The following is a 57,671-nucleotide window of genomic DNA, read 5'->3' on the forward strand; positions in this document are numbered from 1 at the left end:
AACACACCGACGAGATCCTGCGCCAGGTGCTGGGCTTCGACGACACCGCCGTCGACGAGATCCGCGCCTCCGGCGCGCTCGGCCCGGCCGGCATGGCGCCGACCGCCGCCCGCCTGTCCTGACCGGACCCACCAAACACGCCGCCCGCAACGGAGACGGCGGAGCCAAGGAAGGAAAGCCCCCATGAGCGTTGCGTTCGCTACGCCGACCGGCGACCTGCACCAATCCGTCCGCAAGATCCTCGACCACGCGCGCGCCGCCGGCCGCACGGCGTTGACGGCTCCCGAAGCCAAGGAGCTGTGCGACCTCTACGCGATCCCGGTGCCCCGCGAAGGTCTCGCCGGGACCGCCGACGAAGCGGCGTCCCTGGCCGACGGCATGGGCTACCCGGTCGTTCTCAAGATCGTCTCGCCGCAGATCCTGCACAAGACGGAGGCCGGCGGGGTCATCGTCGGCGTGGAGTCCGCCGAGGCCGTCCGCCGCGGCTTCGCCACCATCATGGAGCGCGCCCGCGCCCATGATCCACACGCCGAGCTGCTCGGCGTCCAGGTCCAGCAGATGCTGGCGGGCGGGACCGAGGTCATCATCGGTTCGATCACCGATCCCAGCTTCGGCAAGCTGGTCGCCTTCGGCCTCGGCGGCGTCCTGGTGGAGGTGCTGAAGGACGTGACCTTCCGCCTGGCGCCGCTCGACCATGCGGAGGCGCTGTCCATGCTGGACGGCATCCAGGCCGCCGACGTGCTGAAGGGCGTGCGGGGCGCCAAGCCGGCCGACCGTGACGCGCTGGCCGGGATGATCGTCAACGTCTCCCGGCTTGTCACCGACGTGCCCGAGATCGCCGAGTTGGACCTCAATCCCGTGTTCGCGCGCGCCGACGGTGCCATCGCCGCCGACGTCCGCATCGTCCTCGACTTCCAGGCCCGGCCCCCGCGCTTCCTGCCGTCCCGGGACGAGATCGTCGCCATCATGAACCGCATCATGAAGCCCGACGCGGTGGCGGTGATCGGCGCCTCGGCCGAAGCCGGCAAGATCGGCAACTCGGTGATGCGCAACCTGATCGACGGCGGCTACCAGGGGAAGATCCACCCGATCCATCCCAAGGCCGAAGAGATCCTCGGCCGCAAGGCCTACCGCAGCGTCAAGGACGTGCCCGGCCCCATCGACGTCGCCGTCTTCGCGATCCCGGCCAAGGCCGTGGCCCAGGCCCTGACCGAGGTCGGCGAGAAGGGCATTCCCGGCGCGGTGCTGATTCCCTCGGGCTTCGCCGAGACCGGCAACGTCGAGGGCCAGGACGAGGTCCTCGCCGTGGCCCGGCGCTACGGCGTCCGCCTGATGGGCCCCAACATCTACGGATTCTACTACACGCCCAAGAACCTCTGCGCGACCTTCTGCACCCCCTTCGACGTCAAGGGCCGGGCGGCGCTGTCGTCGCAGTCCGGCGGCATCGGCATGGCGATCATCGGCTTCAGCCGCTCGTCCCGCATGGGCGTGTCGGCCATCGTCGGGCTGGGCAACAAGGCCGACATCGACGAGGACGACCTGCTCGCCTTCTTCGAGCAGGACGACAACACCCAGGTCGTCGCCATGCATTGCGAGGACCTGAAGGACGGCCGCGCCTTCGCCGAGGCCGCCCGGCGGGTGTCGCGGAAGAAGCCGGTCGTCGTGCTGAAGGCCGGGCGCACCGCCATGGGGGCCCGCGCCGCCAGCTCCCACACCGGGGCGCTGGCCGGCAACGACAGGATCTACGACGACGTCCTGCGCCAGAGCGGGGTGGTGCGCGCCCGCACCCTGCAGGACCTGCTGCAGTTCGCCCGCGGCATTCCCGTGCTGCCGACCCCGCGCGGGGAGAACGTGGTGATCATCACCGGCGCCGGCGGTTCGGGCGTTCTGCTGTCGGACGCCTGCGTCGACAACGGGCTGTCGCTGATGGCCATGCCGCCCGATCTGGACGCCGCCTTCCGCACCTTCATCCCGCCGTTCGGTGCCGCCGGCAACCCCGTCGACATCACCGGCGGCGAGCCCCCGGTCACCTACAAGAACACCATCCGGCTGGGCCTGGAGGACGACCGCATCCACGCCCTGATCCTCGGCTACTGGCACACCATCGTGACGCCGCCGATGGTGTTCGCCAGGACGGTGGTCGAGGTGGTGGAGGAGATGAAGGCCAAGGGGATCGAGAAGCCGATCGTCGCCTCGCTCTCCGGCGACGTCGAGGTGGAGGCGGCGGCCGAGCACCTCTACGACCACGGCATCGTCGCCTACCCCTACACCACCGAGACGCCGGTCGCCGTGCTCGGCGCCAAGTACAAGTGGGCGCGCGCCGCCGGGCTGCTGTGACGGCGCCCGCGGGGCGCCCCGCCGGCGAGCGGCGGGACGCCCCGGGGCTTGCCGGAGAGGGGACGTCCACCTAAAAACCTCAGGTCAACCTGAGGTTATGGGACCGAACATGGGAACACTGGACCCCAACACCTACGATCGCGATCTCAGCGTCGGCGAAGTGGCGGAACGGTCAGGCGTCGCCGTCTCGACGATCCACTTCTACGAGTCCAAGGGGCTGGTCAAGAGCTGGCGCAGCGCCGGAAATCAGCGCCGCTTTCCGAGGGACGTGCTGCGCCGCGTCGCCGTGATCAAGGTGGCGCAGCGGCTCGGCATTTCCCTGTCGTCGATTGCCCGGGCCCTCGAAGCCCTGCCCAAGGAGCGTACGCCGACGGCCGAGGATTGGAAACGGATGTCGGCCGTCTGGCGCGACGAGCTGGATGAGCGGATCGCCAAGCTGACCCGCCTGCGCGACGAACTCGACCGCTGCATCGGCTGCGGGTGCCTGTCGATCCGGGAATGCCCCCTGCGCAACCCCTGGGACGAGCTGTCCGAAGCCGGGCCCGGCCCGAGGCTGCTCGATCCGCTGTAGTCTGCCTTGGCCGGCCGGGTGCAAGCACTCCCCACCCGGCCGGTCCATTTTCTCCCGAAACCACGGCTCAGGCCGCCACCGGCGGGCGGCGGCCCCGCTCCGCCGCCGGTTCACTCCGGCTCCGCCGGCCGCTCATTCCGCCGGCTGCTCCTGCCCGCCGGCCGCCGGGCCCGGCCGGTTGGCGGCCAGCCGCCCCCGGAACAGCGCGCGCACGGCGGTGTAGAAGACGGGCGTGAAGACCAGCCCGAACAGGGTGACGCCGACCATGCCGAAGAACACGGCCGTCCCCAGGGACTGGCGCATCTCGGCCCCGGCGCCGCTGGCGATGACCAGCGGCACCACCCCGAGGATGAAGGCGAGCGAGGTCATCAGGATCGGCCGCAGCCGCATGCGGGCCGCCTCGACCGCCGCCTCCATCGGGCTCCGGCCCTCGAAGATCTCGGCCTGGCGCGCGAACTCGACGATCAGGATGGCGTTCTTGGCGGCCAGCCCGACCAGCACCACGAAGCCGACCTGCGCCAGCACGTCCACCGCCATGCCGCGCAGCAGCAGCCCGCTGACCGCGGCGAGCAGGCACATGGGCACGATCAGGATGACCACCAGCGGCATGGTCCAGCTTTCGTACTGCGCCGCCAGCACCAGGAAGACGAACACCACGGCGAGGCCGAACACGAAGAGGCCGCTGTCGCCCGCCTGCTTCTCCTGGTAGGCCAGTTCGGTCCATTCGTACTGGAAGCCGTCGGGCAGCGTCTCGGCGGCGACCCGCTCCATCGCCGCCAGGGCCTCGCCGGTGGAGACGCCGGGCACGGCGTTGCCCTGCACCTCGGCCGACGGATAGAGGTTGTAGCGCGTCACCCGGTAGGGGCCGGTGACGTCGCGGAAGCCGGCGACGGCGCCGATCGGCACCATCTCGCCGCGGTCGTTGCGGGTCTTCAGGTTGGCGATGTCGCGGACGTCCTCGCGGAAGCGCCCGTCGGCCTGCGCCGTCACCCGGTAGGTCCGGCCCAGCAGGTTGAACTCGTTGACGAAGGCGGACCCGACGTAGACCTCCAGGGTCTCGAACACCTGGTCCGCCGTCACCCCCAGCATCTCCGCGCGCTGGCGGTCGATGTCGGCGAAGACCCGCGGCGTCTTGGTGTTGAACAGCGAGAACACGCCGACCAGCCCCGGCGTCTGGTTGGCGCGCGCCGCCAGCGCGCCGACCGCCGCCTCGAGCTGCTGCGGGCCGCGTCCGCGGCGGTCCTCGACGATCATCTTGAAGCCGCCGGTGTTGCCGATGCCGCGCACCGGCGGCGGCGGGATGGCGATGACGAACGCCTCCTGCACCGCCCCCAGCCGCTGCCGCAGTGAGGCGAGGACGGCGTTGGCGGACAGCCCCTGGTCCACCCGGTCGGGGAAGGGCGCCAGCGTCATGAAGATCGCCGCGGCGTTGGGGGCGAAGGTGAAGCTGGCGCCGTCGAGGCCGGCGAAGGGCACGGCGTGGATGATGCCGGGCGTGTTCAGCCCGATCTCAACCACCTTGCGGGTCACCGCGTCGGTGCGCGCCAGGGAGGCACCCGGCGGCAGCTGCACCACGGTGATGAGATAGCCCTGGTCCTGCTCGGGGATGAAGCCGCCCGGCGCCCGCGAGAACTGCCACGCGGTGAGCGCGATCAGCCCGCCATAGACCGCCAGCACCAGAAGCGGCAGGCGCACCAGCCGCCGCGTCAGCGACGCATAGCCGCCCGAGGCCCGGTCGAAGCCGCGGTTGAAGGCGCGGAAGAAGCCGTGCACCGGCCGCAGCAGCGGCGACGGCCGCGCGGGATGGTCGGCGTGCGGCTTGAACAGCAGCGCGCACAGGGCCGGGCTGAGCGTCAGCGAGACCAGGCACGAGATGACGGTCGCGGTGGCGATGGTCACCGCGAACTGCCGGAAGAACTGCCCGGAGATGCCGCTCACCAGCGCCGCCGGCACGAACACGGCCGTCAGCACCAGGGCGATGGCGATCAGCGCCCCGCCGACCTCGTTCATCGTCTCGTGGGCGGCGTCGCGCGGACTGAGCCCGTCGCGGATGTAGCGCTCGACGTTCTCCACCACGACGATGGCGTCGTCGACGACGATGCCGATCGCCAGCACCAGCCCGAACAGGGTCAGCGTGTTGAGCGAATAGCCCAGCGCCGCCAGGACGGTGAAGGTGCCGACCAGCGACACCGGGATGGCGAGGATGGGAATGATCGAGGCGCGCCACGACTGCAGGAACAGGACGACGACCAGCACCACCAGCGCCACCGCCTCGAAGATCGTGCGGTAGACCTCCTCCACGGACTGGGCGATGAACTCCGTCGGGTTGTAGACGACGTCGTAGCGCATGCCGTCGGGGAACAGGCGCGACATCTCCTCCATGGTGGCGAGGATGCGCTCCGCCGTCTCCAGGGCGTTGGAGCCCGGCCGCTGGAAGATCACCAGCGGCACCGCCTGGCGCTGGTCGAGATAGGCGTTGAGGTTGTAGTCCAGCGCCGCCAGCTCGACGCGCGCGACGTCGCGCACGCGGACGACGCCGCCCGTCCCGTCGCTCTTGACGATGATGTCGCCGAAGGCGCGCGGCTCGGCGAGCCGGCCCTGCGTCTCGACGTTGAGCTGGAAGGCCCCCGGGACCGGCACCGGCGGCTGGCCGATGGCGCCGCCCGACACCTGGACGTTCTGCGCCTGGATCGCCCGCACCACGTCGCCCGCCGTCAGGCCGCGCGCCGCCGTGCGGTCGGGGTCCAGCCACACCCGCATGGAGTAGTCGCGCGCGCCGAACACCCGGACGTCGCCGACGCCGTCGAGGCGGGCCAGCGCGTCCTTGATCTGCAAGGTGGCGTAGTTCGACAGGTAGAGCTGGTCGCGGCTGGCGTCGGGGGAGCTGAGATGGATGACCATCAGCATGTCGGGCGAGTTCTTGCGCACCGTCACGCCGATGCGCCGCACCGCCTCGGGCAGCCGCGGCTCGGCCACCGCGATGCGGTTCTGCACCAGCACCTGGGCGGCATCGAGGTCGGTGCCGAGGGCGAAGGTGACGGTCATCGACAGGTTGCCGTCGCTCGTCGCCTGGGAGGTCATGTACAGCATGTCGTCGACGCCGTTCACCTCCTGCTCGAGGGGGGCGGCGACGGTGTCGGCGACCGTCTCGGCCGAGGCTCCGGGGTAGGCGGCGGTGACCTGGATGGTCGGCGGCGCGATCTCGGGATACTGGGCGACCGGCAGGGTCACGTAGGCGAAGGCACCGATCAGCGTGATGAAGATCGAGACGACCGCCGCGAAGATCGGCCGGGCGATGAAGAAATGGGAGATGTTCATGGCCGGGCGTCCCGCTCAGCCCGCCGGCTTGGCGGGCGTGCCGCCGGCCGGGGTGATGGCGCCGTCCTGCGGGGTGACCTTGCCGCCCGGCCGCGCCCGAAGCAGCCCGTTGATGATGATCCGGTCGGTCGGATCGAGGCCGGAGCGGATCACCCGCAGCCCGTCCTCGATCGGCCCCAGGCGCACCGGCTTCGGCACCACGGTGCCGTCCGCGGCGACCGTCATGACGATCTTGTCCGCCTGGTCGCTGACCACCGCGCTGTCGGGGATCAGCGTGCCGACGTAGGTCTCCGATCCCGGCAGCCACAGCCGGCCGAACTGGCCGGGCGTCAGCGTGCCGTTGGGGTTGGGGAACGTCGCCCGCAGGCGGATCGTCCCCGAGCTCCGGTTGACCCGGTTGTCGACGAAGTCGAGGGTGCCGTCGAGCGACCACGCGGTCTCGTCGAACAGGCGTCCCTGCACCTTCACCGTGCCGTCGCGCTGGGAGCGCAGGAGACCGCGCGCCGCCGCCCGCTGGTAGGCGACGTAGTCGGACTCGCTGAGGTCGAACTCGAAGTGGATCGGGTCGAGCGAGACGATGGTGGTCAGCAGGGTCGTCGAGCCGACCGCCCCGCCGACGACCAGATTGCCGACGCTGACCTCCCGCCGGCTGATCCGCCCGCCGAGCGGCGCCGTGATCCGGGTGAAGGACAGGTCGAGCTGGGCCGTGCGCAGGCCGGCCTTGGCCACCTCGACGCCGGCGGCGGCGACGCGCACCTCCTGTTCGCGCTCGTCGAACACGGACGCCGACACGTTGTCGCCGCGCCGCAGCTCGGCGGCGCGAGCCAGCTGGCGCTGGGCGAGGTCGAGGCGCGCCTCGGCCTGGGCCAGCTCCGCCTCGGCCGACGCCACCACCGCCTCGAACGGACGCGGATCGATGACGAACAGCAGATCGCCCGGCTTCACCAGCTGCCCGTCGGTGAAGTGGACGGATTCGAGATAGCCGCTGATGCGGGCGCGGACCTCGACCACGTCGACCGCCGAGAACTGGCCGGTGAACTCGTCCTTCTCGACGATCTCCCGGCGCAGCGGGACACTCACCGTCACCGGCGGCGGCGGCGGCGCCCCGCCGTCCACGTCCGCCGCCGCGACGCGGTCCGCCGAGCCTCCCAAGATCACCGTGCCGAGGATCACCGTGCCCAGCACGGCGATCGCCACCGCGGCGAGAGCGCCGAGGCGCAGCCCGGTGCGGCCGGCCGGCGTGGTTGCTGTCCCCATGACCTCTCCTTCAGGTTGATGGCGTGCCGTGGCCGTCTCTTCCCCCGGAGGCAATGGCACGCCGTGTCGCGACACGGCGTGCTGACCGCACGACCCATCGAGGGACCGGAAGATATCTTCGATCATGCGGCCTTGACAGCACTCGCCGGCGGCGGCACCAGCCGATACATTGTCTTGCTATTATGGAATTGCTCCAGAACGTGCACGAGTATTGCACGTGCCCTTCCGCACGGCAAGCTGCCCGGCACCATACGAAGGTGTTACTGGCAATCGCGGCGGCATCGCTTGTCCGCGACCCGCGGCGCCGCAGACGCGGCGTCTTGTCCGCCGCGGCGGATTCGCGCTACACCCTTGGCCGTCCGATCCCATCGACAGGAGAGCGTCGCCGTGGCGCGCAAGAGCTTCTACGCCGTCTACGTGCTGTTCAAGAACGACGACGAGGCGGCGGCCTGGGACGACCGCCTGCCGGAGCGGCCGGCTGCGGACGGCGCCGAGGGCGAGGACCCGCCCTGGGAATGCCACGTCGTGTCGTCGATCCGCGACGACCGCGGCGGCTATTTCGAAGGGACCTTCCGCAAGATCACCGGCCGCGACGGCGAGACGATCGCCGCCATCGCCCGCGGCGTCGCCGATCGCTGCTACGAGCCCCGCAAGGACGGCTTCGTCTGGGCCGAACTGGCGGCCCTGTCCAAGGGCAACCCGGGCAAGTACGGCACCTACGTCGCCGCCATCGAGGACTCGGGCGAGGGCGTCGGCCTGATCGGCGGCGGTGGTGGCGGCGGCGACATGTAGACCGGCGGGCGACCGCCGCAAAGCCCTCGCGCCGGCGCGGCGGTTTGGGTAAAAGGAGCCCGACCGCCGTGCCCCGCGGCGCCTCCAGACGAGACTCTCGCGCTTCATGGACCAGCCCGCCGTTTCCGCCGCCCGTCCGCCCTCCGCCACCGCGGCGCTGCTCTACCACCCCGACGGGTTCGAGGCGTCGCGGGCCCAGGTGAAGGGACGGCACGCCGCCGGCGCCGGGTTCCTGAAGGGGCTGGTCGACCATGGCGGGGGCGACCCGTTCTACTGCTTCACCAACAGCCGCGCCGCCTTCGACGATTTCCGCGAACGCGTCGCCGCCCTCGCCGGCCGGCCCGTCGACGCCCGCTGGCTGAACGTCGCCAACCTGCGCGCCATCGCCGAACCGGGCTGCCTGTTCGCGCCCGGTCCCGGCCTGGCCGACGACGCATGGCAACGCCGCTCGCTCGACGACCGGCTCTACAGCATCTGTGGCGTCACCCACACCGTCTCGTCCGACCGCGTCATGGAGGCCCTCGGCCAGTATCTCGTCGGCCCGGTGCAGGAATGGGACGCGCTGATCTGCACCTCGCAGTCCGTGCGCAAGGCCTGCCTGGAGGTGATCGACGGCTATGCCGCCTACCTCGAGGAGCGCATCGGCGCGCGGCCGCCGCTGCGCCCGCAGCTGCCCGTCATCCCGCTGGGCGTCGACAGCGCCGCCTTCGCCCGCGGCGACGCCGAGGATGCGGCGGCGGCCGGCCTGCGCGCCCGCCTCGGCCTCGGCGCCGACGACGTCGCCGGCCTCTTCCTCGGGCGTCTCTCGTTCCACGCCAAGGCGCATCCGGTGCCGATGTTCATGGCCTTCGAGCGCGCCCAGGCGCGGCTCGGCCGCGCCCGGCGCCTGCATCTCATGCTCGTCGGCCAGTTCCCCAACGCCGGCATGGAGCGGGAGACCCGCGACGCCATCGCCCGCTTCTGCCCGACGGTGACGGTCCACGTCCTGGACGGCGCCGACCCGGCGCTGGCGCGCGCGTCCTGGTTCGCCGCCGACCTGTTCGTGTCGTTGTCGGACAACATCCAGGAGAGCTTCGGCCTGACGCCGGTCGAGGCGATGGCCGCCGGCCTGCCGTGCGTCGTCAGCGACTGGGACGGCTACCGCGAGACGGTGGTGGACGGCGAGACCGGGTTCACCGTGCCGACCCTGCTGCCGCCGCCCCAGGCCGGGGTCGACCTGGCCGAGCGCTACGCCCTCGGTCTCGACAATTACGACCGCTTCATCGGCGCCGCCTGCCTCACCACCGCGGTCGACGTCGACGCCTGCGCCGGCGTCCTGGCGCGGCTCGCCGGCGACCCGGCCCTGCGCCGCCGCATGGGCGAGGCGGGCCGCCGCCGCGCCCGCGACGTCTTCGACTGGAAGCACGTGATCACCGCCTACCGGGCGCTGTGGGGCGAGCTGGCGCAGCGCCGCAGCACCGCCGCCACCGTCGCCCCGCGTCCCCAGGGCGAGCCCGGCAACCCGCTGCGGGCCGATCCCTTCTCGATGTTCCGTCACCATCCGACGCGGCGGCTGACCGGGACCGAGACGGTCCGCCTGGCGGCCGACGATCCCGCGGCGGCGCTCGACCGGGTGCTGGCGGGCACCATCAACACCTTCGCCGCCCCGGCGATCCTGCCCCACGACGCCATCCGCCGGCTGCTGGCCGAGCTGGCGGCCGGCCCGCGCCCGCTGCCGGATCTGCTGGGAAGGCAGCCGCCGGCGCATCGCCGGCTGATCCTGCGCACCCTCGTCTGGTTGAAGAAATATGCCATTGTCGAGCTCTGAGGCCGCCGCTCCCGCCAGCGCGGGCGACATGGCGTCCACCTGGGCCATCCAGCAGGATGCCGACCGGCTGCTGAAGTCGGGCAAGCGCGACCAGGCGGTGCGCCTTCTCGAGGAGGCCGCCGTCCGCCACCCGGCGGCGGCCGAGATCCACCGCCGCCTCGCCGAGCTCGATCTGCGGGACGGCCGGCCGGAACGGGCCCGTGCCCGGCTGCAGCCGTTGCTCGACGCCGGCGTGCCGCTGAGCGGCCACGCGCACGCCCTGTGCGTGCGCATCGGCGCGGCGCTGAAGAACCGCGCCTGGACGCAGGAGCGCCTGCAGGCGGGGCTGCGGCAGGCGCCCGGCCACGGCGACCTGCAGTTGCTGGCCGGCCAGGAGCGGATGGAGAGCCGGCAGCCGGCCGCCGCCCTGCCGCATTTGGCGGCGGCGGTGAACCTCCAGCCGCGCCACCTGCCGGCCGCCCTGGCGCTGGCCCGCTGCCTGGAGGCGCTGGGCGACCACGCCCGCACCGAACGGGTGCTGCGCGCGGCCCTGGAGGTCGATCCCGACAACAGCCAGGTCCTCATCGGCCTGGCGAACGCCCTGCAGCGGCTGGAGCGCTTCGAGGAGAGCCTCGACGCCTACCGCCGCTACGCCGCGGTGGCGGGAACGCCCGGCTTCCTGCTGGCCAACGTCGGCGCGCTGCTGCGCCGCATGGGCGCCTTCGGCGAGGCGCAGCGGGTCTACCGCACGGCGCTGGCCAACGAGCCCGCCGCCGCCGGGACGCTGTACAACTATTCCAACCTGCTGAAGGAGATGGGCGCGCTCGACGAGGCCATCGCCACGGTCCGGCGCGCGACGCTCCTGGACCCGGGCAGCGCGCAGCTCCACTGGAACCTGTCGCTGGCGCTGCTGGCCCGCGGCGACTTCCGCGAGGGCTTCGCCGAGTACGAGTGGCGCTGGCGCTACGACGGCTTTCCCTCGCGCCGGCGCACCTTCCCGCAGCCGATGTGGGACGGTTCCTCGTTCGCCGGGCGCACCCTGCTGCTGCACACCGAGCAGGGCATGGGCGACGTCCTGCAGTTCCTGCGCTACCTGCCGGAGATCAAGGCGCGCGGCGGCCGCATCGTCATGGAGTGCCACGAGCCGCTGATGGCGCTGCTGGCCGACGTGCCGGAGGTCGACGCGATGATCCCGCGCTTCGCGCCGCCGCCGCCCTTCGACGTCCACCTGCCGCTGCTGTCGGCGCCGCTGGTGCTCGGCCACGCCACCCTGGACGACCTGCCGCGCCGTGCCCCCTACCTGACCCTGCCGGCGGCGGCCCCCGTGTTCCCCATCCCGGAGGCGAAGGACGACCGCCTGAAGGTCGGCATCGTCTGGGGCGGCAACCCGAACTTCTCCAACGACCGCGTGCGCTCGGCCCGGCTGAAGCATTTCCTGCCGCTGCTGGACGTCCCCGGCGTGCAGCTCTTCAGCCTGCAGAAGGGCCCCCGCGAGGCCGACCTGGCCGGCGCCCCGCCGGAGATCGTGCGGCTGTCGGACCGCATCTCCGACTTCCGCGACACCGCCTCGGCGATGGCCCAGCTCGACCTGGTGATCTCCACCTGCACCTCGACCGCCCACCTCGCCGGCGCCATGGCGCGACCGCTGTGGGTGGTGCTCCACCACGCCCCGGACTGGCGCTGGATGGTCGGGCGGGAGGACAGCCCCTGGTACCCGACCGCGCGCCTGTTCCGCCAGGAGCGGCCCGGCGACTGGGCCGGCGTCGTCGCCCGCATCGCCGAGGCGCTGCGCGACGCGGTCGCCGCGCGCCGGCGCTGACACCAACCATCACAGCGTTTCAGGAAGGACACACGGCATGGCGCGGGTTCTGCTTGCCTGGGAGCTCGGGGACGGCTTCGGCCACGTCACGCGCCTCCTGCCCATCGCCCGGCGGCTGCGCGAGGCCGGGCACGAGTGCCTGTTCGCCATGCGCAGCCTCGACAACGCCCACACCGTGCTGGCGGCCGACGGCTTCCCGCTGCTGCAGGCCCCCTACGCCGTGCCGCGGCCGCTGCCCGGTGCCAAGTCCCAGGGCATGCAGAGCTTCGGCGACATCCTCGCGGCGGTCGGCTTCGCCGACCTGCCGCGGCTGGGCGCCCTGGTGGCGGGATGGCAGGCGCTGTTCGACCTGGCGCGGCCGGCGCTGATCGTCGCCGACTATTCGCCGGGGACCTGCATCGCCGCCTACGGCCGGCTGCCCGTGGTCAACGTCGGCGACGGCTTCGTGCTGCCGCCCGGTCATCTCGACCACATGCCGACCTTCCACGACAAGCCGCCCTGCGTGCCGGAGGAGCGGCTCGTCGCCGCCGTCCAGGACCTGCAGCGCCACCGCGGCGCCCCGGTGCCGCCGAACCTGCCGGCCGTGCTGGCCGGCACCGACCAGTTCGTCGTCACCCTGCCGGAGCTCGACTTCTACGCCACGAAGCGGCTGCAGCCCGCCATCGGCCCGCTGCAGCCCCTGCCGGCGCCCCTCGCGGAGGAGCCGAGCGAGGACTATTTCGCCTATCTTTCCCTCGGCTACGGGCACACCCACAAGGTTCTGGACGGTCTGGCGAGCAGCGGCCGGCGGGGGCGGATCTACCTGCGCGACGCCACTCCCGGCCAGATCCAGGAGTACCGCCAGAAGGGCCTGACGATCCACGAGCGGCCGCAGCCGATGCGCGAGGCGGTCGGCCGCGCCGCGGTCATCGTCCATCACGGTGGCGTGGGAACGGTGGAGACGGTGCTGGGGCTGGGCCGGCCGCAGCTCATCGTCCCGCGGCACCAGGAGCAGCGGGGCAACGCCAACGCGCTGGGCAGCATGAACGTCGCCGTCTCCATGCGATCGGCCGGCGTCTTCGAGCCGCCTCACGTGGTGCAGGCGCTGGAGCACCTGCTGACCGTGCCGAAGTACCGCGAAAGCGCGGCCGCCAAGGCGCGCGCGCTGGCCGACGCCGGCCCGTCGGACGCCCTCGGCCGCATCGTCGCGCGCTGCCTGGACCGGCTGGATTCGGCCGAAAGCGGTCCGTCCTAGATCCCGGAGACGACGCTGCCGGCCCGCAGGCGCTCGAAGGCGAGGGCGATGCGGTCGCTCAGGTCGGCGATCCGGTCGGCGTCGGCGGCGGAGATCGTCCGCAGCAGCCCCAGCACCTCGGCGTCCATGCGCGGAAACAGCTTGGTGATGCCGACCACCGTGTCGTCCCCTTCGGGCGCGTCCGCCGGCTGCACCTCCTCGAGGATGATCTGGAACGGCCGGTCGCCGAGCGCCAGGCTGGCGAGAACCTTCAGCCAGCCGGACGAGGCGGGGCAGAAGAAGCTGGGATAGACCAGGCGACCGTCGGCCTCCCAGCGGCGCGGCCGGTCGTCGACCGCCACCACGGCGTTCGGGTCGAGGCCGGCCTGGGCGCGCGCCTCGTCGAGAATCTCCATGGGCGCCTGGATGATCCAGCGTGCCTCGATGTCCTGGTCCGGCATTCCCAATCCGCCCTCCGCGGCACGGTTGCCGCGGCGCCGCGGCCGATCCCGTCCGTCCTGCAATGTTCGGAAGTGGTGGCCGCGGCGCAAGAGCGGATTCGGGCACCCCCCATCGGACAGCCCGGCCGGCGCCTCAGGCCCGCCCCGCCGCCGAGCGCAGCGCCTCGGCGAGCCTGGGCACCACCCCTTCCAGCGAATACTCGTGCTCCACCTTGGAGCGGCCGGCCGCCCCCATGGCGTGGCGCAACCCGTCGTCCCGGCCGAGCGTCATCACCGCCTCGTACCAGTCCTCCGGCGTCTCGGCCAGGAAGCCGTTGACGCCGGGCTCGACGATCTCGCGGTTGACGCCCACCGGCGAGGCGATGACCGGCTTGGCGCAGGCCATGTACTGGATGAGCTTGTAGCCGCACTTGCCGCGCTCCCAGCGGGTGTTGCTCAGCGGCATGATGCCGATGTCGAAGCCCTTGATCTGGTCGACCTCGGTGTCCTCGCGCCAGTCGAGGCGCGAGGCCGCCAACGTCGGAACCGCGTTGTCGTTGGCGCCGACCAGGACGAGACGGACGCGCCCCTCGCCGCACAGCCGGCGCAACGGTCCCTGCACCAGCTCCAGATAGCGCGCCGTGACCGGCGAGCCGATCCAGCCCACCGTCAGCGGATCGCTCCGCGGCGCCGGCAACGGTTCGCCGTAGCGGCTCAGGCTGACCACGGTGGGGAACACCTCCACCCGGCGTGCACCGGCGGCGAGCGCGCGCGCCGCCAGATAGGCGTTGCCGACCGTCACCAGCGCCGCCCCACGCATCAGCCGGTCCAGCTTGTCGCCCAGCACGGTGCGCACGGCGACGTGGGGATGGCTGTCGTAGACGTGGAACCAGGCGTCGTCATAGTCGATGACGTAGGGCGGGGCCCAGGCCAGGAGCAGCCGCTCGAAACCGTAGGGCAGCCACGGCAGCAGCTCCTTCTCCACCCACAGGAGATCGTAGCGGCGGGTCGACAGCATGCGAAGGATGCGGGTGACGAACGAGCGCGCCGCCAGCTCGACCGGCCGCTTGCCGGATTCGTACAGCGCCGACAGATAGCGGTCCGGCAGCAGCGGCGAGACGTCGACCTGGATCCCGCGGGCGGCCAGCTCCGGCAGGAACTGATAGTACCGCAGGCGGCTCGACGAGCCCAGGCGGGCGTAGCGGGAAAGCAGGAGGACGCGCATGCGCAGTTCGGACTCAGGGGTTCGGGCTGTCATATTGCTGCAACGCAGAACGCTAGCGCGGCACGCCCGCCGATGCAATCCGCCGATCGCACCGGTCCGGCCGCCGCGCATTCGTTCAGGGGCCTTCGTTCAGGCGTAGGTGAAGAAGCCCGTGCTGAGATCGGCCTCGCCCACGCCGACCAGCTCGACCCGATAGCCGCTGGAGAAGGTCAGGACCGCCCCCTGGCTGCCGGTCGACACGGTGAAGGCGGCGCCGACGTTGAGGTGCATCCGGTCGCCTTCGGCGAAGTTGAAGTCGACGATGGTGTCGGACCCAGCCTCGTCGCGCAGGTCGAAACGGTCGGCCGCCAGGCCGCCGCCCAAGACGTCGTTGCCGCTCCCGCCGAACAGCGTGTCGCTGTCGGCGCCGCCGTAGACCGTGTCGTCGCCGGCGCCGCCGGACACCACGTCGGCCTGCTGGCCGCCGTGCAGCCAGTCGGCGCCGTCGCCGCCGTCGAGGGTGTCCGCCTGCAGGTTGCCGTAGAGGACGTCCGCGCCGGCGTCGCCGGACAGGACGTCGCTGTCCTGGCCGCCGAACAGCGTGTCGTCGCCGTAGTCGCCCTTCAGGCTGTCGCCGCCCCAGTTGCCGTACAGCACGTCGTGGCCGTCCCCGCCGGAGAGGGTGTCGCCGTCCGTGCCGCCCCACAGCGTGTCGCCGCCCTGGTCGCCGAACAGCAGATCGTTGCCGTCGCCGCCGTCGACGATGTCGTCGCCGTCGTCGCCGTGCAGGCTGTCGTTGCCGGAATCGCCGTAGATGGTGTCACGGTCGCCGCCGCCCGACGCGGTGTCGTCGCCGCCACCGGCAACCAGGATGTCGTTCCCGGTGGCGCCGTCGATGGAATCCGTGCCGTCGCCGGCGCGCACGGTGTCGTGCCCGTCCTGCGCCAGCAGGGTGTCGTCGCCGTCGCCACCCTCCATAAGGTCGTCGCCGGTGCCGCCGTCGACATAATCGTCGCCGGCCTCGCCGCCGAGCCGGTCGTTTCCGAGATCGCCAAAGACGGAATCATTGCCGGCGCCGGCGTAAGCGCTGTCGAAACCGTCCCCGGGTGACAGAAGGTCGCTGCCGTCCCCACCCCAAAGCGTGTCGTCACCGGCCTCGCCGTCGAGCCAATCGTCGTCTTCGCCACCGAACAGCACGTCGCTTCCGGCCAGCCCTTTCAACGTGTCGTTTCCGGCCAGCCCGGAAATATCGTCCCCCTCGGCGGTGCCCGTGAGGGCATTGGGAGTCCCGTCGCCCGTGAAAGACGCCATGGCTACCGACCTCTTCTGCTCGCGCTGCCTCTATCGAAAGGATAATCCAATCGGAACAACATGTCGCCAGCGATGTTTCAGACGGCGTCTCAGCCTGCCTCCTGATCGGGGCAGGGCACCGCCGCGACCAGCGCGGCGATCTCCGCCAGCCGGGCGTCGATGCGGGCGCGCTCGGCCAGCAGCCGCTCGCGCTCGGCCTCCAGGGCCGGCCGATCGGGCGTCCGGGCGGCGCGGCGGCGGCGCTTGAAGGCGACGAGCTCGGCGCGGCGCATGTCGGGGCGGATGATGCCGGCGGCCAGCGCCTCGGCCCGCTCCGCCTCGTCCAGGGTGCCGATCTCGTAGACCAGGGAGTAGGAGGGCGGGGCGATCTCCCGCGGCACCAGCCCGGACTCGATGGCGCGCGCCGCCGCCATCAGCTTGTGCGCGACGCCGCGGCCGAAGGGCAGGCGCTCCTCGATCATGGCGATGAAGCCGCCGTGCGGCAGCTTGCGCTTGGCCTGCTCCAGGTACTGGCCGATCAGGACGAAGCGCTCGTGGCTCTCGTTCCACAGACGGCCGATCTCGGCGGCGAAGTCGTCGGCGTCCGACAGCTCCACCAGCCCGGTGCCGATGACGTCGAAGCGGGTGTCGCGCGACGCCCGCCCCCTGGTGGCCGGGACCAGCTTCATCACGCCGCCTCCACCGCCGCCAGGCCGAGCCGGCTCGCGGCGAAACGCCACAGGGCGGCGACGTCGGGACCGGACCGGCTGTCGGCCAGCTCCAGCACCCCCAGCCCGTGGGCGGCGGAGCGGAAGAACTCGGTCAGGTCGGGGATGTCGACCGGGCAGACCTCGGCGACGCCGGCGAGGCGTCGCCGCGCGTCGCGCACCTCCAGCACCCGCGGCTTGACCTGGTTCAGCACGAAGGCCGCCGGCCGGCCGAAGCCGCGGGCGAAGCGCATCGCCCGCTCGGTGGAGGTGACGTCGTCGATGGTCGCCTTGGCCGGCACCAGGATCAGGTCGGCGGCGAGCAGCAGGGTCTTCATCGCCTGCGGGTAGACCTCGACCGCGGTCGGCGTGTCGACGATCAGCAGGTCGACCCCGTCGATGGGCTCCGGCGGATCGCCGATCTCGGCGATCGGCACGACGAAGTGCTGGATGGCGGGCCGCGCGGCGTCGCGGCGGTCCCACCATTCCGACAGGCTCTTCTGCGGATCGGTGTCGAGGGTGGCCACCGCCACCCCCTCCAGCGCCGCCGCCACCGCCAGATTGCGGGCCAGCGTGCTCTTCCCCGACCCGCCCTTGGGGCTGTAGATCAGCAGCGTCTTCATCGGGCGTGCCTTGAATGTCTCACCGGTGAGACACGCGCGCCCGCGGGCCGCCACCGGTTTCGCGCGGCCAACCTAAACGACGCCGGCGGCCCGAGTCCACCGGCGCAAGGCCGGGCCGCGGCCGGCGGCGCACGCGCGGCTTGACGAGGGGGCCGCCGCTCCGGCAACACTCCGCCCGGCCCGTTCCCTGTCCGAAGTCATGCGCCATGGACATCCAACGTCTCGACATCCCGGAGATCGCCATCCTGAAGCCCGCCAAGTACGGCGACGCCCGGGGCTTCTTCTCCGAGACGTACAACAAGCAGCGGCTCGCCGAGGCCGGCATCGCGCTCGACTTCGTGCAGGACAACCACGCCTATTCGGCCGAACGCGGCACCGTCCGCGGCCTGCACTTCCAGCTGGCGCCCGCCGCCCAGGACAAGCTGGTGCGGGTGGTCAAGGGGGCGATCCTCGACGTCGCCGTCGACATCCGCCGCGGCTCGCCCACCTACGGCCGGCACGTCGCGGTGGAGATCAGCGCCGACGCCTGGAACCAGATCCTGGTGCCGGCCGGCTTCGCCCACGGATACTGCACCCTGACGCCCGACACCGAGATCATCTACAAGGTGACGGACTACTACGCCCCGGCCCACGACCGCGGCCTCCTGTGGAACGACCCGGCGCTGGGCATCGCCTGGCCGGTGGCGGCCGAGGAGGCCGTCCTCTCCGACAAGGACCGCCGGCAGCCGACCCTGGCCGAGCTTCCCGAATGCTTCACCTATCCGGGCCGACCCGCGTGAGCGCTTCGCATCCGACCGTCGTCATCTCCGCCGACGCGCCGCCTCCGCGGTTCCTGGCCAGCGCGCTCGGCCCCTTCCGGCTGCTGGCGCGCCATGCCTTCCCCGTGGCGCAGATGACGCGGCGCGAGGTGGCGTCGCGCTACCGCGGCTCGGTCGCCGGCGTGCTGTGGTCGTTCGTCCAGCCGCTGCTGATGCTGGGCATCTACACCTTCCTGTTCGGCGTCCTCTTCCGCCCGCGCGTCGACGTCGGCGCCCCGGCGGACACGGTCGATTTCGCCCAGAACCTGTTCGTCGGCATCCTCATGCACGCGATGCTCGCCGAGTGCGTCAGCCGCGCCCCGTCGATGATCCTCGGCAATCCCAACTACGTGAAGAAGTTCGTCTTCCCGCTGGAGATCCTGGCCTGGCCCGTGACCTTCTCGGCGCTCATCCAGCTCGCCTTCGGCGTGCTGGTGCTGGTGGTGTGGCACCTGGGCTCGCTCCAGGGCCTGCCGGTCACGGCGCCGCTGCTGCCGCTGGTGGTGGCGCCGCTGGTGGTGCTGGCGGCCGGCCTGGTGTGGTTCCTCTCGGCGCTGGGGGTGTTCGTACGCGACATCGGCCAGATCACCGGGCTGGTGATGACGGTGCTCATGTTCACCGCGCCGATCCTCTTTCCCCTGGAGATCCTGCCGGAGGCGGTCCGCCCGTGGGTGTGGCTGAACCCGCTGACCGTCCCGGTGGTGGAGGCGCGCAAGGTGCTGCTGCAGGGACTGCCGCCCGACTGGGGCGCGCTCGGCCTCTACGCCGTCGGCGCCTTCCTCGCCGCCTGGGTCGGGCACTACGTGTTCGCCCGGCTGAAGCGGGCCTTCGCCGATGTCATCTGAAATCGCCATCCGGGTGCGCGGCCTGGCCAAGCGCCACCGCCTCTACGCCCAGCCGCTCGACCGCCTGAAGCAGCGCTTCGCCGCCTCGGACGTGCGCCACTTCAAGGAGGTGGTGGCGCTCGACGGCGTCGATTTCGACGTGCGCCGCGGCGAGACCGTGGGCATCGTCGGCCGCAACGGCTCCGGCAAGTCGACCCTGCTGCAGGTGCTCAGCGGCACCCTGCGGCCGACCGCCGGCACCGCCGAGATCCACGGCCGGGTGTCGGCGCTGCTGGAGCTGGGCGCCGGCTTCAACGGCGACTTCACCGGCCGCGAGAACGTCTACATGAACGCGGCGATCATCGGCCTGAGCCGCGAGGAGATCGACGCCCGCATCGAGCGGATCATCGCCTTCGCCGACATCGGCGACTTCATCGACCAGCCCGTGCGGGTCTACTCCAGCGGCATGTACATCCGCCTGGCCTTCGCCCTCGCCATCAGCGTCGATCCCGACATCCTGATCGTCGACGAGGCGCTGGCGGTCGGCGACGAGGCGTTCCAGGCCAAGTGCTTCGCCCGCATCAAGGAGTTCCAGAAGCAGGGCGGCACGCTGCTGTTCGTCAGCCACGACGCCGGCGCCGTGCTGCAGTTCTGCAACCGCGCCCTCCTGCTCGACGGCGGCCGGCTGATCCTGTCGGGCAAGCCGAAGACGGTGGTCACCCAATACCAGCGCCTGGTCTACGCGCCGATGGAACAGCGCGAGGCGATGCTCCAGGAGATCGCCGAGATCCAGGCGATGGGCGAGGCCTCGGCCGACCGCACCGCGGCCGCCGAGCGCGCGGCCGCGGCCGAAGCCGAGCCGGCACCGCCCACCGTCACCGCGGCGCCGGCCGCCGGCGCCTCGCTCCACGATCCCAACCTCGTCTCCAAGGGGCGGATGGAGTATCCGGCGAACGGCGCCCGCATCCTCGACCCGCGCATCGAGACCCCGGAGGGTGAGCGGGTCAACGTGCTGCGCCGCGGCCGGGAGTACGTCTACCGCTACGACGTGGCGTTCGACCGCGACGCCCGGCAGGTGCTGTGGCTGATGGTCTTCCGCACGCTCCAGGGCTACGCGCTGGGCGGGCTCGGCTCCCACCCCATGTCGCAATACGTGGAGACGGTGCCGGCCGGCACGGTGGCCGAGGTGTCGTTCCGCTTCACCTGCCGCCTGTTCGGCGGCACCTACCTGACCAACTGCGGGGTGACCGGCAGCCATTTCGGCGAGCGCCAGTACCTGCACCGGGTGATCGACGCGGTGATGTTCCGCGTCGAGGTGGAGCCCGACATGCCGTCGGGCGGCCACGTCGATTTCGGGCTGGAGCCGACCGTCACCCTGCGGGCGGCCAAGCGGGCGGCGGCGGGTTAGAGCAAGATCGCTTTTGGCCGATGCGGCCAAAAGCGTGACTCCTGCTCTAAACATCCGAATTCAGAGCGGGCGCTGCACCGCCTCCAGCATGCGCCGGCGCTCGTCGAGCCACAGGTCGGCGTAGCCGCAGCCGCGGTACTCCTCGAAGTAGGGGCCGCCGATGGTGTAGTGCAGGTTCGCGAGCCCCTCCGCCGGCACGGGCGGATCGTAGTCGACGAGATGGTTCCAGCGGTGCGGGATCTCGCCGATCAGGCCGTCGTCGCCCAGCCACTTGAACTGGTGCAGGTCGGTGCCCGAGGCGGTGTTGACGTACTCCGGCGTCAGCGCGGCGCAGCGCGCGCAGTTGAACATCATGACGCTGGACCAGTTCTTCTTCTCGTAGCGGGTCTGCGGCGCGCCGAGGAACTTGGTGGTCTCGGCGGGAACGTGGTCGTGCTTGACCACCTGGACGGCGTAGCGGTCGTCGCGCAGGTCCCACAGCCGGGCGACGTCGTCGAGCATCAGCATGTCGCAGTCGAAGAACAGCGCCCATCCGTCGTATCCCGCAAGGTAGGGCACCAGGAAGCGGGAGAACGAGAAGTCGGTGGACTGCAGCGGGTGCCGCTCGCGCCACATCAGGTCGCCGAGCTGGCTCAGCATCAGAGGCGCGATGGTCACCGGGCGCGAGGCACGGACGTTGATCGAATGGGCGAACACATTGTAGGCCACCGCCTCGCGCGGATCATAGCCGATGAAGATGCGGATCATGGAGGCTCCCGTCGTCGGCAGGTGTCGCGGCCGGCGAAAGGGCCGCGCGTCGAACCGCGGCACCATAGAGGAGGCACCCCGTCGACGGTAGGGGCAACGGTGACGCGCCGCCGCGGCCGGCCGGCCGGACCGGACGCACCCGGAAAACGCGGCATTAACTTCCTGCTAGACAAATCGGATTAGCCTTGCTTCGTTGACTTCGTTGAACGATGCCGCAAATCGCGCCAGCCGGGGTCCGTCCTTGTCCGAATCCAGCCGCACCGCCTCCCTCTCGAAGCGTCTCGCCAGTTCTCCCGCCGATTGGCACCGCGACGCCCTGGCCGCCTTCAACGGGGCGTCGGTGCTGGTCACCGGCGGCACCGGCTCGTTCGGCCGGCGCTTCGTCGAGACCATCCTGCGGCACACCACGCCGCGGCGCGTCATCATCTTCTCGCGCGACGAGTTCAAGCAGTACGAGATGCAGCAGCAGCTCGGCGCCGACTGGGACGGCCGCCTGCGCTTCTTCATCGGCGACGTGCGCGACCGCGAGCGGCTGGAGCTGGCGATGCGCGAGGTGGACGTCTGCATCCACGCGGCGGCGCTGAAGCACGTGCCGGCCGCCGAATACAATCCCATGGAGTGCATCCACACCAACGTCTACGGCGCCGAGAACGTGGTCCGCGCGGCGCTGAACGCCGGCGTGAAGAAGGTGGTGGCGCTGTCCACCGACAAGGCGGCCAACCCGATCAACCTCTACGGCGCCTCCAAGCTGGCCTCGGACAAGATCTTCATCGCCGCAAACAACCTGTCGGGCTCGCTGGGCACCCGCTTCTCGGTGGTGCGCTATGGCAACGTCGTCGGCTCGCGCGGCTCGGTGATGCCGCTGTTCCGCAAGCTGGTCGACACCGGCGCCGACCACCTGCCCATCACCGACGAGCGGATGACCCGCTTCTGGATCACCCTGCAGCACGGGGTGGAGTTCGTCGTCTCCTGCTTCGCGCTGATGCAGGGCGGCGAGATCTTCGTCCCGAAGATCCCCAGCATGCGCATCGTCGACATGGCCAGGGCGCTGGCGCCGGCCCTGCCGCACAAGATCGTCGGCGTGCGGCCCGGCGAGAAGCTGCACGAGGTGATGATCACCGAGGACGATTCCCGCCAGACCTTCGAACTGGCGGACCGCTTCGTCATCGAGCCGACCTTCGCGTTCTGGAGCCACGAATCCTACAAGCGCCTCGGGGCGAAGGCGGTGCCGGACGGTTTCCGCTACGCCTCGGACACCAACACCGACTGGCTCGACGCCGAGCGCCTGGCCGCCCTGCTCGCCGAATCCGCGTGACCGCCGCGCCCTTCCTTCCCTACGGCCACCAGGCCGTCGACGAGGACGACATCGCCGCGGTGGCGGCGGTGCTGCGCAGCGACTTTCTGACGCAGGGGCCGGCGGTGGTCGCCTTCGAGCAGGCGCTGGCGGCGCGGGTCGGCGCACGCCACGCCGTCACCTGCGCCAACGGCACGGCGGCGCTGCACCTGGCCTACCTGTCCCTCGGCCTGGGCCCTGGCGATGCGGTCGTGGTGCCGACCGTCACCTTCCTCGCCACCGCCAACGCCGTCCGCTTCACCGGCGCCGAGGTGGCGCTCGCCGACGTCGACCCCGACAGCGGGCTGATGGCCCCCGAGCACGCGGCGGCGGCCGTCGCCCGCGCCGAGACCGCCGGCCTGCGGGTGCGCGCCGTGGCCCCGGTGCACCTCGCCGGCCAGGTCGGCCCGCTGGCGGCGTTGCGCACGTTCGCCCGCGACCGCGGCCTCGCGGTGGTGGAGGACGCCTGCCACGCCATCGGCACCGCCTGGACCGACGGGCAGGGGCGCACCGCCGCCGTCGGCGCCGACGCGCCCGGCGTGCTCACCGTCTTCTCCTTCCATCCCGTCAAGACCATCGCGGCGGGGGAGGGGGGGGCGGTCACCACCGGCGACGACGCGCTGGCCGACCGGATGCGGCGGCTGCGCAACCACGGCATGGAACGGGATCCGCGGCATCTCACCGACCGGGCGCTCGCCGTCGACGACGACGGCGCCGCCAATCCCTGGGTCTACGAGATGGCGGAACCCGGCTTCAACTACCGTCTCACCGACCTGCAATGCGCGCTGGCGCTCAGCCAGCTCGGCAAGCTCGACGCCTTCGCCGAACGACGGCGGGCGCTGATGGACGCCTACGCGGCGCGCCTCGCCCCGCTGGCCCCGCTGGTGCGGCCGCTGGCCCGCACGCCCGGCTGCCGCCCGGCCTGGCACCTCTGCATCGCCCTCGTCGACTTCGCCGCCGCCGACCGCCGCCGCGCCGCCGTGATGGGGCATCTGCGCGACCTGGGGATCGGCACCCAGGTGCACTACATCCCGCTGCACCGCCAGCCCTATTACGCCGACCGCTACGGCGCCCTGGCGCTGCCGGGGGCCGACGCCTACTACCGCCGCGCCCTGACGCTGCCGCTGTTCCCGGCCATGGACGACGACGCGCCGGAACGGGTCGTGACCGCTCTGGGGCGGGCGCTCGGCCGCACCGGTTCCGTTTGAATTACCCCTGCTCACCGTCTAATGTGCCGGCGGCCTGCAAGGGTTCGGCCTCGACAATTTCGGTTGGTGACACGTCGCAATGCCTAGGAAAGTCCTCATCACGGGCGGTGCCGGCTTCATCGGGTCGGCGGTGGTCCGCCACCTCATGAGCGAGACCGACGCCGAGGTCATCAACGTCGACAAGCTGACCTACGCCGCCAACCCGGCGTCGCTGACGCCCTTCGCCGGTCACCCGCGCTACGCCTTCGAGCAGGCCGACATCTGCGACCAGCACCGCATGGCCCAGCTGCTGGAGCGGCATCGCCCCGACGCCGTCATGCACCTCGCCGCGGAGTCCCACGTCGACCGCTCCATCGACGGGCCCGGCGCCTTCATCATGACCAACGTGGTCGGCACCTACGCCCTGCTCGACGCCTGCCTCGCCCACTGGCGCACCCTGGACGACGCGGGCCGCGCCGCCTTCCGCTTCCACCACATCTCGACCGACGAGGTGTTCGGCTCGCTGGGCGAAACGGGCCACTTCGTCGAGACCACGCCCTACGACCCGTCCTCGCCCTATTCGGCGAGCAAGGCGTCGTCGGACCACCTCGTGCGCGCCTGGCACCGCACCTACGGCCTGCCGGTGGTCGTCTCCAACTGCTCGAACAACTACGGTCCCTGCCAGTTTCCCGAGAAGCTGATCCCGCTGATGATCCTCAACGCGCTGGAGGGCAAGCGGCTGCCGGTGTACGGCCAGGGCACCAACGTGCGCGACTGGCTCTACGTCGAGGACCACGCCCGCGCCCTGTGGCTCATCCTGACCAGGGGCGTGCCCGGCGAATCCTACAACGTCGGCGGCAACAACGAGGTGCGCAACATCGACGTGGTCCGCGCCATCTGCGCCATCGTCGACGAGGTGGCGCCGCCGCTGGCCGACGGCACCCGCGAGGGACTGATCACCTACGTCACCGACCGGCCCGGCCACGACCACCGCTACGCCATCGACGCCGCCAAGATCCGCCGCGAGTTGGGGTGGGAGCCGCGCGAGACCTTCGACAGCGGCCTGCGCCGCACCGTCGAGTGGTATCTCGCCAACCGCGCCTGGTGGCAGCCGCTGCGCGAGGGCGTGTACCACGGCGACCGTCTCGGCCTCGCCGGCTAGGCGCGCCGGACCGGCGCGTCCGCATCCTTACCAACGTCGTCATCCGGCCCCCGGGGCCCAGCATATCTGAAGGATCAACCATGAAGGGGATCATCCTGGCCGGCGGTCTCGGCACGCGCCTGTATCCGGTGACCCACGTCGTGACCAAGCAGCTCCTGCCCGTCTACGACAAGCCGATGATCTACTATCCGCTGTCGACCCTGATGATGGCGGGCATCCGCGAGATCCTGGTCATCTCCACGCCCCACGACCGGCCGCTGTTCGAACAGCTGCTGGGCGACGGCACCCAGTGGGGCATCCGCCTCAGCTACGCCATCCAGCCCGAGCCGGCGGGCATCGCCCAGGCCTTCCTGATCGGTCGCGACTTCATCGGCGGCGAGCCCTGCGCGCTGATCCTCGGCGACAACATCTATTTCGGCCACGGCCTGCCGGACATGCTCCAGCAGGCGGCCCAGCGCACCGACGGCGCCACCGTGTTCGGCTACTACGTCAGCGATCCCGAGCGCTACGGCGTGGCCAGCTTCGACGCCGACGGCCGGGCGGTCGACATCGAGGAGAAGCCCCGGCAACCCAAGTCCAACTGGGCGGTGACCGGCATCTACTTCTACGATCGCAACGTCACCGCCTACGCCGAGGCGCTGAAGCCGTCGCCGCGCGGCGAGCTGGAGATCACCGATCTCAACCGCATCTATCTGGAGAAGGGGACGCTGCGGGTGGAGCGCATGGGCCGCGGCATCGCCTGGCTCGACACCGGCACCCACGACAGCCTGCTCCAGGCCGGCCAGTTCGTGCAGACGGTGGAGGCCCGTCAGGGCCTGAAGATCGCCTGCCCCGAGGAGGTGGCCTACCAGATGGGCTACATCGACGCCGACCGCCTCACCCGCCTCGCCGAGCCGCTGAGGAAGAGCGGCTACGGCCAGTATCTGCTGAGCCTGGTCGACCGCTTCCCGCGCTGACGCCGCCGCCCGCTTCGGCCGATGGACACGCGAGGCTACGGCGGACGGCTGGCGTCCCTGCTGCGCTGGCGGTCCCACCGCCTGCGGCTGACGCCGCTCGACGGCGTGGCGGCGCGGGGCGACCGGTGCCGCCTGACCGGACCGGCCGGCGCCTTCGCCGTCGCCGCACCGGACGGTTCGCGTCCGCCGGCCGGCCGGGCGATTCTGTCCTACGAACTGGACTGGGACGGCGAGCCGCCGCAATTGACCCTGGAGCGGACGGCGGCGGGCGACCCCGCCACGGCGGTCCGCCTGCCGCTGCGCACCGGCGCGGTGCGCATCCACGTCGACCTGCCGGAAGGGCTCGCGGTGCTGCGGATCGAGGCGGCGGCGGTGCCGCCGTCGGGCTTCGCGCTGCGCAACCCGCGCCTGGTGGAGACGGGGCCGCTGACCGGCGCCGCCGCCGTCCTGTGGGGCTGGCTGCGTCCGGCCCTGGCCGACCCGCGGCTGCTCGGCCGCCAAGCCCGCCAAGCGATCGGGCTGCTGGCCAGCCCCGGCGGCCGCTCGCTGCTGCTGAACCGGCTGACGCGGCCGCAGACCCGCAGCTACGGCGACTGGGTCGCGCTCTACGACACGCTGGACGAGGCGGACCGGCGGGCCATCGCCGCCCGCATCGCCGCCCTCCCGGCCCGTCCGCTCATCTCCGTGCTCATGCCGGTCTACGACCCGCCGGAACGCTGGCTGCGCCGCGCCCTCGATTCCGTGCTCGGCCAGCTCTACCCGGACTGGGAGCTGTGCGTCGCCGACGACGCCTCCACGGCACCGCACGTGCGCCCGGTGCTGGAGGAGTACGCGGCCCGCGACCCGCGCATCCGGGTGCGGTACCGGGAGGACAACGGCCACATCTCCGCCGCCTCCAACAGCGCGCTGGAGATGGCGACCGGCGCCTACGCGGCGCTCCTCGACCACGACGACGAACTGGCGCCGCACGCCCTCTACCTCGTCGCCACGGAGATCGCCGCCCACCCCGACGCCGACCTGATCTACAGCGACGAGGACAAGATCGACGAGGCGGGCAACCGCTTCTCCCCCTACTTCAAGCCGGACTACAACCCGGATCTGCAGCTCTCCCACAACATGGTGTCGCACCTCGGCGTCTACCGCACCGACCTGCTGCGCCAGATCGGCGGCTTCCGCGCCGGCTTCGAGGGCAGCCAGGACTACGACCTGGTGCTGCGGGTCATCGAGCGGACGGCGCCGGCGCGCATCCGCCACATCCCCCACGTCCTCTACCACTGGCGGGCCATCGCGGGCTCGGTGGCGCTGGCCGACGGGGCCAAGACCTACGCCCACGAGCGGGCCCGGCGGGCGATCGCCGAGCACCTCGCGCGAACCGGTCACGCCGGCGCCACGGTCGTCGTCGCCGCCAACCCGACCCTGCACCGGGTCGTCTATCCCCTGCCGGCCCGGCCGGGGCGGGTGACGGTGATCGTCCCCACCAAGGATCGGCTCGACCTGCTGGCGCGCTGCGTCGACGGGGTGCTGGAGGGCACCGACTACCCCGACCTGGAGCTGGTGGTGGTCGACAACCGCAGCGAGGAGTCGGCGACCCGGGAGTACCTCGCCGCCCTAGCCGGCCGGGCGCGGGCGCGGGTGCTGGTCCATGACCGGCCCTACAACTATTCCGCCATCAACAACGAGGCGGTGGCGGCGACCGAAGGCGCGTTCCTGTGCTTCCTCAACAACGACATCGAGGTGATCGAGCCGGGATGGCTCGGCCACATGGTGTCGCACGCGCTGCGCCCGCAGGTGGGGGCGGTGGGCGCCAAGCTGCTCTACCCCGACGGCACGGTGCAGCACGCCGGCATCGTGCTGGCGGAGGAGCTGATCGCCTGGCACGCCCACCGCTCCCTGCCGCGCCATCATCCCGGGGCGATGTGCCGGGCCGTGCTGCAGCAGGCGTTCAGCGCCGTGACCGCCGCCTGCATGGTGGTGCGCCGGAGCGCCTTCGAGGAGGTCGGCGGCTTCGACGCGGACAATCTCGGCATCGCCTTCAACGACGTCGACCTCTGCCTGCGCCTCGGCGAGCGCGGCTACCGCACCCTGTGGACCCCCTACGCCGAGCTGGTCCACCATGAATCCGCCACCCTCGGCGCGCCCGACCGTGCCGACCGGCGCCCGCAGTTCAAGCGGGAGGCCGCCTACATGGCGCGGCGCTGGGCCGCCGCGCTGGCCCACGACCCCGCCTTCAACCCCAATCTCGATCCCTACCGCACCGACTTCGCGCCGGCCTTCCCGCCGCGCGCCGCCAAGCCCTGGCGAGCGCCGTGAGCGGCCCGTCGCCGGGCGTGGCGGCCGTCATCGTCACCCATCATCCCGACGACACCTTGGCGGCGGTGCTGGATGCGGCGCTGGCCCAGACGGAGCGGGTGGTGGTGGTCGACAACGGCTCTCCCGCCGTCGCGCTGGCCGCGGTCGAAGCGGCGGCGGCCCGGCACGCCGACCGGGTCGAGGTGATCCGCAACCCCGGCAACCGCGGCCTGGCGGCCGCCCAGAACCAGGGGCTGGCGCGCGCCGTCGCACGGGGCGCGCGCTGGCTGCTGCTGCTCGACCAGGACAGCGTGCCGCAGCCGGGCATGGTCGCCGCCCTGCTGGCCGCCCTGGCGGACGGCACGGGGGAGCCGGTCGGCATCGCCGCCGCGGTGCCGCGCGAGCACGCCCAGGCGAGGCCGACCCGCTTCGTCACCTCGGCCGACGGCCGCCGCGCGCGCGCCGAAGCGCCCGAGGGTCCGGTGCTGCGGCACCTGCTCTACGCCATCGCCTCGGGCAGTCTGATCCCGGCCACCGTGCTGGCGGCGGTCGGGCCGATGCGCGAGGACTTCTTCATCGACTACGTCGATTTCGAGTTCGCGCTGCGGGTGCGGCGGGCCGGCTACGACATCGTCGCGGTGCGCGACGCCGAGCTGCGCCACCGGCTCGGCCGCTACGAGGAGCGGCGCCTGTTCGGCCGTCTCGTCGCGGTGACCCATCACAGCGCCCGGCGGCGCTACACCCGATGCCGCAACCGGGTGCGCCTGCTGCGCCTGCACGGCCACGCCATGCCGGCCCTGCTGTGCCTCGAGATGCGGGCGACGGTGACGGACCTGGTCCGCGTCGTCCTGTTCGAACACGGCAGGCTGGCGAAGCTCGCCGCCATGGGACGTGGTATCGTGGCGGGCCTGCGGGGCTAGGCTGGGCTGGGCTGGGACCGGGCAACGGTGGAGGCGGGGATGGGCGGCGGGTTCACGGTGCGGCCGGCGACGGCCGGCGAGGTGGCGACGATGATCGCGTGGGCGGCCGCCGAGGGCTGGAATCCCGGCCATCAGGACGCCGCCTGTTTCCGCGTGCAGGACCCGGCCGGCTTCCTGGTGGGCGTGGAGGACGGCGAGCCGGTGTCCTGCATCGCGGTGACGACCTACGGGAGCGATTTCGCGTTCCTCGGCCTCTACATCGTCCGGCCCGACCGGCGCGGCCGCGGCCACGGCATGGCGACCTGGCGTGCCGGCATGGACCATGCCGGCGGGCGCACCGTCGGCCTCGACGGGGTCGTGGCGCAGCAGGACAACTACCGCCGCTCCGGCTTCGCGTTCGCCCACCGCAACGTCCGCTACGGTGGAGCCGTGGCGGTGCCGGCGCGTGTCCCGGCCGGCGTGGTGCGGCTGGCCGAGGTGCCCTTCGCCGCCATTGCCGCGCTGGACGCCGCCTGCTTTCCCGCGGACCGGGAGACGTTCCTGCGGGCCTGGACGGCGGCGCCGGGGCACCACGCCCGCGCCGTGCTGCGCGACGGCAGCCTGGCCGGCTTCGGCGTCGTGCGGCCCTGCCGCGAGGGGCACAAGATCGGGCCGCTGTTCGCCGACGACCGCGCCATTGCCGAAACCCTGTTCGACGCCCTGGCGGCGGACGCCGGCGGCGGCCTTCTCTTCCTCGACGTGCCGGAGCCCAACGCCGCGGCCGCGGCGCTGGCCGAGGGGAGGGGGTTGGCCCCGGTGTTCGAGACCGCCCGCATGCACACGGGGCCGGTGCGACCGACCGACCTCGCGCGCGTCTTCGGCGTCGCCAGCCTGGAGCTGGGCTAGACGCCGGGGCGGGCATCCCGTCGCACGGCAAAATCCCTTGTATCGGCGCCCGTCGGCCGTGCATAAGATGCGGCCCTCTGGTGCCAGGAGGACAGGGTCTTGAGCGACCTCGACGACCGGAATTTGGCCGATCTGGCCGTCGGAATCGGCAGTGCGGCGTTGCGGACGCTGGTGGCGAGCGGTGCCATCACCCGCAACCAGGCGCGTGACGCTCTGGCGGCGGCGGCCATCCAGGGCGTGCGGTCGCTGAAGCCCCAGCGGCTCGACGGCGGCGTGCCAGACGACCTCGCCCCGACGCTCGGCGAGCGCCTGCTCGACGCCCGCGACGTTGCCAACACGCGGGAGATCTTGGCGGAGCTCATGGCCGTCCCGGCGTCGCGGGACCGGATCGCCTTGCCGGCACCGGCCGAATTGCAGCGCCAGGCGACCGCACATTTCCGGGAAAAGCGGTGGAAGCAGGCCTTGACGACCGCGCTCACCGTCCTGACCTTGGCGCCAGACGCGGCACCGACCCTGCACCTGGCCGGGCTCGCCGCACTGAACCTGGGCGACCGGACGCGGGCTGCCTCCCTTCTCTCGCGAACGTGGGCCGTGCAATCGACCCGGTCACATTTGGCCGAGCACCTCGGCGGCCTGCTCCTTGCCCTGGAGCGGGCCGCCGACGCGGTCGCCGTGCTGTCGGCGGTGCCGGAATTGACGGTCGGCACGGGCGCGCCGCTGGTGAAGGCGCTGCTCCATCTGCAGCGTGCCGACGACGCCGAGCGGATCTTCCGACGTCTGGTGGCGCTCGAGCCGGCGAACGAACGGCTGCTGTCGCTTTTCGTGGGGCAACTCTTCACGGCCGAGCGCTTCGCGGATCTGGCCACGCTCCGGCGCTGGGCACACCAACTGGCACCCGACAACATCGATACGCTCCTGATGCTGGCCTACGCCTTCGTGCGCTTGCGGCGCTGGGCTGAGTTGGCCGACGCGGTCGACCGCCTCGCCGATCTGCCGGTGGGGCGGAACATGGCGTTGCGGCGGCGGCATTCCGCGCTCATCATCGCGCTGCTGTGCGAGCCCGGAGTGCCGGATGCTGTGCGGATGGAGATCTACCGCGGCTGGAACCGGCTTCACCTGCCGCCCGTCCCGACCACGGTGCCAGCCCGGCCGCGGGAACGTGACGGCCGGCCGCTGCGGGTCGGCTACTACGCCGGGACCATCCACAAGAAGCCGCTGGTCGACTATTTTCTGCCCGCCATGGTGCGGCATGGCGAGGCGGGTGGCTTCCAGCCGATCGTCTATGCTCACACAACCCCCGAAGATCTGCGGCGCTCACCTTTGCCGGAGCGGCTCGCCGGCGCCGAGTTGGTCGCCGTCGGCCACCTTTCCGACGCCGCCATGATCGAGCGGGTGCGGCGCGACTCCCTCGACCTCTACGTCGATCTCAAGGGCCACTTCGCCGGCGAGCGGCTGGACGTGCTGGCCAGCCATCCGGCGCCGGTCACGGCGATCCTGCACGGGAACGAGGACACCTGCGGGCTGGACAGCGTCGACTTCCTGATCGGCGATCGCTTCATCACCCCACCGCCTGAGGCCCGCAGCGAGCGCCGGCTGATCGCGCTGGAGGGCAGCACGCTGTGCTACACGCCCCCCTCCTACGCTCCCGGACCGAACCCGCAGGAGCGCACCGGCGTCGTCTTCGGTGCCTTCCACCAGTACCGCAAGATCAAACCGGAAGCGTTGGACCTGTGGACCGCTGCGATGCGGGCCGTCGCTGGCTCGCGCATCGTCATCAAATGCCACGACCCGAACAGCCCGCCGGACTCCTACGACCGCCTCCGCCGGGCCTTCGCCGATCGCGGCATCGCCGCCGACCGCCTGACCTTCGTCGGCCGCACCGCCACGCATGCCGAGCACTTCGCGCTGTATGACACGATCGATGTGATGTTCGATGCCTTCCCCTACAACGGCGTGACGACCACCTGCGAAGCGTTGTGGATGGGCGTGCCGCTGCTCACCCTGCTGGGCAGTCGCATGGTTGCCGCCCATGGCGCGTCATTTGTGCACCATGCCGGCTTGGGTTGGCTCGCCGCCCGCGACGAAAGAGACTTCGTGGCGATCGCCCTCCGGTTGGCGGAAGATCGGACATGGCGGATGCGCTTCCGCCGTGAGGGGCGGATGGACCTTTCCCAGACGACGGTGTTCAACGAAGTGCTGTACGCGCAACGTCTGGGGGATGGCTACCGCACGATGACGTCCGTCGCCATCCCCGCCGCGTCGTAGCGACGTTCGCGTCCTATACCTTCATCAATCGCAGCCACTCGTCGCTATAGGCGGGTCCGAGCGCGGCCAGATTGGTCGTGACACCGTGCACAACGTCCACGACCGGAAGGTCCTTGATCAGTTCAAGCCGATCGAGCCCACCGACATGGATGAGCCGGCGCTGCGCGTCACAGGCGTTGCGGAAGACCGATGGATAGGCCAACCGCCGCTCCAGCAGCGGCTCGATCACGGGCATGTGTTCCTTGCGTACGAAAAAGGCATTGAGGCCGGTCGAGTTGCTGCCGACCAGTTCGTATCCCTTGCGTGCACCCAAGTGGCGGAGGGCAGCTATGGATGCTCCCGCATGGAGGCCGGAATGGTGATGATCGAATCGGTTAAACTTCTGACTGTAAGGCGTGGTCACGGCATGCCGGTCGCCGAAGATCGCGTTGTATTCGCACACGACGATATCCGGGTTGACGGAGTCTATCGCATCCCACACCCAATAGTCGTTGCCATCAATGTCGATACTGAGCAGGCCGATGTCACCGACAAATCCAAATTCTTCAAAAATCCCGTTGATGTTGTCGGTGGTGATGAAACGGTCCACGGCCGTGAGATCATAGCGCCAATAGAGCTTGTCAGCACGAATTTGCTGAACATGGCTGGCTGATCCGTCGATCACGAGCCCTTTCCAGTTGCGGTTCTGAAGCAGGAAACGGGTGTTCGATTGCCGATAATTTTCGACGCCGAACTCGATGAACCGCTGACTGGACACCGGCACGTTCTGCACCAGCCACTCAAGGATTCCGTCCTCGCCCCACTGCGAGGTTACGCGGAACTCTGCGTCTGCCAGGGTTCTCAACCGTGTCCTCTGAGACAATGCCCAGGACGCTTGGCGGCCGGCCAGCAGCAGGGCGCGGTCGGCCTGCTCCATCTGCTCGCGATGCGTGCCGAGAACATAGTCGATGATGCGCTTGATGAACTGCTCCATGCCGGACACTTCCTTCACTGGCTGGCGGGACCGCTGCTGGCCGGCAACGCACCGGCTTCCCGGACGGCATCGGCCACGGCGGCACGCAGTGACCCGATGAACGCGCGACGTTCCGGAAACATCGTCGCAGGATCGTGCTTCAAGTTGGGAAACACATACTTGCGGGCGAAGTGCACCAGAGGCGGCTGCCATCCGTAACGGGCAGCGGTCGTCGCCAAAGACACTCCAGCGTCGACGATGCGCTTCTCCTTGATCAGGTAATGGTAGATCTGTTGGCTGTACTTCCGGAAATCGGGCCGAATCGTTTCGTGAAATACCTCTTTGGCCAGGGTCGTTCCACCGCGAATCATTGCCGCGATGCAATCGGCGACGCGTTCGGACGGCGACTCCGTCATTTCGATGATTCCGTCAACGGGCATCTTCCAATATTCAAAATCATGGTGGAACGACGCATAGACGGAAGTGTCCCGCGCCAGCAGAAGAAGCATCGGCAACTGTCGGGCCGCGGACGAGGTATTGATCACCGTCAGCCCGCTGGCCGTTCCTATGAAGTGGCTGCAGTGATGAGTCAGCGCAGCGTTCTCACGCAACGAAAGCGTGCGGCCGCTGACGATCTTCGGGTTGTCGCTGCTCACCTCGAGATGGGAAGACAGTATGACACACGTGTCAGGAACCTCGGCAATCAGCCTTTCGGCAACTTGCGTCGCGAATTCCGGCGTGACGAACGACTGGCTCGACAGTGCCGCACATTCCATCAGGATGCGGTTCTGATAGAGGTCGATCCCATGCTTCTTCACGAATTCAGAAACGCGTTCGTGCTCGTCGTCGGTCAATCGCAGGACCGGCTGCACCGGCACGGTGATCGGCGCGTGGTACGCGCGCAGAATGGACGGCCTGACCGTTCCGTCGTACCGCTGGAAGTTGCGCGGCCAGATCTGTGACAGATAGACCCGGTCGTAGATCCCCCGCTCCAGGAGCTGGAGAATCTCGCGCTCGTACGCCACCCAGGCCGCGCCCTGCGTCGCGCGGGACGCCACCTGCGCCTCCCAGATGGCGTCGACGTGGGGATTGCCTTCGACGATCGGTCGACACAGGGACGAGGTCGCCCAGGTGAGATGGCTGTCGGGGTAGTCATGCTTGATCTGGCGTGCAAGCGCCGTCGCATAGAGGCAGTCGCCGTTAGCACCGAACTGTGCCAGGAGGATCTTCATGAACGATCTCGTTTCTAGGACGGATACAGCGACCGCGCTGTGGTGTTAGCGAACGAGGGCAACGGCAATGGCCACCGCGTGCCCACTCACGGGAACCGACCCCTCGACAAGGGCACGGCGAAGTTCCTCGCGCGCGAGCAGGCGAACCTCGAGTTGTTCGAGGTCATCCGTCGCCGGGCCCGCGGCCGTGCGGGCCCCGCGCGCCAGGAAACAGTGATCGATGCCGCTGCCCTGATTGCCGTCGCGGGTGAACTGCCCGATGGGTTCCCATTCGGATGCGACGTAGCCGGTCTCCTCAAGCAGTTCTCTTTGTGCAGCAGCGAGCGGATCCTCACCCGCTTCGATCGTGCCGCCTGGCAGCGTCAGTCCGATGCGACGCGCCCCGTGAATATACTGGCGCAATACAATGTAATCATCCCCGTCCGTTTGCGCGACGACAATGGCTGCGCCGAGCTTTTCAATCCGATAGTAGTCGTCGATGACTCTGCCGTCCGGCAGCGCTACCGTTTCGACCAGGATCTCGATGCCGCGCGGCACAATCAGCAAGGAACGCCGTGCAACCGTTTTCCATTCGGAAATAGACGCCATTCCTGCTCCCCTCGCCGCGGCACCGGATAGCATCGCCCCACGCCCGACGCAATCATTGGCTCTGCGCCCACACAGGCGCCGAGCGCCTGGGCCGGCGTCAGATCTCCCGAGGAACGATAACGTAGTTGATCGTATTGATGGTCGTTTCCACCCGGTAGCCGATGTCCTCGACGAATTTCATGTAATCGGCAAAGCTCGTTCCAAATTTTTCCTGGAACTGCTCCTCGAACTCAAACACGATTGGCATTCTATTGCGGTGGATCGTATCGACGGCACCGCGCAGAGCGAACAGGTCCGATCCCTGGATGTCCACTTTCATTAAACTGATCGTCTCTTCTATCTTAAGGCTGTCGATCGTGATCATCGGTATCCGCCGCCCCTCTTTTGCTGCCGGATCGACACCATAGGAGCCATATGCAGAGAAACGCTTAAAGTCCTGCTCCGGATAAAATATATAATCATCGCATTTGTCATAAACGGCATTGTTGTATACTTTGACATTGCCATCTGAGTTTTCGTCAATATTCTTTCGAAGGACATAGCAGATATAGGGGTCTGCTTCGAAGGAATACACCCGCCCACTTGGTCCGACACTCTTGGAGAAGATGATGCTCATCTGCCCGAGATTCGCTCCCACGTCGAGAACCGCCGTACCTTGCTTGATATACGGACGCATGACGTCGACCACTTCCTCTTCGAATATTTTTCCGGCCTTCATGCGTCGAATGATCGAATCGCGCGGAGCATCAGAGGGAAGATAATAGTTTCCAATCGGGGTACGGAAAAAGTCGAGTGGTGGCTTGCGGAATTCGACGTCATCTTGTTGAAGCTGACGTGAATGCCAGTAGTACTCGCCGATACGGTCACACGCATCCTGGTCGTAGGGGTTGATAAGCAGGGCCTGATTGTAGTGCCAAAGGGCCTCGCTGCGCCGACCGAGCGCCTTATCCACGTCGCCGCGGGCGATACAGCTTGCTATGATTGCCTTGCGCGACAGGAATTCGGCGTCCTTGGGCTTTCGCTGCGCCACTGCAACCAATGATAAAAGATGAAGGGCATCCGGGCTATTCGGGTACTGTCGAAGGATCTGGCGCAGAACGTCCCCAGCTTCGCCAGCCTTGCCCGTGAAGATCAGGCGCGTCGCACGGCCCAGCTCTTGAAACAATGTCGCCATCAACGCCTCCCCTCCACATCTGACGGGCGCCGCACGAGAAAGAAGACCCGCCAGCGCCGCCCCCATGGGGTAGAGGGGATACAGGGCTTGAGGTTCACCGCGCAAGCCTCTCGAGGGCACCAGGAGGCAATAGTGATTTCCGAGCGGTGTGCCGCCGTCCGGATCGGGAAATATTTCTCGTCATCGCTGCAGCCCTCCGCAAGCATGCGGGAAAGGCTGGTGGCCGTGGTCGAGCAGCTCAGCCATTCGGCTTTCGCCTTCACGGATCCGGGCTTGCGGCTTTCCCGCACCCGGCTCTCCCCGAAGGTGACCCGCATCATGCCGGACGCCGCGTCCACGGGCGCGTGATCCGAGGTGGTGGCAGGGGAAGGCGCACCGTCAGAGCCTCGTATTCATCCCCCCATCCGCCGGAAGCCTGCGCGGCCGTACATCTCGCGTTTGATGACTTTCAGCCGGTTGACGTGGCCCTCCACGGGGCCGCCGCTCCACGGCTCGGACGGCGCGGCGCACACGGCGTCCTCTTCGCGGCGGATGCCGCCGGCGAACGGGGCGAGAATGCTGGTTTCCGCTTCGTGGAGCCAGCCGTCGAGGGCGTCGGCCGTCTTGGTCTTCACCATCCTGGCGAAAGCCGCCGATCAGGTCGGCGGCAACCGCGACGGGAGGCGCACGCTCTTGCAACGCGGTAACGAACCGGCGGTCGCGCTCGCTGAGCGAATCGGGAGCCACGGCCAGCAGCCGTGCCGCCCGTCGGGGCGTCGGCGGTTCTGTTGCCATCGCTGGAAAACTGGTTCTTCGAAGTTTCGCGTGCACAGCCGAGGCGCGAATTGGGCGTGGTCGCTCAACATCCGGCATCAATTCCGGCGGCGCGGACCCGACACCACATGAAAGGAATAGAAACAATCCGGTTCTCGCTATGTTGCCGTCTCTCACGTCGCTTGGCCTGTTCCCGTCGCTCCAGGTGTTGGAGCAGATCGATCACGAACGCCGCTATCTGACACTGTGTGTCCGCTTGACCGCCGCTTCGGCGCCCTGCCCAAAGTGCGGTATCGTATCGAGCCGGGTGCACAGCTACGCTTGGCGCTGCCTCGCCGACACGCCGTGCTTCGGTCACCCGCTGATCCTGCGTCTCCACCAGCGGCGCTTCCGGTGCGCCAATCCCCATTGCCCGCGTCGAACCTTCAGCGAACCGTTGTCCGGCCTCGCACCGGCGCGCGCACGGCAGACGGACCGGGTCCGGGCGCTGCACCGCAGGCTCGGTCTGACACTGGGCGGCAACCCGGGCGGGGACATAGCGGCGGCGGTCGGAGTGCCGGTCAGCGGGGCGATGCTGCGCCGCCGCGCCGGCCAGAAGGCAGGGCTCCCATGGACGCCCGCTCCGCGCGTGCTCGGCGTGGACGACTGGGCGTGGCGCAAGGGCCTTACCTACGGCACCGTCCTGGTCGACCTTGAACGCCGGCGCGTCGTCGACCTGCTGCCGGACCGCACGGCGGAGACGCTGGCCGGTTGGCTGAAGCTGCACCCCACGGATACCGTCATCGTCCGCGATCGGGCTGGCGCCTACGCCGACGGCGCCGGCCGGGGCGCGCCGGAGGCCGAGCAGGTGGCCGACCGCTGGCATTTGCTGCGCAACGGCAGCGACGCCTTGCAGCGCCATCTCGACCACCATCACGGTGACTTGCGCGAAGCTGCCCGCCTCGTCGGTGCCCTGCCGACGGAAGGGCCGGCGAGCGCCGCCCCGGGGCCCATCACGACGGCTACGGTCCAGGAGCCGCCGCCGACCAAAGCTCAATGGCCGCCCGCCAGCGACGGGAGGCACGGTAGGCCGAGGCCGTGCGCCTGCGCGAACAGGGCCATTCGCTCCGGGCCACCGCCCGCGCGCTTGATGTGGAACGCAAGACGCTGCGCCGCTGGCTGCCCGGGCACGCATCGACCTGGCGGCGCACGGCGGTCAGCCCCGGCCTGTTCGATCCCTACCGGGCGTTTCTGAAAACCCGCTGGCGGGAAGGCTGCCGTAACGCCGCGGCCCTGTGGCGCGAGTTGCGGGAACACGGGTATCCCGGCCAGAAGACCGGGGTGCGGCAGCGGGCGGCGCGGCGGCGCCGGGACGAGCCCGCCAGGGAAACTGCGGTGCCGACATCAATCCGGCCGCCGACACCGCGCCGGGCGGCCCGCCTGCTGCTGGCCGATCCCGACACACAGGCAGAGCGGGAGCGCGGCTTCCTCGACGCCTTGCGCGGCAGCGCACCGGCTCTCACGCACGCGGCTGACCTCATGCGCCACATTCAGGCCATGGTGAAGGAGCGCGCCGCCGATCGGCTGAAGGGTGGATCGCGGAAGCGGCCGTCGGCGCCTTTCCAGGCTTCGCCGCCAGCCTGGATCAGGACTTCGACGCTGTGCGAGCGGCACTGAGCGAACCGTGGAGCACCGGGCCGCTCGAAGGGTACGTCAACCGCCTCAAAGTCATCAAGCGCACGATATACGGCCGGGCGGACTTCGCATTCCTGCGCGCCCGTGTCCTGGCCACCGCGTAGGCGAACCCCCGAAACCCAACCCCTTCAAAGCTGTGCACGCGAAACTTTGAAGAACCCAGTTTGGCGTGCTGCCCGACACAGTCGGCCGGGTGGTCCGTGTACTTCGGCCAACCCTCCCGGCGCAGGGTGTCGGCCAGCAGTTCTTCGATCAGATCACTCGGCAGCGTCGCCGCGGGGGACGCGACCGTCATGGGGATCTCCTGGTGAGGTGTAGGAGGAACGATTTCCGCTCGCGATTGGGGCGGTACGTGGCTAAAGTCCGACGCCGTTGGTGCGCTAACCGAGAGGGTCGCGATGGACGTCCTGCTAAACCATCCGAAGATTGATGTGCAAACCCGTCAGACGGGGTTGATGCACAACGGTTTGGCACGCCCGCTTGCCCTCAAGATTGAGACGGTCAATACGTGCAACAACCTGTGCCTGATATGCGCTTATCCGGTACAGAGCGTGCCGAAGAAGATCATGTCGATGGACATGTTCGAGAAGGTAGTGAGCGATTACCAGGATATTGGCGGGGGAAAGATCACCTTCACTCCAGTCGTTGGCGAGGTATTCTTAGACAAATTATTTCTTGATCGACTGCATTTCCTTGAAACAGCCACCAACGTGACGCCGTCCGTCACGACCAATGCAGCGATGCTGGACCGATTTTCCGACGATGAAGTCAAGTACATGCTGACGGTGCTCAACCGGGTCCAGGTCTCTGTGTACGGCCTGGACGACGAAGAGTATGAAGCAATGACCAAGCGCCGAACCTATAAACGGATGATAGAAGGATTGGCCAGGCTTCTTGCATTTGGGGACGGAAAGGTCTTCGTTGCCTTACGGCTTCTTAAATCACGAAAAAAGGAAGACATTATCAATTGGCTTAAATTTGAAATTGCCCCTCTTGTACGATCTTACGGAACAGTCAAGTCTGTTAACATTCTCGTGACATCTACTATGACGGGAAATTATTCTAATTGGGGAATTCTTGATACATCGAAACCATTACCATTTGGAGCCACATGGAGTGAGCGACATCGGGTCGTGAAAGGGCAGTGCATCATTCCAGCTCTAGCGCTTTCGGTCTCATCAAATGGTGACATCTCCTTTTGTGCGTGTGACGACTTTGATCATCATGAAAGCTTGTTTCTCGGAAATGCGAAAACGGCATCTTTGCGAGACGTCCTCACGAGCGATCGCTTTGCGGATCTTTGGAATTGGAAGAAAAATGGCGTTCCAGATTATTGCAAGTCTTGCTCGTTCTACAAAGGCATCGATACGCTCCATTCCCGGCCGAACGCCCTTGACGATGTATACAATATGATCGGCGCATAAACAGCGAGATGCCGTAGTGGGCCCTCCCCCAAGCGCTGGCTTGGCGGGGCGGCTGTCCCCACAGTGATGGTGTGAGAAACGGGGTCCGAGCGGATTGGCCCCAGGCATCGAGGGGGACAGCCATGGAGCACTTTGCCGGAATCGACGTCTCGTTGGAACTGAGCAGCGTGTGCGTGATGGATGCGACGGGCCGGATCATCCGCGAAGCCAAGGTGACCAGTGCCCCCGACGCTCTGGTCGGCTTCTTCGCCGGGCTTGGCTGTCCGGTGGTCCGCATTGGGCTGGAGGCTGGCCCCTTGTCGCAGTGGCTCCATGCTGTTGTCAACGCCGGGCTGAGCGGGGCGGGCTTTCCAGCGGTGCTGCTGGAAAGCCCGCCATGTGAAGGCGGCGCTCTCGGCGATGGTGGTGAAGACTGACCGCAAGGATGCTCGCGGCATCGCCCAGTTGCTGCGCATGGGCTGGTTTCGCCCGGTGCACTGCAAGTCGCCGCCGGCGCAGGAGGTCCGAGCGCTGCTGGTCGGGCACAAGCTGTTGCTGGGCAAGCTGCACGATGTCGAGCTGTCCATCCGCGGCATCCTGCGTGGCTTCGGCCTCAAGGTCGGCCAGCTCAGCCGCAGACGGTTCGCCGCGCGCCTGCCGGAGCTGATCGCCGACCAGGCGATGCTGAAGACGTCATCGGCGCCTGCTGGCGATCGTGCGCGACGACGCGGTCTGCCGCCGGCTGATGACCGTCCCCGGCGTCGGCGCCGTGGTGGCGCTGACCTTCACCTCGGCCATCGACGATCCAGCGCGCTTCACCTCATCCAAGGCGATGGGACCGCATTTCGGGCTGACCCCGAAGAAGTACCAGTCCGGCGAAACGGACGTCACCGGCGCCTTCAGCAAGACCGGTGATGCCCTGGTGCGCGGCGCCCTGTATGAGGCGGCGCAGGTGATGCTCACCCGAACCAAGAGCTTCTCCACGCTCAAGCGCTGGGCGATGGAGGTGGCCAAGGGCTGCGGCATGATGCGCGCCAAGGTCGCCCTGGCCCGCAATCTGGCCTGCGTGCTGCACCGCATGTGGGTGGACGGCACCGACTTCCGCTTCGGCAAGGAGACCGCCGCCGCATAAGACCCGAACCGTTTCCGGCCGGGCTGATCCGCGGTCCAGCCGCCCGAGGTCCCGTCGCCGGGACGCGGAATCCGATGAAGCCGGGTGATTGCTGGTGAACCCGCTTCCTGGGCGGGGATCACGCTTTGTGAGATCGGCTCTCGGGTTCCTTTCTGATCGCATGGTGTGGCGGCCGCGTGCCGACCACGGACGGAAGCATGAAACCGGCGACGTGATCCTTTTGGGGGCTTGACGCCCAACGGCTCATTACGGAAGCAATCACTCTGTGAGAACCGCCGCGAGATATCGTTTGCTATCCCCGTAGCCCTCTGCAATCATGGGCTTCGGAAGATCATCTTCATTGTAGGAAACTATGCCGCTTCTGGTTCCAGTATCTTGGGGAGAGCTCACCGACAAGATCACGATTCTGCAGATCAAATCGGAGCGAATCACCGATTCGATGAAGCTCGCCAATGTACGCAAGGAGCTTGAGGCGCTGGAGGCGGTTTGCGCCGCTTCGGGCGGCCTCCCGGACAGGACAGCAACGGTCGTCGCGGAGCTGCGCTCCGTCAATGCAGAGTTGTGGGACATTGAAGACGACATCAGGGAATGTGAGCGTGCAAAGGACTTCGGCGAGCGTTTCGTCGCCTTGGCACGGAAAGTTTACCGTACAAACGATCGCCGCGCCGGGCTCAAGCGGATCATCAACGACATAATGGGATCGGAACTGATCGAGGAAAAATCCTACAAGGATTATGACTGAGGGCGATGTCGGCATGCCCGCAGGGCTCCCGGGCAACGCGCCAGCCGACCACGGCTGACAATGGCCCAAAGGTGTGGAAGGGCACACGCGATTTGCATTGCCCTGGCTGGTCAACGTGCATATACAGCATGACAGTTCGCACGCTCGTGCGGTGCTCATGCGGTGCCGGCGGGAGAAGCAGGGCGCCATCCTTTTTGATACAGCAGTCAGGGTTTGGATATGCACATTATTCATCGGCAGCGCTGCCGGGTGTGCGGAAATTCGGCGCTCGTCCCAGTAATCGATTTGGGTGAGCAGCATCTCCAGGGCTCGTTCATCAAACCCGGCTACACACCGCCACCGATGCGCAAGCTGCCCACCAAACTGGTGCGCTGTGATACGACGAAGGACGAACAGGCCTGCGGCTTGCTCCAACTCGCGCACACCTTCCCTCCGGAAATTCTCTACGCGAACTACTGGTACCGGTCGGGCACGAACGCCACGATGCGGAACCATCTCAAGGGGATTGTCGACGCCGCCATCACGGTTCTGGCTCGTGCCCCGCGGCGAGTGCTCGACATCGGCTGCAATGACGGAACGCTGCTGTCCAATTACGATGATGCGATCGAAAAGTTCGGCGTCGATCCGTCCGACATTGCTTCGGAAGTTCCGGCTCCGGTCACGGTGATTAACACTGTTTTTCCGTCGCCTGCTACGGTTTCAGCGTTCGAAGATGGAAAGTTTGACGTCATCACGTCAATTGCCATGTTTTACGACCTCGAGGATCCCGTGAGCTTCGCCCGCGAGATCAAACGGATACTCGTTAAGAACGGGGTCTGGATACTTGAAATGTCCTATCTCCCTCTAATGTTGAAGCAAAATTCTTATGACACCATATGCCACGAGCATCTCGAATATTACAGCCTTGCTACACTTGATTATATTTTTGCCAAGGCCGGTCTTCGCGTTTTCAAGGCAAGCCTGAACGATATCAACGGCGGCAGCATTCGCTGCTTTGTTACCCATGCGGATAATCGTTCGATGGACAGCGCGGAAGCCGCCCGCTTCCTGAATCTGCTCCGCATCAACGAGTTTGAACTCGAACTCGACGCCGACCGCCCATACTTGGCTTTTCAACAGCGCATCGAAGAACAGCGCCGAGAGCTCCAGGCCCTTCTCGATGGTGTTCGCATGCAGGGGAAACGAGTTCACGTCTACGGCGCGTCGACCAAAGGAAACGTCCTCCTCCAATGGTGTGGCATCGACAGCAGCACCGTCGAATGTGCGGCAGACCGTAACCCGGCCAAGGCCGGTGCTCGCACCCTCGGCACCAATATTCCTATTGTGGACGAAGCGACATCACGGGCCGGCCGCCCCGACTACTATCTCGTTCTTCCCTGGCACTTCAAAGCTGAGTTCTTGGATCGTGAACGAGCAACGATTGAATCTGGCACAAAGATGATTTTTCCTTTGCCGACGTTGTCAATCGTCGACGCGGACAATTTGGCGGAGGAGAGACATCGGGCCGAGGAGGACAGCAAAGCCCTTCTGGACGTGGTCGCCCCCCCGTACAAGGGCGCGCCGGTCGGAGTATCCGATTGACAAGTGCCATGGTCATAGGTGCCAACGGTCAGGACGGCAGCTTCCTTTGCGACCACCTCCTGGCCCGCGGCTACTATGTACTCGGCCTCGCTCGCCAGAAGACGGCGCGCCATGTGGCACCGCACCCACGCTTTGCCTATCAGAGCGTTGATCTGCGAAACGACGCAGAGCTCACAGAGGCGCTTCGGACGTTTCACCCCGACCTAGTGTTCCACGTCGCCGCCGTTCACGGCGCGGCCGGCATCCAGTACGAGCCGATTTGGCAAGACGCTCTCGCAGTCAACGTAGCCGCGGTGCATCGCGTATTGGAATACATGCGACTGGAGTGCCCCTCCACGTTCTTCGTCTATGCGAGTTCATCCAAGGTCTATGGAGATCCATTGCCGGCCCGGATTAACGCACGCACCGTGCCACGGCCCCACTGCCTCTACAGCATCACCAAGATTGCGGCCGGCAATCTGATCAGTCAGTACCGAGAGCGCCACGGCGTAAAAGCTTCCATATTGTACCTCTTCAATCACGAATCTGAGCGGCGCGGTCTGCAATTTTTCATTCCTAAGCTGGTTGTTGCGTTGGCAGCGGCTAAAGCCGATGCTAGTACGCGGATCTCCGTCCGCACCTTAGATTTTCACTGCGACTGGGGCTCTGCTTCGGAGTACATGGACATTGCCGTCGAGATCGCCGAGCAGCGTGCCGCGCGCGACTTCGTGATGGCCTCGGGCAAGACCTGGTTGGGGCGTGATCTTGCCAGGGACCTGTTTGCTGCGCACGGTCTCGACTACCGTCAGCACATCACCGAAGAGGCGCGATCGACAGATCTGCCTGCGCCCTTCCATGCCTCCACGGCAGACCTCCGCCGAACGATCGGGAGGAAGCCGAGCCGTAGCATCATGGAGGTATGTAACGAGATCCTGGCTGCTCTGCCGACCGCCGGACGACAAGTGAGGTCATCAGCCGGCGATTGATCGCTCTCAATGGTAATTGCTACGCCTCGGCGTTTCACAGAACCACGCGTACGTCTGCTCGACGCCGGATCGGAGATCAATGCGGGGCTGCCAGCCCATCTCGGTCAAACGACCGACATTGAGAAGTTTGCGAGGAGCCCCATCCGGTTTGCTCGTGTCAAACGCCAGTTGCCCCTCATATGCGACGACGCTGGCGATGATCTGCGCCAAGTCCATGATCGACAGGTCTTCGCCAGAGCCGATGTTGATCGCCATTTCGTCGGAGTAATGTCCCATCAGAAACACACAGGCGTCCGCCAAGTCGTCGACATGCAGGAATTCCCGCCGCGGACGCCCCGACCCCCACACCTCGACCGTGTTCGCGCCCGTGACCTTCGCCTCGTGGATCTTGCGGATCAGCGCCGGCACAACGTGGCTCGACGCGAGGTCGAAGTTGTCGTTGGGTCCGTAGAGATTGGTCGGCATGGCGGCGATGAAGTCGCAGCCGTATTGCTTGCGATAGGCTTGGCAGAGCTTCACGCCGGCGATCTTGGCGATGGCGTACCACTCGTTGGTCGGCTCGAGCGGACCGCCGAGCAGGGCCTCCTCGGGGATGGGCTGCGGCGCCAGCCGGGGGTAGATGCAGGAGGAGCCGAGGAACAGCAGCTTGGCGACCCCGGACCGCCACGCCGCGTTGATGACGTTGGTCTCGATCGCCAGATTGTCGTAGATGAACTCGGCCGGCCGGGTCGAATTGGCGAGAATGCCGCCGACCGTCGCCGCCGCCAGCACGACCACGTCCGGCCGCTCGGCCTCCATCCAGGATTCGACCGCATCCTGCCGACGCAGATCGACGCGATCCCGCCCGACCGTCAGGACCGTGCAATCCTCGCGTTCGAGCCGCCGGACGATGGCCGACCCCACCATGCCGCGATGCCCGGCAACCCAGACGCGGCGGCCCGCGAGGGAAAAAATGGGCTCATTCGGACGGAGCATGGCGACGCGCCTTGTCCTTCAGGTGGTGCAGGTCGCTGTCGACCATTTCGCGGACGAGGTCAGGGAAGGGCGTCCGGTGCCGCCAGCCCAGCTTCTCCTGCGCCTTCGTCGGGTCGCCGAGCAGCAGGTCGACCTCGGTCGGCCGGAAATAGCGCGGGTCGATCTCCACCAGCACCTCGCCGGTCCGGGCATCCACGCCACGCTCGTCGACGCCGCTCCCCTGCCATGCGATGGTGCGACCCACGCTGGCGAACGCCAGTTCGACGAACTCGCGCACCGAATGGGTTTCGCCCGTCGCCAGCACATAGTCGTCCGGTTGCGGCTGCTGAAGCATCAGCCACATGCCCTCGACGTAGTCACGGGCATGTCCCCAGTCGCGCTTGGCGTCGAGGTTGCCCAGGTGCAGCGTCCGCTGCATGCCCAGTTCGATCGAGGCGACGGCCCGGCTGATCTTGCGGGTGACGAACGTCTCGCCGCGGGTCGGCCCCTCGTGGTTGAACAGGATGCCGTTCGATGCGTGAAAGCCGTACGCTTCGCGGTAATTGACCGTGATCCAGTACGCGTAAAGCTTCGCCGCCGCATAGGGAGAACGCGGGTAGAACGGCGTCGTCTCCCGCTGCGGCACCTCCTGGACCTTGCCGTACAGTTCCGACGTCGACGCCTGATAGAAGCGGACCCGGTCGCGCATTTTGAGAATGCGGATCGCCTCCAGCAGCCGCAAGGTGCCGATGCCGTCGGCGTTCGCCGTGTATTCCGGCGTCTCGAAGCTGACCTGCACGTGACTCTGGGCGGCGAGGTTGTAGATCTCGGTCGGTTGCGCCTCTTCGACCACCCGCAGCAGGTTCGTCGCGTCGGTCAGATCGCCGTAGTGCAGGACGAGCCGCGGGTTCGGTTCATGCGGATCCTGGTAGAGATGATCGATCCGTTCCGTGTTGAACGAGGACGACCGGCGCTTGATGCCGTGCACCACGTACCCTTTGGCGAGCAGGAGCTCGGCCAGCCAGGCCCCGTCCTGACCGGTGATGCCGGTGATCAGCGCGACGTTCTTCGACATGGTGCGTTCAGTTCGAGTGGCCCGGTTGCCGGGGCACTAAGCCCATATCCTCCCGCTTGCGTCAAGGTCGCACGCCGCGCCAGAACGCCAGCAGTTCCGCCTCCTCGCGCTCCGGCGCGTAACGCGCCGCGGTGGCCCGCCCGGCGGCGACGCGGGGCGCCGCCGTGCCGTTCCGCACCGCCCCGAGGCAGGCGGCGAGTTGGCGCACGGCGCCGTCGCAGTCGTCGTCGCGCGCCCACCAGCCGTTGTCGCCGGTGGCGTACTCGCGCCCGCCGTCGCCGAGGAAGCCGGTCACCGCACAGCCCGACGCCATCGCCTCCAGCCCGGTCAGCCCCACCCCTTCCAGCCGGGCCAGGGACAGGAACACCGCGCTGCGCGCCATCGCCCGCGCCACCTCGGCCTCGCTGGCGTCGGCCAGCTCGACCCAGGGCATGCCGCGCAGGCCGGGGTGCTCGTGGATCAGGCGGTCGCGGATGTGGCGGTACTCGACGGGACGCTTGCGCGGCACCACCGCCACCTGGAACGCCTTCTCCTCGGCCGGGCGGTAGAGCGCCGGGTCGATGGCGAGGTGTACCGTGGCGACCGGCAGCCCGGGCAGACGGCGGCGCAGGAAGGCGGTGATGACGTCGCCGCTGGTGTAGGCCGCCTCGATGCCGAAGACGCGCACGTCGGCGGCTCCGGCGAGGCCGCCGGCGAGATAGAAATGGTTCTGGCAGAACATCACCTTGCGCGCCGGGCTGGCCGCCATCGTGCGGAAGCTGTGGCGGGCGTCCTCGGCCATCACCACCACGTCGCCGGCCGCGAAGGACAGCCCGGCGAAGGCGTGCACCGGCACGTCGGGAGCGGCGAACCAGGCCGGCCGCTCCGCCCGGGCGTGGACGACGACGGCGTCCAGCCCGTGCCGCCGCAGGATCGCCACGTGGCGGTAGGCGACCTTGATGCCGCCGGCGATGCGTCCCTGCTCGACGAAATAATGAATGCGTCCCATGCCGTGACCTTTTGGCGCCGCGGCGCGGCCGCGTCAACCCGCCGGCGCGCCGGCCGCGCGACTCCTGTTGACAGACTGGCACGCGTCTTGCCACACCGCGTGCTGGCTTCTTCCGCGCAGGACCCCGATGACCCCGCCTTCTCCGGCCGCCGCGCCCGCCCCCACCGAACCCGTCCCGGTCCCGGCCAGCGGCGCGGGCGAGACGCCGGAGGCCCTGTTCAGCCGCGCGGTGGCGCTGGCCCGTGCCCAGCGCGGCGCCGAGGCGATGGCGCTGATGGAGCGGGTCGCCGGCCTCATGCCGGCCGACCCGCGGCCGGCCTTCAGCCTGGCCCTGATGCTCCAGGGCGCTGGCAACGCGGTTGCGGCCGAGCGCTGGCTGCGCAGCGCCGTCAAGCGCGACCGCAACCACGCCACCGCCTGGTTCACGCTCGGTTGCCTGCTGGCGGGGCAGCGGCGCAACCGGCCGGCGGCGGTGTGCTTCCGCAACGTGCTGCGCCGCGTCCCCAACCACGCGGACTCCCACGCCAACCTCGGCACCGTGCTGCGCCGGCTGAAGCAGGACGAGGAGGCGCTCTACCACATCCATCGCGCGGTCGAGCTGAAGCCCGACGACGTCGGCCGGCGCTACCAGCTCGCCATCGCGCTGCACGCCGTGCACCGGCTCGACGAGGCCGCGGTGGAGTTCCTGAAGGTGCTGGACGCCCGCCCGGACGACCTCGACGCCCTCTACAACCTCGGCGTCACCCTGCCGCCGCTGCGCCGCGAACCCGAGGCCGCCGCCTGCTTCGAGCGCATCCTCGCACGCGATCCCCACAACGTCGGCGCCAACTACCAGCTCGGCCGGCTGGAGATCGCCCGCGGCCGTCACGCCGCCGCGATCGCCCGCCTGCGCCTCGCGCACGCCCTGGAGCCGGACCACGCGGAGGCGCTGCGCCACCTCGTGCGCGCCTCTCTGCTGCAGGGAGCGGCGGACGAGGAGGAACCGCTGCTGCGCCGTATCGCCGCCATCGATCCCGAGGACGGCGGCGCCCAGCGCCGCCTCGGCGAGCTGGCGCAGGCGGCCGGCCGCGACGCCGAGGCGCTGGACCGGTTCCTGGCCGCCCTCGAGGCGGACCCCGACCGCGAGGGCTCGCTGGCCGCCATCCGGCCGATCCTCGAGCGGCTGGGACGGGGCGACGAGTACGCGGCGATCGCGCTGGCCAAGCCCTCGCAGTACCGGCTCTGGCTGGACGAGCACCACGCGCTCGACGATGGCGACCGCCGCGCCATCGCCGCCCGCATCACGGCAATGGTGGAGCCGCCGCGCTTTTCGGTGATCATGCCGGTCTACGACCCGCCGGCCGAGTATCTCGACGCCGCCATCCGCTCGGTGCGCGCCCAGCTCTACCCGCACTGGGAACTGTGCATCGCCGACGACGCCTCGCCCGACCCGGCGATCCGGCCGCTGCTGGAGGCCCACGCCGCCGCGGACGGGCGCATCCGCCTGGTCTTCCGCACCGCCAACGGCCACATCTCGGCCGCCAGCAACAGCGCGCTCGAGCTCGCCACCGGCAGCCACGTCGCCTTCCTCGACCACGACGACCTGCTCGCCGAGGACGCCCTCCACCACATGGCCGAGGCGCTGGCCCGCCACCCCGACGCCGAGCTGATCTACAGCGACAACGACACGGTCGACGAGCACGGCATCCGCTTCCGCCCGCACTTCAAGGGCGGCTGGGATCCCGACCTGTTCTACGCCCAGAACTACGTCACCCACCTCAGCGTCTACCGGCTCGACCGGGTGCGCGCCCTCGGCGGCCTGCGGGAAGGATACGAGGGCAGCCAGGACTGGGACCTCACCTTGCGCGTGGTCGAGGCCGCACGGCCCGACCAGATCCATCACGTGCCCTTCCTGCTCTACCACTGGCGGGCCATCGCCGGCTCCACCGCCGCCGGGGCGGAGGCCAAGCCTTACTGCGTCGACGCCGCCGTGCGGGCGATGACCGACCATTTCGCGCGCACCGGGCAGGCGGTCTCGGCGGTGGTGCCGACCACCTGGGGCTACCGCGTCGTCCGTCCGCTCCCCGATCCGGCACCGCGGGTCAGTGTCATCGTGCCGACCCGCGACCGCATGGACTTCCTCGGCCCCTGCGTCGAGGGCGTGCTGGCCGGCACCGACTATCCCGACGTCGAGCTGATCGTCATCGACAACGGCAGCCGCGAGCCGGAGACGCTGGCCTACCTGGCGGCCCTGGAGCGCGACGGCCGGGCGCGGGTGCTGCGCGACGACGGTCCGTTCAACTACGCCGCCCTCAACAACGCCGCCGCCGCCATCGCCACCGGCGCTCTCCTGTGCTTCCTCAACAACGACACCGAGCCGGCCGGGCGCGGCTGGCTGGCCGAGATGGCGTCCCAGGCGGTGCGGCCGGAGGTGGGCGCGGTCGGCGCCAAGCTGCTCTACCGCGACCGCACGGTGCAGCACGTCGGCGTGCTGACCGGCATCTGGGGCATCGCCGCCCACCACAACGTCGGCCTGCCGCGGGAGCATCCCGGCTATTTCTGCCGCTCCCAGCTCATCCACACCGCCTCGGCGGTGACCGGGGCCTGCCTGGTGATGCGCAAGGCGGTGTTCGAGGAGGTCGGCGGCTTCGACGCCGAGAACTTCCACGTCAACTACAACGACGTCGACCTCTGCCTCAAGATCGGCGCCGCCGGCTATCGGGTCCTGGTGGATCCCCACGCCGAGCTGTTCCACTACGAGTCCGCCTCGCGCGGCATCTATCTGACCCCGGCCAAGAAGGCGCTGCTGCAGGAGGAGGGCGACCGGCTCCTGGCGAAATGGGGCGAGCGCCTCGCCGACGATCCCTGGTACAACCCCAACCAGTCGCTGCGCGTGCCCTACGCCCGCGACGAGGAACCTCGCATCGTCAGGCCCTGGGCCGGCGAGCGGAGCGTCGGGTGAGCGGCGGCCCGACCAGCGACTACTACGCACCGGGCAGCCTGAGCCTTGCCTTCTACGACCTGATGGCGGCGCTGGCCGCCCGCCACCTCGCGGCCGACGTCGATTTCTACGCGGCGCTCGCCGGTCCCCCGCCGGCCGCGGTGCTGGAGGTCGGCGCCGGCACCGGTCGCGTCGCCCGCGCCCTGGCGGAGCGGGGCTACGACGTCGTCGGACTCGACCGTTCGGCGGAGATGCTGGCCGTCGCACGCCGGACCGCGGCGACGGTGCCGGGGCCCGGCCAGGCCCGCTACCTGTGCGCCGACATGACGCGCTTCGCCCTGGACCGCCGTTTCGCGCTGGTGATCGCACCGTTCTACGCCTTCAGCCATCTCGACAGCGACGACCAGCGGCGGCTCGCCCTCGGCTGCATGCGCGACCATCTGACCGCGGACGGGCGCATCGTGCTCCACCTGGTGCGCGCCGAGGTGCTGGCCGCGGCGATCCCCGCCGATGCGCTGGACGGCCAGCGCACGACGGTGCGGCTCGACGGGCGGGCGCTGGAACTGCGCGTGCGCGTCGCCGAGCGACTCGTCGACCGGCGGCGGCAGGTCTGCGAGCAACGGATCGAGTATGTCCTGGTCGACGGCGCCGGAACGGAACGGCGGCGCAGCGTCGAGACCTTGCGCTACGGCTGGATGAGGTCCGACCAGCGCGACCGCCTGCTGGCCGCAACCGGCCTGCGCCTGCTCGAGCGGCGCAGCGCCTTCACCGGCGATCCCGGCGGCGAGGACATCCTGGTCCTGGGTGTCGGACGGAGTCCGTCGACCGAATGACGCCTGAAGCCTTCCCTCGCACGCCCCTCTCGACCACGGCCACCGCTTTGGTTGCCGGGTTTCACGGTCCCGGCGACGAGCCGCTCGTCCCGGAACCGTCGCCGCCGGCCGCGAGCGGACCGCCCTCCGTATCGAGGCCGTAGAGGATGCGGTGCCGCCGCGCCGCTTCGGCGATGCCGACCGTCGGCGGCACGCCGGCGGCGAGACGGTCCCACAGCCCCGGTTCGTCCAGCGCCCGCGCCATGACCGCCGCCAGATCCTGGGCCGAGCCCGGGGCGAAGTGCAGGCCGGCGGCGCCGTCCGCCACCCGTTCGGCCATGCCGCCGACGCCGGAGCAGAGGACCGGCCGCTTGTGGGCGAAGGCCTCCTCGATCACCAGCGGGGCGTTCTCCCACCAGACCGACGGCATCACCACCCAGTCCACCCGTCCCATCAGCGACGGCACGTCGACGGCGTCGTAGGGCCCGTACCAGGTGACGACGCCGCGCAGACGCTCGATGGACTCCCGGAAGGCGGCGGCGAACGCCTCGGTCTGGTAGAGCATGCCGCCGTGGACGTGCACCGCGAAATCGCCGCGCCCCGCGGCCATCAGCCGCTCCACCGCCGCCAGCAGGACGTTCACGCCCTTGAAGCGGTTGATGTGCCCGAAGAAGCCGAAGGCGTTGCGCCGCCCCCCCGGCGGCAGCCGACGGTGCGGCGCCGGGCCGACGGGCCGGCGTCCGTTCGGCACCACCGTGATGCGCTCGGCCTCCAGCCCCCACTCGACGTAGCGCTGCTTGAGGAACCGGCTGGGTGCCACGAAGCGGTCGACCAGCGACAGCATCGCCTTGATGTGGCGCTCGCGCAGGGAGAACTGCCAGGGATCGATCGCGGGAAAGCAGCCGTGGCAGGCGTCGGGCGAGGCGCCGCGGCACAGTGAATCGTCCGCCACCCGCACCATCTGCCCGTCGCGGTGGCAGATCGGGTAGTAGTCGTGCAGGGTGAAGACGATCCGCGCCTTTGGCAGCAGCCGGCGCACCAGGAACAGCGTCTCGACACCGATCATCAGCGCGTGGTGGAAGTGCACCACGTCGGGACGGAAGCCGGTCAGCAGCGACGTCAGGTCCGGCACCACGCCGCCGAGGTCGAGCTGCGACAGGAAGAAGCGGTCGACGTGGCCGGTCCACAGCAGCACCTCGTCGGCCGAGCGGCCGACGGTCTGGAACGAGGTGCCCGGCTTGCGCTCGCGGTGCAGGGCGTTGGTGCAGGCGAGATAGAGCGCCTCCACCGTGCCGGATGCCACCATCTCGCGGAACAGTTCGTGCGACGCGATCTCCGTGCCGCCGGGATTGAGGCGGGGATGGCTGTGGACGACGTAGAGGATACGCGGCTTGGCCATCACGGCCGGTCCGCCCGGCGAGCCGCGGCCACGGCGGGGCCGTCGAGCGGCGGCAGCGCCCGGCCCATGACCTCCTCCATCAGGCCGCTCCAGCGGCTGGCGTGGAGCCATTGGTTGTACAGGCCGGCCGCGGTCTTGGTGTAGCCTTCGTGGGTTTCGATGGAGCGGCGTTCGTAATGGAACAGCTCGGCCTCGGGCGCATAGGCGATCTCATGGCCGGCGGACCGCAGCTTCAGGCACAGGTCGGAATCCTCGAAGTCGCCGATCACGTAGTCCTCGCAGAAGCCGCCGACGTCCTCGAAGACGCCGCGCCGGATCATCAGCGTCGCGGCGGTGACGCCGGGCACCAGCCGGGCCCGGCAGGCCGGCGCGAAGTCGCGGGGCAGCCCCTTGAAGTAATGATGATTGTACCAGCGCCCCTGGTAGTCGCGATCGAAATAGAGGCCGGCGTGCTGCAGCGACTGGTCGTCGAACAGCAGCTTCGGCCCGACCGCGGCGACGTCGCGGCGGGCCTCCAGCACGGCGTGCAGGGGCGCCATCCAGCCGGGCGCCACCGGCAGCACGTCGGAATTGACGAACACCAGCGTCGCGCCGCGGGCGAGGGCGGCGCCGCTGTTGCACGCCGCGGCGAAGCCAGCGTTGTCGCCCATCACCGCCAACCGGCAGGGCAGGCCGTAGAGCCGCTCCAGGCAGCGCAGAAAGTGCTCGAGGTCGACCCGCTGTTCGGGCGAATCGAGCACGAAGATCAGCTCCGCCGCCGCCATCGCCGGATCCAGCGCGAACGCCGCATATTGGAAACGCAGATAGTCGAGGTTGCGGTACAGCGGGATCACCAGCGAGGCCGTCGGTGCGGCGGGCGGACAGCCGAAGGCGACCACCTCCGGCGGCCGGCGGGCCGCCCGCAGCGCGCGCTGCAGCGCCCGCACCGGCGTCGCCAGGAGATCGGCGATCACGGCGGGCGTCAGGCGCTCCGGCGGCACCGCCGCGAGGATCCGCTGGCGCGCCTGGCGGGGGGTCGTCGCGGCCAGGGGCGGCACCGCGGTCAGCACCCCGCCGGAACGCAAGGCCACCTCGAACGTGTGCTGGAAGGCGGGGAAGGCCGGGCCGCCGGACAGGAAGGCGGCGAAGCCGGACCCGCCGCCGTCCGCCGCATGCGGACCGCCGGCATAGGCCTGCTCGACGTCGGAACGGGGAAACCGGACGGCGAAACGGTCGACCGCGCGGCGCGATCCGTCGGCGGCCAGGGCGGTGACCCGCTCCACCGCTCCATAGGGATCGTGCAGCCAGCCCGCGACGAACAGCCCGCCGATGTCCCGGCCGACCGCCAGGTCGACACCCACACCCACCGGTTCCGTGGGCCTGCGCACCTCCACCGGGGCCGCCGGTGCATAGAGCTGGGCGTCGCGCAGAAGGCTCGCCGCGGCCAGACCGCCGGCGGCGGCCAGGGTGCGGTGGATGTACTGCCGCGTCGCCGGCGCCACCCCGCCGCCGCGCGCCGTCAGGGCGGCAAGGAGCCGCGCCGGCGTCGACGCCGGCACACGGCGGCAGCACACCCCGCCCGCGCCGAACAGCAGCAGGGCCTGCGGCGGACCGTCCGGCGCGCGCACCGGCACCATCAGGTCGAACGGCACCGTCGCGCCGCCGCCGCGCACCAGCGGGCCGAAGGGGCTGCGCCAGATCCGTCCCCGCCCCACCGCCACGACCGTTTCGATCGGCCCCAGGCCGGCCGGCACCAGCCCCTGGCACAGCGCGAAGCCGGCGCCGCCGGCGGTCATCGGCGCCCGCCCGCCCGGCGGCGGGAAGGTGCCGTCGAGGATGCCCGACAGCGCGGCGACGACCCCGGCGTCCCCCTGCACCCGGAACATCGCCGGGCCGGTGTCGAACAGGGCGCGCAACGCGCGCGCGCGGTCGCGCGGCTCGAGGGCGCGCAGAACGGCCAGCAGGCGCTCCGGATCGCCGGGCTCGGCGGGAAGCGCCGCTTCGCAGCGGCAGCGCCCCTCCGAATCGAGCAGCGCGACCGTCCCGCCGCCGTCCGTCCGGCCAGGCAACCGCAGGAGAACCAGGAGATCGGTCCGGCCGGCGGCGGCGAAACGCACCGTCAGCTGCGGCCTCGGCGCCGGTCGCCCGTCGACCAGCACCGAGACCGGCATCGCCGGAACCGTTGCCGTCAGGACCGCCAGGGCCGGCGACAACCGGCTGACCGTGGTCACGCGGAAGGCCGGCAGGGCGGTCGACGGCAGCTCAGCGTCATCGAACATCGGGCGAAGCACCGCCGGCGCAAACGGCGCGAGGCCGTCCCCGGGTCGCGGGAGCCGGCCCCGTCCGTCGTGGCAGTCCAGCCATCAGCCGATCTGGAAGTAGCTGTCCGGATTCCGGGTCAGGTCCTCGAAGGTCAGGCCGTTCAGGGTCAGGGTCACGGTGTCGCTGCCCAGGGTGATCACCACGTTGCCGCTGGCGTCGGTGGACAGGTGCGACACCACGTCGGACGCCTGGGTGATGGCCAGCCCGTTGATGTTCTGGGCGATCTGGATGCGGTCGCCGGTCGAGAAGTCGAGCACGAAGTCGTGGCCACCACTGGACGAGATCACGAAGGTGTCGTTGCCGAGGCCGCCGGCGAGATAGTCGTCACCGCGCTGGCCGTACAGCACGTCGTCGTCCTGCCCGCCGAAGAGGGTGTCGCTGCCCTGGCCGCCGAAGACGGTGTCGGCCCCCTGGTTGCCGTAGACGACATCGTCGCCGGCTTCGCCGTACAGGCCGTCGGTGCCGACCTGGCCGTAGAGCTGGTCGAACCCGCTGCCGCCGAACGCCCGGTCGCTGCCGCGGCCGCCGAACAGCACGTCATCGCCGCCCGGGCCATCGCCCTGGGCGCCCGCCAGGGCCGACGTCCGGTCGTCGCCGTACATGATGTCATCGCCGGTCTCGCCGTACACCTGATCGTTGCCGACTCCGCCGGCGACCTCGTCGCCGCCTTCGCCACCGTAGTTCAGGTCGTCGCCCTCGCCGCCGTCCACGACGTCGTTGCCGGCGCCGCCGAACTGGGAATCGTTGCCCGCCCCGCCGCCGATGATGTCGGTGCCCTGGCCGGCGACGACGATGTCGTCACCGAGAGACCCGGCCACCGTCACCGTGTCGTTTGCCGAGGAGTCGATGACGACCTTGTTGTTGGTGTCGGTCAAGGTCACCGTCTGGGTCGGCGTCGTGATCGACACCTTCTGGATCGACGTTTCCGAAAGGCTCTGCTGAGTCAGGATCGCCGAGATCACGTCCTTGGTGACCTGGGAGATGGACAGGGACGTGTCGATGATACCGCCGGGAACGGTGGCCATGGTCTATCTCCTACGCGCCGACATTTTCTTACGTGTGTATTCTATTTCGCGAAAGCGCGGAAGCGGTAAGCCCTACGGACAGGAACATTTCCCGGCGCCGGCCCCCCAGAGTGTGGCCGTCCTTCCACAATTCTGCGGCAAGTGGTGACGGGGGACGACGGGGACGCCGTCTTTCAGCGGTTGTTTACCAGTACCGGGTTAGGTCCGGGCGACGCGGCCGCCACCGGCGGGCAACGGGACGAACGGAATGCCGACGACGAGCGTAGCGAACATCGCCAGCGTGGCGACGGGGAACAACACGGACCCGCTGATCATCAACTCCGGAACGGTGGCGGCCACGACACTCGCCAACCTCACGCGCTATCCGGAGCTGCGGGTCGAGACCAACGCCGCGCACGCCATCACCCTGCCGGCCGGCATCACCACCGCCGGTTCCACGTTCGTCCTCAGCACGACCAGCACGATCGGCGTCACCATCACCGCCGCCGCCTTCGCCAGCACCAGCATCAAGCTGGCGGCCACCACGGCGCGGGGCGACGATTCGGTGCTCGGCGGGCCGGCCGACGACACCATCAGCGGCGACGCCGGACGCGACACGCTCGACGGCGGCGCCGGCGCCGGCGCCGACCTGATCGACGGCGGGGCCGACAACGACATCATCACGGGCGGCGTCGGCAACGACACGCTGATCGGCGGCAGCGGCGACGACCGGCTCGACGGCGGCCGCGGCACCGACCTGCTCTCCGGCGACGGCGACCGTGATACCCTGTTCGGCGGCCAGGGCGACGACACCCTGTGGGGCGGCGCCGGCAACGATCTCCTGTACGGGCTGGCCGACGGCGACGCGCTGTACGGCGACTCCGGCGCCGACACCCTGTGGGGCGGCCTCGGCGTCGACCGGCTCGACGGTGGCGACGACGCCGACGTGCTGATGGGCGAACAATCCTTCGACACGCTGTACGGCGGCAACGGCGACGACGTCCTCTACGGCAACCAGGCGAACGACCGGCTGTTCGGCGAGGCGGGCAGGGACATCCTGTTCGGCGGCCAGGACGACGATTCGCTGGACGGCGGCAGCGATGCCGACGTGCTGTACGGCAACCTCGGCGCCGATGCGCTGGAGGGCGGGGCGGGTGCCGACACGCTGTTCGGCGGCCAGGGCGACGACGCCCTCGCCGGGGGAGCGGAGGACGACTGGCTGCAGGGCGGCGTCGGCAACGACGGCCTCACCGGCGGCGACGGCGCCGACCGCTTCGTCATCGGCCGCGGCCAGGGCGACGACGTCGTCCACGACTTCGACGCCGCCGCGGGCGACCGTCTCGTCGCCATCCGGGAAGGCTACCAAGTCGACCCGGTGGGCGGAGCGGCGGTGCTGCGGTTCTCCAGCGGCGCCACCGTCACCCTGGAGGGGGTCGCCGCCAGCGACGTCAGCGACTCCTGGTTCAGCTGGCTGTGACGGGCTCCCCGCCGTCGCGCAGGGCCGCCGCCTCGTCGAGCAGGCGGCGGTAGGCGACCTGCGTCGCCAGATGGGGATCGTGGGAGGCGTGCATGCGTTCGCACACGGCGCGCGCCCCGGTCTCCCGGCCCAGAGCGACGAGCGCCCGCGCCAGAACCACCGCCGCCTCGACGTCGCCGGGATTGTGCCGCCACGCGGTGCGGGCGTGGACCTCGGCCTCGCCGGCTTGGCCGCAGGCGAGCAGCGCCTTGGCCATCGCCAGCCGGTGATAGCCGAGCGGCGCTCCGGCGAGGCCGTCGGTGGCGGCACCGCCGAGGAGGTCGAGCGCCTCCGCCGGCCCCGGGGCGATGCTGGCGCCGTACAGCGCCTCGATCAGCGCGGGATGGTCGATCAGGGTGCCGCTGAAGGCGGCGCC

Annotated in this window: 44 protein-coding genes and 3 pseudogenes (1 of these 47 running past the window's edge); 27 read left to right on the top strand and 20 right to left on the bottom strand. The window is 69.4% G+C overall.

The genetic code is table 11. The features are described from left to right. Positions 1-183: 183 nt before the first annotated feature. Positions 184-2,337, top strand: a complete 2,154-nt coding sequence (locus ACSBPG_RS02415; RefSeq protein ID WP_435535507.1) for an acetate--CoA ligase family protein — start codon at positions 184-186, stop codon at positions 2,335-2,337. A 109-nt stretch (positions 2,338-2,446) separates the two neighbouring features. Further along, the gene (gene soxR, locus ACSBPG_RS02420) at positions 2,447-2,908 is read left to right on the top strand and encodes a redox-sensitive transcriptional activator SoxR (protein ID WP_435535508.1); all 462 of its coding nucleotides are present in this window, start codon (positions 2,447-2,449) and stop codon (positions 2,906-2,908) included. Between the two features lie 132 nt (positions 2,909-3,040). Here the strand turns inward: soxR and ACSBPG_RS02425 are convergent, their stop codons facing one another. Further along, a complete protein-coding gene (locus ACSBPG_RS02425; protein ID WP_435535509.1) occupies positions 3,041-6,226 on the bottom strand; it encodes an efflux RND transporter permease subunit in 3,186 nt (1,061 codons plus the stop codon). A gap of 15 nt (positions 6,227-6,241) precedes the next feature. Then, positions 6,242-7,483, bottom strand: coding sequence for an efflux RND transporter periplasmic adaptor subunit (locus tag ACSBPG_RS02430; RefSeq protein WP_435535510.1), 1,242 nt, complete (start codon positions 7,481-7,483; stop codon positions 6,242-6,244). Positions 7,484-7,870: 387 nt separating this feature from the next. On the opposite strand from ACSBPG_RS02430, the gene ACSBPG_RS02435 reads away from it, so the two are divergent. The 4 genes from ACSBPG_RS02435 to ACSBPG_RS02450 all read left to right on the top strand — a co-directional run bounded on the left by ACSBPG_RS02435 (position 7,871) and on the right by ACSBPG_RS02450 (position 13,114). Then, positions 7,871-8,275: a hypothetical protein gene (locus tag ACSBPG_RS02435; RefSeq protein WP_435535511.1), complete on the top strand. Its 405-nt coding sequence runs from the start codon at positions 7,871-7,873 to the stop codon at positions 8,273-8,275. Between the two features lie 106 nt (positions 8,276-8,381). Then, positions 8,382-10,082, top strand: coding sequence for a glycosyltransferase family 4 protein (locus ACSBPG_RS02440; protein WP_435535512.1), 1,701 nt, complete (start codon positions 8,382-8,384; stop codon positions 10,080-10,082). Positions 10,083-10,110: 28 nt separating this feature from the next. Beyond that, positions 10,111-11,880, top strand: a complete 1,770-nt coding sequence (locus tag ACSBPG_RS02445; protein WP_435535513.1) for a tetratricopeptide repeat protein — start codon at positions 10,111-10,113, stop codon at positions 11,878-11,880. Positions 11,881-11,917: 37 nt separating this feature from the next. Continuing rightward, the gene (locus tag ACSBPG_RS02450) at positions 11,918-13,114 is read left to right on the top strand and encodes a glycosyltransferase (RefSeq protein ID WP_435535514.1); all 1,197 of its coding nucleotides are present in this window, start codon (positions 11,918-11,920) and stop codon (positions 13,112-13,114) included. Here ACSBPG_RS02450 and ACSBPG_RS02455 read toward each other — a convergent pair. The 5 genes from ACSBPG_RS02455 to ACSBPG_RS02475 form a co-directional block, all read right to left on the bottom strand. Continuing rightward, entirely contained in the window at positions 13,111-13,554 is a 444-nt protein-coding gene (locus tag ACSBPG_RS02455; RefSeq protein WP_435535515.1) for a hypothetical protein, read from the bottom strand. The genes ACSBPG_RS02450 and ACSBPG_RS02455 overlap by 4 nt on opposite strands. A gap of 133 nt (positions 13,555-13,687) precedes the next feature. Continuing rightward, complete coding sequence (locus ACSBPG_RS02460; protein WP_435535516.1) at positions 13,688-14,758, bottom strand: glycosyltransferase; 1,071 nt, start codon at positions 14,756-14,758, stop codon at positions 13,688-13,690. Positions 14,759-14,887: 129 nt separating this feature from the next. Next, on the bottom strand, positions 14,888-16,048 hold the full coding sequence (locus ACSBPG_RS02465) for a calcium-binding protein (RefSeq protein WP_435535517.1): 1,161 nt from the start codon (positions 16,046-16,048) through the stop codon (positions 14,888-14,890). An 89-nt stretch (positions 16,049-16,137) separates the two neighbouring features. Further along, entirely contained in the window at positions 16,138-16,716 is a 579-nt protein-coding gene (locus ACSBPG_RS02470; protein ID WP_435535518.1) for a DUF3102 domain-containing protein, read from the bottom strand. Further along, positions 16,716-17,357, bottom strand: coding sequence for an AAA family ATPase (locus ACSBPG_RS02475; RefSeq protein WP_435535519.1), 642 nt, complete (start codon positions 17,355-17,357; stop codon positions 16,716-16,718). The genes ACSBPG_RS02470 and ACSBPG_RS02475 overlap by 1 nt, the downstream gene beginning before the upstream one ends. A 206-nt stretch (positions 17,358-17,563) precedes the next feature. On the opposite strand from ACSBPG_RS02475, the gene rfbC reads away from it, so the two are divergent. The 3 genes from rfbC to ACSBPG_RS02490 are packed head-to-tail and all read left to right on the top strand — an operon-like array spanning position 17,564 to position 20,386. Beyond that, the gene (gene rfbC, locus ACSBPG_RS02480; protein WP_435535520.1) at positions 17,564-18,136 is read left to right on the top strand and encodes a dTDP-4-dehydrorhamnose 3,5-epimerase; all 573 of its coding nucleotides are present in this window, start codon (positions 17,564-17,566) and stop codon (positions 18,134-18,136) included. Further along, positions 18,133-18,999: an ABC transporter permease gene (locus tag ACSBPG_RS02485; RefSeq protein ID WP_435535521.1), complete on the top strand. Its 867-nt coding sequence runs from the start codon at positions 18,133-18,135 to the stop codon at positions 18,997-18,999. Before rfbC ends, ACSBPG_RS02485 begins: the two co-directional genes overlap by 4 nt. Further along, positions 18,989-20,386 carry an ABC transporter ATP-binding protein gene (locus ACSBPG_RS02490; protein ID WP_435535522.1) on the top strand — a complete coding sequence of 466 codons (1,398 nt, stop codon included), beginning with the start codon at positions 18,989-18,991 and terminating at the stop codon, positions 20,384-20,386. The genes ACSBPG_RS02485 and ACSBPG_RS02490 overlap by 11 nt, the downstream gene beginning before the upstream one ends. A gap of 60 nt (positions 20,387-20,446) precedes the next feature. On the opposite strand, the gene ACSBPG_RS02495 is transcribed toward ACSBPG_RS02490, so the two are convergent. After that, positions 20,447-21,133, bottom strand: a complete 687-nt coding sequence (locus ACSBPG_RS02495; RefSeq protein WP_435535523.1) for a hypothetical protein — start codon at positions 21,131-21,133, stop codon at positions 20,447-20,449. Positions 21,134-21,449: 316 nt separating this feature from the next. Between ACSBPG_RS02495 and pseB the strand changes: the two genes are divergently transcribed. The 8 genes from pseB (at position 21,450) to ACSBPG_RS02535 (ending at position 32,130) form a co-directional block, all read left to right on the top strand. Next, the gene (gene pseB, locus ACSBPG_RS02500; RefSeq protein WP_435535879.1) at positions 21,450-22,448 is read left to right on the top strand and encodes a UDP-N-acetylglucosamine 4,6-dehydratase (inverting); all 999 of its coding nucleotides are present in this window, start codon (positions 21,450-21,452) and stop codon (positions 22,446-22,448) included. Beyond that, positions 22,445-23,674, top strand: coding sequence for a UDP-4-amino-4,6-dideoxy-N-acetyl-beta-L-altrosamine transaminase (gene pseC / locus ACSBPG_RS02505; RefSeq protein ID WP_435535524.1), 1,230 nt, complete (start codon positions 22,445-22,447; stop codon positions 23,672-23,674). Before pseB ends, pseC begins: the two co-directional genes overlap by 4 nt. A gap of 79 nt (positions 23,675-23,753) precedes the next feature. Further along, positions 23,754-24,815, top strand: coding sequence for a dTDP-glucose 4,6-dehydratase (gene rfbB, locus ACSBPG_RS02510; RefSeq protein WP_435535525.1), 1,062 nt, complete (start codon positions 23,754-23,756; stop codon positions 24,813-24,815). Positions 24,816-24,895: 80 nt separating this feature from the next. Next, positions 24,896-25,771 carry a glucose-1-phosphate thymidylyltransferase RfbA gene (gene rfbA, locus ACSBPG_RS02515; protein ID WP_435535526.1) on the top strand — a complete coding sequence of 292 codons (876 nt, stop codon included), beginning with the start codon at positions 24,896-24,898 and terminating at the stop codon, positions 25,769-25,771. Between the two features lie 21 nt (positions 25,772-25,792). After that, on the top strand, positions 25,793-28,081 hold the full coding sequence (locus tag ACSBPG_RS02520; RefSeq protein WP_435535527.1) for a glycosyltransferase family 2 protein: 2,289 nt from the start codon (positions 25,793-25,795) through the stop codon (positions 28,079-28,081). Next, positions 28,078-28,980, top strand: a complete 903-nt coding sequence (locus ACSBPG_RS02525; protein WP_435535528.1) for a glycosyltransferase — start codon at positions 28,078-28,080, stop codon at positions 28,978-28,980. The genes ACSBPG_RS02520 and ACSBPG_RS02525 overlap by 4 nt, the downstream gene beginning before the upstream one ends. 39 nt (positions 28,981-29,019) lie before the next feature. Then, on the top strand, positions 29,020-29,865 hold the full coding sequence (locus tag ACSBPG_RS02530; RefSeq protein WP_435535529.1) for a GNAT family N-acetyltransferase: 846 nt from the start codon (positions 29,020-29,022) through the stop codon (positions 29,863-29,865). Positions 29,866-29,964: 99 nt separating this feature from the next. Then, positions 29,965-32,130 (top strand): hypothetical protein, encoded by a 2,166-nt coding sequence (locus tag ACSBPG_RS02535; protein WP_435535530.1) that lies wholly within the window; start codon positions 29,965-29,967, stop codon positions 32,128-32,130. Positions 32,131-32,143: 13 nt separating this feature from the next. Here the strand turns inward: ACSBPG_RS02535 and ACSBPG_RS02540 are convergent, their stop codons facing one another. The 4 genes from ACSBPG_RS02540 to ACSBPG_RS02555 all read right to left on the bottom strand — a co-directional run bounded on the left by ACSBPG_RS02540 (position 32,144) and on the right by ACSBPG_RS02555 (position 36,076). Next, entirely contained in the window at positions 32,144-33,103 is a 960-nt protein-coding gene (locus ACSBPG_RS02540) for a hypothetical protein (protein WP_435535531.1), read from the bottom strand. Between the two features lie 14 nt (positions 33,104-33,117). Beyond that, positions 33,118-34,314: a glycosyltransferase family 9 protein gene (locus tag ACSBPG_RS02545; RefSeq protein WP_435535532.1), complete on the bottom strand. Its 1,197-nt coding sequence runs from the start codon at positions 34,312-34,314 to the stop codon at positions 33,118-33,120. Positions 34,315-34,359: 45 nt separating this feature from the next. Next, a complete protein-coding gene (locus ACSBPG_RS02550; protein ID WP_435535533.1) occupies positions 34,360-34,902 on the bottom strand; it encodes an NUDIX hydrolase in 543 nt (180 codons plus the stop codon). Positions 34,903-34,999: 97 nt separating this feature from the next. Next, a complete protein-coding gene (locus ACSBPG_RS02555; protein WP_435535534.1) occupies positions 35,000-36,076 on the bottom strand; it encodes an FkbM family methyltransferase in 1,077 nt (358 codons plus the stop codon). A 132-nt stretch (positions 36,077-36,208) separates the two neighbouring features. Between ACSBPG_RS02555 and ACSBPG_RS02560 the strand changes: the two genes are divergently transcribed. Continuing rightward, positions 36,209-36,424 carry a hypothetical protein gene (locus ACSBPG_RS02560; RefSeq protein WP_435535535.1) on the top strand — a complete coding sequence of 72 codons (216 nt, stop codon included), beginning with the start codon at positions 36,209-36,211 and terminating at the stop codon, positions 36,422-36,424. A 44-nt stretch (positions 36,425-36,468) separates the two neighbouring features. Here ACSBPG_RS02560 and ACSBPG_RS02565 read toward each other — a convergent pair. Continuing rightward, positions 36,469-36,868, bottom strand: a pseudogene (locus ACSBPG_RS02565) (transposase); the annotation flags it as partial. Positions 36,869-36,989: 121 nt separating this feature from the next. Between ACSBPG_RS02565 and ACSBPG_RS02570 the strand changes: the two are divergent. From ACSBPG_RS02570 to ACSBPG_RS02595, 6 genes and pseudogenes are all read left to right on the top strand, one after another. Further along, positions 36,990-38,607: pseudogene (locus ACSBPG_RS02570) on the top strand (ISL3 family transposase). A gap of 294 nt (positions 38,608-38,901) precedes the next feature. Then, positions 38,902-39,927 carry a radical SAM/SPASM domain-containing protein gene (locus tag ACSBPG_RS02575; protein ID WP_435535536.1) on the top strand — a complete coding sequence of 342 codons (1,026 nt, stop codon included), beginning with the start codon at positions 38,902-38,904 and terminating at the stop codon, positions 39,925-39,927. 122 nt (positions 39,928-40,049) lie between these two features. Next, a pseudogene (locus ACSBPG_RS02580) lies at positions 40,050-41,038 on the top strand (IS110 family transposase). A gap of 352 nt (positions 41,039-41,390) precedes the next feature. Continuing rightward, complete coding sequence (locus tag ACSBPG_RS02585; RefSeq protein ID WP_435535537.1) at positions 41,391-41,780, top strand: DUF6165 family protein; 390 nt, start codon at positions 41,391-41,393, stop codon at positions 41,778-41,780. Between the two features lie 219 nt (positions 41,781-41,999). Then, positions 42,000-43,361: a class I SAM-dependent methyltransferase gene (locus ACSBPG_RS02590; protein WP_435535538.1), complete on the top strand. Its 1,362-nt coding sequence runs from the start codon at positions 42,000-42,002 to the stop codon at positions 43,359-43,361. Next, the gene (locus ACSBPG_RS02595) at positions 43,358-44,326 is read left to right on the top strand and encodes a GDP-mannose 4,6-dehydratase (RefSeq protein ID WP_435535539.1); all 969 of its coding nucleotides are present in this window, start codon (positions 43,358-43,360) and stop codon (positions 44,324-44,326) included. Before ACSBPG_RS02590 ends, ACSBPG_RS02595 begins: the two co-directional genes overlap by 4 nt. Positions 44,327-44,332: 6 nt before the next feature. On the opposite strand, the gene fcl is transcribed toward ACSBPG_RS02595, so the two are convergent. The 3 genes from fcl to ACSBPG_RS02610 all read right to left on the bottom strand — a co-directional run bounded on the left by fcl (position 44,333) and on the right by ACSBPG_RS02610 (position 47,343). Next, the gene (gene fcl / locus ACSBPG_RS02600) at positions 44,333-45,301 is read right to left on the bottom strand and encodes a GDP-L-fucose synthase (RefSeq protein WP_435535540.1); all 969 of its coding nucleotides are present in this window, start codon (positions 45,299-45,301) and stop codon (positions 44,333-44,335) included. Then, positions 45,285-46,355, bottom strand: coding sequence for a GDP-mannose 4,6-dehydratase (gene gmd / locus ACSBPG_RS02605; RefSeq protein WP_435535541.1), 1,071 nt, complete (start codon positions 46,353-46,355; stop codon positions 45,285-45,287). Before gmd ends, fcl begins: the two co-directional genes overlap by 17 nt. 61 nt (positions 46,356-46,416) lie before the next feature. Beyond that, on the bottom strand, positions 46,417-47,343 hold the full coding sequence (locus ACSBPG_RS02610) for a glycosyltransferase (protein WP_435535542.1): 927 nt from the start codon (positions 47,341-47,343) through the stop codon (positions 46,417-46,419). 127 nt (positions 47,344-47,470) lie between these two features. Between ACSBPG_RS02610 and ACSBPG_RS02615 the strand changes: the two genes are divergently transcribed. After that, positions 47,471-50,284, top strand: coding sequence for a glycosyltransferase (locus ACSBPG_RS02615; protein WP_435535543.1), 2,814 nt, complete (start codon positions 47,471-47,473; stop codon positions 50,282-50,284). Next, entirely contained in the window at positions 50,281-51,096 is an 816-nt protein-coding gene (locus ACSBPG_RS02620; RefSeq protein WP_435535544.1) for a class I SAM-dependent methyltransferase, read from the top strand. The genes ACSBPG_RS02615 and ACSBPG_RS02620 overlap by 4 nt, the downstream gene beginning before the upstream one ends. A gap of 61 nt (positions 51,097-51,157) precedes the next feature. On the opposite strand, the gene ACSBPG_RS02625 is transcribed toward ACSBPG_RS02620, so the two are convergent. The 3 genes from ACSBPG_RS02625 to ACSBPG_RS02635 all read right to left on the bottom strand — a co-directional run bounded on the left by ACSBPG_RS02625 (position 51,158) and on the right by ACSBPG_RS02635 (position 55,800). Beyond that, positions 51,158-52,474, bottom strand: coding sequence for a glycosyltransferase family 4 protein (locus ACSBPG_RS02625; protein WP_435535545.1), 1,317 nt, complete (start codon positions 52,472-52,474; stop codon positions 51,158-51,160). Next, positions 52,474-54,732, bottom strand: coding sequence for a glycosyltransferase (locus ACSBPG_RS02630; RefSeq protein WP_435535546.1), 2,259 nt, complete (start codon positions 54,730-54,732; stop codon positions 52,474-52,476). Before ACSBPG_RS02630 ends, ACSBPG_RS02625 begins: the two co-directional genes overlap by 1 nt. Positions 54,733-54,816: 84 nt before the next feature. Continuing rightward, a complete protein-coding gene (locus ACSBPG_RS02635; RefSeq protein ID WP_435535547.1) occupies positions 54,817-55,800 on the bottom strand; it encodes a calcium-binding protein in 984 nt (327 codons plus the stop codon). Positions 55,801-56,047: 247 nt separating this feature from the next. Here ACSBPG_RS02635 and ACSBPG_RS02640 point away from each other — a divergent pair, with 247 nt between their 5' ends. Further along, positions 56,048-57,256 carry a calcium-binding protein gene (locus ACSBPG_RS02640; RefSeq protein ID WP_435535548.1) on the top strand — a complete coding sequence of 403 codons (1,209 nt, stop codon included), beginning with the start codon at positions 56,048-56,050 and terminating at the stop codon, positions 57,254-57,256. On the opposite strand, the gene ACSBPG_RS02645 is transcribed toward ACSBPG_RS02640, so the two are convergent. After that, positions 57,243-57,671, bottom strand: partial view of a tetratricopeptide repeat protein gene (locus ACSBPG_RS02645; protein WP_435535549.1) — the end only. 645 nt of this gene lie beyond the right edge of the window; only the last 429 of its 1,074 coding nucleotides appear in the window; the start codon falls outside the window, past its right edge; the stop codon is at positions 57,243-57,245. The two genes, ACSBPG_RS02640 and ACSBPG_RS02645, sit on opposite strands and share 14 nt — an antisense overlap.

This window comes from Azospirillum sp. ST 5-10, from assembly GCF_051225715.1.
Classification (GTDB): Bacteria; Pseudomonadota; Alphaproteobacteria; order Azospirillales; family Azospirillaceae; genus Azospirillum.

Bases quoted from the DNA above. Each gene is read 5' to 3' on its own strand.
- ACSBPG_RS02530 (WP_435535529.1), top strand. From the start codon at position 29,020: ATGGGCGGCGGGTTCACGGTGCGGCCGGCGACGGCCGGCGAGGTGGCG.
- rfbB (WP_435535525.1), top strand. From the start codon at position 23,754: ATGCCTAGGAAAGTCCTCATCACGGGCGGTGCCGGCTTCATCGGGTCG.
- ACSBPG_RS02465 (WP_435535517.1), bottom strand. From the start codon at position 16,048: ATGGCGTCTTTCACGGGCGACGGGACTCCCAATGCCCTCACGGGCACC.
- ACSBPG_RS02575 (WP_435535536.1), top strand. From the start codon at position 38,902: ATGGACGTCCTGCTAAACCATCCGAAGATTGATGTGCAAACCCGTCAG.
- ACSBPG_RS02440 (WP_435535512.1), top strand. From the start codon at position 8,382: ATGGACCAGCCCGCCGTTTCCGCCGCCCGTCCGCCCTCCGCCACCGCG.
- ACSBPG_RS02445 (WP_435535513.1), top strand. From the start codon at position 10,111: ATGGCGTCCACCTGGGCCATCCAGCAGGATGCCGACCGGCTGCTGAAG.
- ACSBPG_RS02630 (WP_435535546.1), bottom strand. From the start codon at position 54,732: ATGTTCGATGACGCTGAGCTGCCGTCGACCGCCCTGCCGGCCTTCCGC.
- ACSBPG_RS02415 (WP_435535507.1), top strand. From the start codon at position 184: ATGAGCGTTGCGTTCGCTACGCCGACCGGCGACCTGCACCAATCCGTC.
- ACSBPG_RS02550 (WP_435535533.1), bottom strand. From the start codon at position 34,902: ATGGCGTCTATTTCCGAATGGAAAACGGTTGCACGGCGTTCCTTGCTG.
- ACSBPG_RS02430 (WP_435535510.1), bottom strand. From the start codon at position 7,483: ATGGGGACAGCAACCACGCCGGCCGGCCGCACCGGGCTGCGCCTCGGC.
- rfbC (WP_435535520.1), top strand. From the start codon at position 17,564: ATGGACATCCAACGTCTCGACATCCCGGAGATCGCCATCCTGAAGCCC.
- ACSBPG_RS02545 (WP_435535532.1), bottom strand. From the start codon at position 34,314: ATGAAGATCCTCCTGGCACAGTTCGGTGCTAACGGCGACTGCCTCTAT.
- ACSBPG_RS02585 (WP_435535537.1), top strand. From the start codon at position 41,391: ATGCCGCTTCTGGTTCCAGTATCTTGGGGAGAGCTCACCGACAAGATC.
- ACSBPG_RS02455 (WP_435535515.1), bottom strand. From the start codon at position 13,554: ATGCCGGACCAGGACATCGAGGCACGCTGGATCATCCAGGCGCCCATG.
- ACSBPG_RS02615 (WP_435535543.1), top strand. From the start codon at position 47,471: ATGACCCCGCCTTCTCCGGCCGCCGCGCCCGCCCCCACCGAACCCGTC.
- ACSBPG_RS02590 (WP_435535538.1), top strand. From the start codon at position 42,000: ATGCACATTATTCATCGGCAGCGCTGCCGGGTGTGCGGAAATTCGGCG.
- ACSBPG_RS02460 (WP_435535516.1), bottom strand. From the start codon at position 14,758: ATGCGCGTCCTCCTGCTTTCCCGCTACGCCCGCCTGGGCTCGTCGAGC.
- ACSBPG_RS02475 (WP_435535519.1), bottom strand. From the start codon at position 17,357: ATGAAGACGCTGCTGATCTACAGCCCCAAGGGCGGGTCGGGGAAGAGC.
- ACSBPG_RS02425 (WP_435535509.1), bottom strand. From the start codon at position 6,226: ATGAACATCTCCCATTTCTTCATCGCCCGGCCGATCTTCGCGGCGGTC.
- fcl (WP_435535540.1), bottom strand. From the start codon at position 45,301: ATGCTCCGTCCGAATGAGCCCATTTTTTCCCTCGCGGGCCGCCGCGTC.
- ACSBPG_RS02495 (WP_435535523.1), bottom strand. From the start codon at position 21,133: ATGATCCGCATCTTCATCGGCTATGATCCGCGCGAGGCGGTGGCCTAC.
- ACSBPG_RS02450 (WP_435535514.1), top strand. From the start codon at position 11,918: ATGGCGCGGGTTCTGCTTGCCTGGGAGCTCGGGGACGGCTTCGGCCAC.
- ACSBPG_RS02470 (WP_435535518.1), bottom strand. From the start codon at position 16,716: ATGAAGCTGGTCCCGGCCACCAGGGGGCGGGCGTCGCGCGACACCCGC.
- gmd (WP_435535541.1), bottom strand. From the start codon at position 46,355: ATGTCGAAGAACGTCGCGCTGATCACCGGCATCACCGGTCAGGACGGG.
- ACSBPG_RS02555 (WP_435535534.1), bottom strand. From the start codon at position 36,076: ATGGCGACATTGTTTCAAGAGCTGGGCCGTGCGACGCGCCTGATCTTC.
- ACSBPG_RS02540 (WP_435535531.1), bottom strand. From the start codon at position 33,103: ATGGAGCAGTTCATCAAGCGCATCATCGACTATGTTCTCGGCACGCAT.
- ACSBPG_RS02640 (WP_435535548.1), top strand. From the start codon at position 56,048: ATGCCGACGACGAGCGTAGCGAACATCGCCAGCGTGGCGACGGGGAAC.
- ACSBPG_RS02625 (WP_435535545.1), bottom strand. From the start codon at position 52,474: ATGGCCAAGCCGCGTATCCTCTACGTCGTCCACAGCCATCCCCGCCTC.
- soxR (WP_435535508.1), top strand. From the start codon at position 2,447: ATGGGAACACTGGACCCCAACACCTACGATCGCGATCTCAGCGTCGGC.
- ACSBPG_RS02610 (WP_435535542.1), bottom strand. From the start codon at position 47,343: ATGGGACGCATTCATTATTTCGTCGAGCAGGGACGCATCGCCGGCGGC.
- rfbA (WP_435535526.1), top strand. From the start codon at position 24,896: ATGAAGGGGATCATCCTGGCCGGCGGTCTCGGCACGCGCCTGTATCCG.
- ACSBPG_RS02635 (WP_435535547.1), bottom strand. From the start codon at position 55,800: ATGGCCACCGTTCCCGGCGGTATCATCGACACGTCCCTGTCCATCTCC.
- ACSBPG_RS02520 (WP_435535527.1), top strand. From the start codon at position 25,793: ATGGACACGCGAGGCTACGGCGGACGGCTGGCGTCCCTGCTGCGCTGG.
- ACSBPG_RS02490 (WP_435535522.1), top strand. From the start codon at position 18,989: ATGTCATCTGAAATCGCCATCCGGGTGCGCGGCCTGGCCAAGCGCCAC.